Annotated in this window: 52 protein-coding genes, 1 rRNA gene and 1 pseudogene (1 of these 54 running past the window's edge); 41 read left to right on the forward strand and 13 right to left on the reverse strand. The window is 55.2% G+C overall.

The features are described 5' to 3' along the window. Both FNT36_RS14885 and FNT36_RS14890 read right to left on the reverse strand, forming a co-directional pair. Positions 1-82, reverse strand: a 16S ribosomal RNA gene (locus FNT36_RS14885); the annotation flags it as partial. A 1,562-nt stretch (positions 83-1,644) separates the two neighbouring features. Continuing rightward, a complete protein-coding gene (locus tag FNT36_RS14890; protein ID WP_144849324.1) occupies positions 1,645-2,628 on the reverse strand; it encodes a type VI secretion system baseplate subunit TssG in 984 nt (327 codons plus the stop codon). Positions 2,629-2,780: 152 nt separating this feature from the next. Here FNT36_RS14890 and FNT36_RS14895 point away from each other — a divergent pair, with 152 nt between their 5' ends. The 4 genes from FNT36_RS14895 to tssD (FNT36_RS14910) all read left to right on the forward strand — a co-directional run bounded on the left by FNT36_RS14895 (position 2,781) and on the right by tssD (FNT36_RS14910) (position 6,319). After that, positions 2,781-3,632, forward strand: a complete 852-nt coding sequence (locus FNT36_RS14895) for a TssN family type VI secretion system protein (protein WP_144849327.1) — start codon at positions 2,781-2,783, stop codon at positions 3,630-3,632. A 48-nt stretch (positions 3,633-3,680) separates the two neighbouring features. Continuing rightward, positions 3,681-4,889, forward strand: coding sequence for a hypothetical protein (locus FNT36_RS14900; RefSeq protein WP_144849330.1), 1,209 nt, complete (start codon positions 3,681-3,683; stop codon positions 4,887-4,889). A gap of 40 nt (positions 4,890-4,929) precedes the next feature. Then, complete coding sequence (locus tag FNT36_RS14905) at positions 4,930-5,805, forward strand: hypothetical protein (protein WP_144849333.1); 876 nt, start codon at positions 4,930-4,932, stop codon at positions 5,803-5,805. A 121-nt stretch (positions 5,806-5,926) separates the two neighbouring features. Next, entirely contained in the window at positions 5,927-6,319 is a 393-nt protein-coding gene (gene tssD, locus FNT36_RS14910) for a type VI secretion system tube protein TssD (protein WP_144849336.1), read from the forward strand. A 24-nt stretch (positions 6,320-6,343) separates the two neighbouring features. Here tssD (FNT36_RS14910) and FNT36_RS14915 read toward each other — a convergent pair whose 3' ends face one another. Next, entirely contained in the window at positions 6,344-6,799 is a 456-nt protein-coding gene (locus FNT36_RS14915; protein WP_144849339.1) for a hypothetical protein, read from the reverse strand. Then, positions 6,796-7,695, reverse strand: coding sequence for a glycoside hydrolase family 19 protein (locus tag FNT36_RS14920; protein WP_144849342.1), 900 nt, complete (start codon positions 7,693-7,695; stop codon positions 6,796-6,798). The genes FNT36_RS14915 and FNT36_RS14920 overlap by 4 nt, the downstream gene beginning before the upstream one ends. A gap of 317 nt (positions 7,696-8,012) precedes the next feature. On the opposite strand from FNT36_RS14920, the gene FNT36_RS14925 reads away from it, so the two are divergent. From FNT36_RS14925 to FNT36_RS14980, 12 genes are all read left to right on the forward strand, one after another. After that, positions 8,013-9,821 carry a type VI secretion system Vgr family protein gene (locus FNT36_RS14925; protein WP_144849344.1) on the forward strand — a complete coding sequence of 603 codons (1,809 nt, stop codon included), beginning with the start codon at positions 8,013-8,015 and terminating at the stop codon, positions 9,819-9,821. Between the two features lie 36 nt (positions 9,822-9,857). Continuing rightward, a complete protein-coding gene (locus FNT36_RS14930; RefSeq protein ID WP_144849347.1) occupies positions 9,858-11,498 on the forward strand; it encodes a polymorphic toxin-type HINT domain-containing protein in 1,641 nt (546 codons plus the stop codon). A gap of 2 nt (positions 11,499-11,500) precedes the next feature. Further along, positions 11,501-12,175, forward strand: coding sequence for an imm11 family protein (locus FNT36_RS14935; protein WP_144849350.1), 675 nt, complete (start codon positions 11,501-11,503; stop codon positions 12,173-12,175). A gap of 66 nt (positions 12,176-12,241) precedes the next feature. Next, on the forward strand, positions 12,242-12,550 hold the full coding sequence (locus tag FNT36_RS14940; protein ID WP_144849352.1) for a hypothetical protein: 309 nt from the start codon (positions 12,242-12,244) through the stop codon (positions 12,548-12,550). Between the two features lie 630 nt (positions 12,551-13,180). Further along, a complete protein-coding gene (locus FNT36_RS14945) occupies positions 13,181-13,840 on the forward strand; it encodes a hypothetical protein (RefSeq protein WP_144849356.1) in 660 nt (219 codons plus the stop codon). Positions 13,841-14,066: 226 nt separating this feature from the next. Then, positions 14,067-14,627: a pentapeptide repeat-containing protein gene (locus tag FNT36_RS14950; protein ID WP_233635945.1), complete on the forward strand. Its 561-nt coding sequence runs from the start codon at positions 14,067-14,069 to the stop codon at positions 14,625-14,627. A gap of 1 nt (position 14,628) precedes the next feature. Continuing rightward, entirely contained in the window at positions 14,629-15,060 is a 432-nt protein-coding gene (locus tag FNT36_RS14955) for a toxin-antitoxin system YwqK family antitoxin (protein ID WP_144849362.1), read from the forward strand. 108 nt (positions 15,061-15,168) lie between these two features. Further along, positions 15,169-15,594 (forward strand): toxin-antitoxin system YwqK family antitoxin, encoded by a 426-nt coding sequence (locus tag FNT36_RS14960; protein WP_144849364.1) that lies wholly within the window; start codon positions 15,169-15,171, stop codon positions 15,592-15,594. Between the two features lie 10 nt (positions 15,595-15,604). Then, positions 15,605-16,285 (forward strand): deoxyribonuclease V, encoded by a 681-nt coding sequence (gene nfi / locus FNT36_RS14965; RefSeq protein WP_233635946.1) that lies wholly within the window; start codon positions 15,605-15,607, stop codon positions 16,283-16,285. Positions 16,286-16,414: 129 nt separating this feature from the next. Continuing rightward, on the forward strand, positions 16,415-16,699 hold the full coding sequence (locus tag FNT36_RS14970; protein ID WP_144849366.1) for a hypothetical protein: 285 nt from the start codon (positions 16,415-16,417) through the stop codon (positions 16,697-16,699). Positions 16,700-17,090: 391 nt separating this feature from the next. Further along, complete coding sequence (locus tag FNT36_RS14975) at positions 17,091-17,669, forward strand: hypothetical protein (RefSeq protein WP_144849368.1); 579 nt, start codon at positions 17,091-17,093, stop codon at positions 17,667-17,669. Between the two features lie 277 nt (positions 17,670-17,946). Continuing rightward, a complete protein-coding gene (locus tag FNT36_RS14980; protein ID WP_144849370.1) occupies positions 17,947-18,471 on the forward strand; it encodes a hypothetical protein in 525 nt (174 codons plus the stop codon). Here the strand turns inward: FNT36_RS14980 and FNT36_RS14985 are convergent. The 3 genes from FNT36_RS14985 to tssD (FNT36_RS14995) are packed head-to-tail and all read right to left on the reverse strand — an operon-like array spanning position 18,449 to position 20,431. Next, on the reverse strand, positions 18,449-18,673 hold the full coding sequence (locus FNT36_RS14985; protein ID WP_144849371.1) for a hypothetical protein: 225 nt from the start codon (positions 18,671-18,673) through the stop codon (positions 18,449-18,451). The two genes, FNT36_RS14980 and FNT36_RS14985, sit on opposite strands and share 23 nt — an antisense overlap. A gap of 48 nt (positions 18,674-18,721) precedes the next feature. Beyond that, a complete protein-coding gene (locus tag FNT36_RS14990) occupies positions 18,722-19,366 on the reverse strand; it encodes a hypothetical protein (RefSeq protein WP_144849373.1) in 645 nt (214 codons plus the stop codon). A 6-nt stretch (positions 19,367-19,372) separates the two neighbouring features. Then, the gene (gene tssD, locus FNT36_RS14995) at positions 19,373-20,431 is read right to left on the reverse strand and encodes a type VI secretion system tube protein TssD (protein ID WP_144849375.1); all 1,059 of its coding nucleotides are present in this window, start codon (positions 20,429-20,431) and stop codon (positions 19,373-19,375) included. A 223-nt stretch (positions 20,432-20,654) separates the two neighbouring features. On the opposite strand from tssD (FNT36_RS14995), the gene FNT36_RS15000 reads away from it, so the two are divergent. Together FNT36_RS15000 and FNT36_RS15005 are read left to right on the forward strand one after the other, a co-directional pair. Beyond that, on the forward strand, positions 20,655-21,080 hold the full coding sequence (locus FNT36_RS15000) for a GPW/gp25 family protein (protein WP_144849376.1): 426 nt from the start codon (positions 20,655-20,657) through the stop codon (positions 21,078-21,080). Between the two features lie 34 nt (positions 21,081-21,114). Further along, a complete protein-coding gene (locus tag FNT36_RS15005; RefSeq protein ID WP_144849378.1) occupies positions 21,115-22,995 on the forward strand; it encodes a type VI secretion system baseplate subunit TssF in 1,881 nt (626 codons plus the stop codon). Positions 22,996-23,749: 754 nt separating this feature from the next. Here FNT36_RS15005 and FNT36_RS15010 read toward each other — a convergent pair. After that, positions 23,750-26,302, reverse strand: coding sequence for an ATP-dependent Clp protease ATP-binding subunit (locus FNT36_RS15010; protein WP_144849380.1), 2,553 nt, complete (start codon positions 26,300-26,302; stop codon positions 23,750-23,752). Positions 26,303-26,531: 229 nt separating this feature from the next. On the opposite strand from FNT36_RS15010, the gene FNT36_RS15015 reads away from it, so the two are divergent. The 7 genes and pseudogenes from FNT36_RS15015 to FNT36_RS15040 all read left to right on the forward strand — a co-directional run bounded on the left by FNT36_RS15015 (position 26,532) and on the right by FNT36_RS15040 (position 32,177). Beyond that, a complete protein-coding gene (locus tag FNT36_RS15015) occupies positions 26,532-26,978 on the forward strand; it encodes a hypothetical protein (RefSeq protein WP_144849382.1) in 447 nt (148 codons plus the stop codon). Positions 26,979-27,022: 44 nt separating this feature from the next. Beyond that, complete coding sequence (locus FNT36_RS15020) at positions 27,023-28,396, forward strand: DUF5458 family protein (RefSeq protein WP_144849384.1); 1,374 nt, start codon at positions 27,023-27,025, stop codon at positions 28,394-28,396. Positions 28,397-28,490: 94 nt separating this feature from the next. Then, on the forward strand, positions 28,491-28,892 hold the full coding sequence (gene tssD / locus FNT36_RS15025; protein WP_144849386.1) for a type VI secretion system tube protein TssD: 402 nt from the start codon (positions 28,491-28,493) through the stop codon (positions 28,890-28,892). Between the two features lie 382 nt (positions 28,893-29,274). Then, positions 29,275-29,721 carry a hypothetical protein gene (locus tag FNT36_RS15030; RefSeq protein WP_144849388.1) on the forward strand — a complete coding sequence of 149 codons (447 nt, stop codon included), beginning with the start codon at positions 29,275-29,277 and terminating at the stop codon, positions 29,719-29,721. Between the two features lie 12 nt (positions 29,722-29,733). Beyond that, positions 29,734-30,066, forward strand: a pseudogene (locus tag FNT36_RS25985) (PAS domain-containing protein); the annotation flags it as partial. Beyond that, positions 30,046-31,728: a sensor histidine kinase gene (locus tag FNT36_RS25825; protein ID WP_394348947.1), complete on the forward strand. Its 1,683-nt coding sequence runs from the start codon at positions 30,046-30,048 to the stop codon at positions 31,726-31,728. The pseudogene FNT36_RS25985 and the gene FNT36_RS25825, both read left to right, overlap by 21 nt. 38 nt (positions 31,729-31,766) lie before the next feature. After that, the gene (locus FNT36_RS15040; RefSeq protein WP_144849392.1) at positions 31,767-32,177 is read left to right on the forward strand and encodes a response regulator; all 411 of its coding nucleotides are present in this window, start codon (positions 31,767-31,769) and stop codon (positions 32,175-32,177) included. 789 nt (positions 32,178-32,966) lie between these two features. On the opposite strand, the gene FNT36_RS15045 is transcribed toward FNT36_RS15040, so the two are convergent. Continuing rightward, positions 32,967-35,156 carry a glutamine synthetase III family protein gene (locus tag FNT36_RS15045; protein WP_144849394.1) on the reverse strand — a complete coding sequence of 730 codons (2,190 nt, stop codon included), beginning with the start codon at positions 35,154-35,156 and terminating at the stop codon, positions 32,967-32,969. 408 nt (positions 35,157-35,564) lie between these two features. On the opposite strand from FNT36_RS15045, the gene mtaB reads away from it, so the two are divergent. Together mtaB and FNT36_RS15055 are read left to right on the forward strand one after the other, a co-directional pair. After that, positions 35,565-36,914, forward strand: a complete 1,350-nt coding sequence (gene mtaB / locus FNT36_RS15050; protein WP_144849395.1) for a tRNA (N(6)-L-threonylcarbamoyladenosine(37)-C(2))-methylthiotransferase MtaB — start codon at positions 35,565-35,567, stop codon at positions 36,912-36,914. Positions 36,915-37,240: 326 nt separating this feature from the next. Beyond that, positions 37,241-38,221 carry a beta-1,6-N-acetylglucosaminyltransferase gene (locus tag FNT36_RS15055; protein WP_144849397.1) on the forward strand — a complete coding sequence of 327 codons (981 nt, stop codon included), beginning with the start codon at positions 37,241-37,243 and terminating at the stop codon, positions 38,219-38,221. Between the two features lie 92 nt (positions 38,222-38,313). Here FNT36_RS15055 and FNT36_RS15060 read toward each other — a convergent pair whose 3' ends face one another. The 3 genes from FNT36_RS15060 to FNT36_RS15070 are packed head-to-tail and all read right to left on the reverse strand — an operon-like array spanning position 38,314 to position 41,157. Next, positions 38,314-39,063, reverse strand: coding sequence for a hypothetical protein (locus tag FNT36_RS15060; protein ID WP_144849399.1), 750 nt, complete (start codon positions 39,061-39,063; stop codon positions 38,314-38,316). Between the two features lie 33 nt (positions 39,064-39,096). After that, positions 39,097-40,344: an ABC transporter permease gene (locus tag FNT36_RS15065; protein ID WP_144849401.1), complete on the reverse strand. Its 1,248-nt coding sequence runs from the start codon at positions 40,342-40,344 to the stop codon at positions 39,097-39,099. 39 nt (positions 40,345-40,383) lie between these two features. Continuing rightward, a complete protein-coding gene (locus FNT36_RS15070; RefSeq protein WP_144849403.1) occupies positions 40,384-41,157 on the reverse strand; it encodes a hypothetical protein in 774 nt (257 codons plus the stop codon). A 99-nt stretch (positions 41,158-41,256) separates the two neighbouring features. Between FNT36_RS15070 and FNT36_RS15075 the strand changes: the two genes are divergently transcribed. Together FNT36_RS15075 and FNT36_RS15080 are read left to right on the forward strand one after the other, a co-directional pair. Further along, entirely contained in the window at positions 41,257-42,522 is a 1,266-nt protein-coding gene (locus tag FNT36_RS15075; RefSeq protein WP_144849405.1) for an asparagine synthetase B, read from the forward strand. A 183-nt stretch (positions 42,523-42,705) separates the two neighbouring features. Further along, positions 42,706-44,538: a glycoside hydrolase family 2 protein gene (locus tag FNT36_RS15080; protein ID WP_144849407.1), complete on the forward strand. Its 1,833-nt coding sequence runs from the start codon at positions 42,706-42,708 to the stop codon at positions 44,536-44,538. A gap of 277 nt (positions 44,539-44,815) precedes the next feature. Here the strand turns inward: FNT36_RS15080 and FNT36_RS15085 are convergent, their stop codons facing one another. Further along, positions 44,816-45,409, reverse strand: a complete 594-nt coding sequence (locus FNT36_RS15085; protein WP_144849409.1) for a hypothetical protein — start codon at positions 45,407-45,409, stop codon at positions 44,816-44,818. 272 nt (positions 45,410-45,681) lie between these two features. On the opposite strand from FNT36_RS15085, the gene FNT36_RS15090 reads away from it, so the two are divergent. From FNT36_RS15090 to FNT36_RS15145, 12 genes are all read left to right on the forward strand, one after another. Continuing rightward, entirely contained in the window at positions 45,682-46,788 is a 1,107-nt protein-coding gene (locus tag FNT36_RS15090) for an Mrp/NBP35 family ATP-binding protein (RefSeq protein ID WP_144849411.1), read from the forward strand. A gap of 108 nt (positions 46,789-46,896) precedes the next feature. After that, positions 46,897-47,124 (forward strand): NifU family protein, encoded by a 228-nt coding sequence (locus FNT36_RS15095; RefSeq protein ID WP_144849414.1) that lies wholly within the window; start codon positions 46,897-46,899, stop codon positions 47,122-47,124. 162 nt (positions 47,125-47,286) lie between these two features. After that, positions 47,287-48,594 carry a fumarylacetoacetase gene (gene fahA, locus FNT36_RS15100; RefSeq protein WP_144849416.1) on the forward strand — a complete coding sequence of 436 codons (1,308 nt, stop codon included), beginning with the start codon at positions 47,287-47,289 and terminating at the stop codon, positions 48,592-48,594. A 98-nt stretch (positions 48,595-48,692) separates the two neighbouring features. Next, positions 48,693-48,902 (forward strand): heavy-metal-associated domain-containing protein, encoded by a 210-nt coding sequence (locus FNT36_RS15105; protein ID WP_144849418.1) that lies wholly within the window; start codon positions 48,693-48,695, stop codon positions 48,900-48,902. Between the two features lie 495 nt (positions 48,903-49,397). Next, positions 49,398-50,282 (forward strand): sugar phosphate isomerase/epimerase family protein, encoded by an 885-nt coding sequence (locus tag FNT36_RS15110; RefSeq protein WP_144849421.1) that lies wholly within the window; start codon positions 49,398-49,400, stop codon positions 50,280-50,282. A 77-nt stretch (positions 50,283-50,359) separates the two neighbouring features. Beyond that, positions 50,360-52,039 (forward strand): GMC oxidoreductase, encoded by a 1,680-nt coding sequence (locus FNT36_RS15115; protein ID WP_144849423.1) that lies wholly within the window; start codon positions 50,360-50,362, stop codon positions 52,037-52,039. 21 nt (positions 52,040-52,060) lie between these two features. Beyond that, complete coding sequence (locus FNT36_RS15120; protein WP_233635947.1) at positions 52,061-52,678, forward strand: gluconate 2-dehydrogenase subunit 3 family protein; 618 nt, start codon at positions 52,061-52,063, stop codon at positions 52,676-52,678. Between the two features lie 75 nt (positions 52,679-52,753). Continuing rightward, positions 52,754-53,917, forward strand: a complete 1,164-nt coding sequence (locus tag FNT36_RS15125; protein WP_233635948.1) for a Gfo/Idh/MocA family protein — start codon at positions 52,754-52,756, stop codon at positions 53,915-53,917. Positions 53,918-53,926: 9 nt separating this feature from the next. Beyond that, complete coding sequence (locus FNT36_RS15130) at positions 53,927-54,979, forward strand: sugar phosphate isomerase/epimerase family protein (protein ID WP_144849425.1); 1,053 nt, start codon at positions 53,927-53,929, stop codon at positions 54,977-54,979. 21 nt (positions 54,980-55,000) lie between these two features. After that, positions 55,001-55,492 (forward strand): c-type cytochrome, encoded by a 492-nt coding sequence (locus FNT36_RS15135; RefSeq protein ID WP_198989212.1) that lies wholly within the window; start codon positions 55,001-55,003, stop codon positions 55,490-55,492. Between the two features lie 105 nt (positions 55,493-55,597). Beyond that, on the forward strand, positions 55,598-56,860 hold the full coding sequence (locus FNT36_RS15140; protein WP_144849427.1) for a nucleoside permease: 1,263 nt from the start codon (positions 55,598-55,600) through the stop codon (positions 56,858-56,860). Between the two features lie 18 nt (positions 56,861-56,878). Further along, a protein-coding gene (locus tag FNT36_RS15145; protein WP_144849429.1) for a hydroxypyruvate isomerase family protein crosses the window boundary here: on the forward strand, positions 56,879-57,671 show its 5' portion. It continues 101 nt past the right edge of the window; 793 of the gene's 894 nt are visible here — the first part of the coding sequence; it begins with the start codon at positions 56,879-56,881; its stop codon lies beyond the right edge, outside the window.

Below are 57,671 nucleotides of genomic sequence, written 5' to 3' on the forward strand. Positions count from 1 at the left end.
GTATTGCTACCCACCGTTCGACTTGCATGTATTAGGCCTGCCGCTAGCGTTCATCCTGAGCCAGGATCAAACTCTCCATTGTAAAATATTCCTACACCCATGCGAACATGGGCTGATGTCGAGTGCTATCCTTGCTCGTATTTGACGTTTGTTTGTCTAATTCGATTTTGCTTGTTTCCTGCTAGCCGAAGCTAGCAAGACACTTACTATTTTGTCTATTTCCGTCATTCAAAGAACGTGTGCCACACTCAATTAGTGTAACCGTGCGAGCTGTGTCGCAAGCTCCTTTCTTGCCGTTTGCAAGCCCTGTTTGTGATTGGGAGTGCAAAGGTAAGAAAACTTTTTTAATTCTCAAATTTTATTTTCGATTAAAATAAAATTTTATTTCGTGTCGGTTTCCTTTTGCGATGTCAGCTAGTAGCCTTTCTCGCTTTGGGAGTGCAAAAGTACGAGGACTTTTTGATTTTCCAAAACTTTCTTCATTCTTTATTGCCTCCAGACAGGATAAGATTGACGAGTAGAATTTAAATTATTGGTTATTATAGTGATAGCGCACTATCAGTCTTGAATGTTGCACTACACATGTCTAATATAGAAATCAAGCTACTGCAGCCTTACCTGTGCTTTGAACAGAGTAAATCGTCGTAGCTACTGATCAGAACATTGCGCTATACCTACTACTGAAGGGTATCCAGCCATCGGTCATCTGTAGCTCGCTTGCGCCGCCAGTACCGTGCTCGCCACAACGCCCGCACCCGGTGGTGCCATAACTCGCGCATTTGAAGCACCAGCAGCAACTACAATATAACAGCCACCATTGGGCAGCCGAACGCTACCTTCCATAGGAGCCGGTAGGCGAGCTGGACATATCCGTAGCGGTAAACTAGCACCACGCCGGCCAACCGCCCGAGCCAGCCAAGAAGTAAGGGGCGAATGGTGCGCTTCATTCTGCGAAGGCCGTGCTTACTCAGAAATCATTAATCTATGGTAGTCTCTTGCCCTGGCCCCTACACCAAACGGCTACCTGCCAAGCTAATCTAGGTACCTTCGCTCTACTTACATTAGACAAAAGCTCACTTCCGCTGAATGAGTAGCCCGATACCATTAATAGGAAAGCAACGCCACTAACGGAGAACCAGCCCACCTAGTAGGAGCTGCTTCTAGGAAATCGGTTGGACTGGCTGTGGTGTAGTAGCAATAGCAGACCGGTTGGTTAGGCTTCCTAGCTCTTCGGCGAAAAGGGAGTTAGTAGCAGCCATATCAGCTTTTGCGAGACGCTACTGAATTAATCCATCTCCTAGGCTAGCACCTGACTTTCTAGTCCCGTTTGAGTAGAGGCGCCATATGCTAAGTAGCCGCCCACCAATAGCAGGTAGACTATAAACTATATACAATGCGGCCCTTGCGGTGGGATGAAATAGATGAAGGATTGAGCGTCGTAGGCCGGTGAACGAAAGCAATACTATCTACACGTTTACCCACTAGGATAAAAGATTGTTTAGCGGCAAACTGGATCGAACAGACAAATGGATAAGTGAAAAGCTGACTGCGGACAGCTACAGGCTCGCTCTTACTATAGTTTCTTACTGGGCTTCTCCCTCCAACAGAGCCATTGCCTTATCTACTCAGTTATTAAGCCTATTATTAGATACCGGCCGTGGTAAAGCCTAATACAGGAGTTTCTTCTCCTTCACCCAGTCGGAAGACAGGTTCGGTAGCAACCATATCGTAACGCACAATTACATCGGTTTCGAAGGCTACGAAGTACTCGCAGAGCAAGGCGAGCGCGGCAGCAGGCCAACCACCATTGAGGTAAGCCTCTAGCTCGGCTACAGTGAGGCGTTGCACCGTGATTTCAAGCGCGGGCAGTGTTTCTTGATAGTCGCCGCTCAATACCATGTCACGGCCTAAAGCTAAATTTCCTAGGGTACCCTTAGCGGACTCCGTGGCGCCCGATGCCACCGACAATGAGTAGTGCTGCGGCGCTATCAAGCGCAATTGTACAGCTTGGCCTAGCACGCTCTCGAAGCAACGCTGGGTGCGGGATAAGTCCCCTACGATGTTGCAAGCCAATGGCAGCAAATACAGTAGGTTAGTAAGAACCACGGGAGGAAGGCCCGTATCGGCCAGTCCCCAGAAGCGGGCTAGGGCCTCGTTGTACCAGTTGGTGGCGAGGCTATTAAAATAACGCCGCTCTTCCTGCTCAAGGCGCACGCGGTAGCGGAAAAATTCTTGCTCGAAAGGTAGAAAGAACTTGCGAGTGGCTTTTTCCTTACGGCGTTGAGCTTGGCTGTCTTCCACCATAGCTCGCACATCGAGCGGGTGCCCGGCCGTGCTGCCGGGCTGATGAAAGACTTGCTGAGGCAAGGCGTCGTAGAGACCTTCGCGGTGCACTTCTACCACGGTCCGCAGCACTTCGCGGTGGTGGCGCTCGAAAGGTTCTTCGGACACGGTTCCTAGGTCGCGGCGGTAGCGGCGGGCAAACAAGCTTATTGGCCGCACCACAAAGTCATCAAAGGCATAACCATACGCTAGCAATTCGGCTAGCAGCACCTCTAGGCGCACATCGAAAGGCTGACGGCGCTGGCGCTCGAGAAGCTCACGGGCAGAAGGGTGACGCAACGACATAACACAATAGTAAGGCCCACGGCTGGACCATGGGTGCCTACGCTGGCCCACTTAGCTAGGTTAGCAGCCGGGCAAGCTGGCTCCACAGGCAGATTTCCCGTACCTTGGCAAGGCCAGCCGCCGGGCCGCAGCTGGCACCATTCTTTCTTTCCATGCTTCCTAATCCTGCTTCACAAGCTCGCTCGGCTGCCACGAGCACTGTTTCCAATCTCAGCTCCCGCATGCAGGGGAGCAAAGTATTTATCCGAGTACTGCTTTATGTGCTAGGCACAGTGCTTAGTGTAGGGCTGCTCGGGCTGGCGGCTGTGCGCAGCCCCTGGCCTTATCGGCTCACATTTGGGTTGCTACAACTGGCACTACTACTGCTGGGCGTAGCGTATGCGGCATGGTTGCCGCGCTGGCTGCCCTGGCTGACGGCTAGTCGCCGTTGGGCATCGGCGCTCACACTGGTGGCCACAGCCGCGCTAGGCGGGGCTACTATTTGGGCGCTGCACTGGCTGCCCTGGGCGCAAGGCTACCTGCCGCCATCTGGCTTTGTGATGGCGATAATTCCCTTCTTGCTGCCGTTTTTCTTCTGGCAGTCGTATCAAGCGTGGCTAGCCGTGCCACCGCGCCGCTACAAGCTGTGGCGCCACAACCCCCTAGCGCCCGGCCCCGACCTGGCGCGCATCGACCTCAATAATTTTATGGTGGTGCATTTCTGGATGACGCGTCGCCATGGTGAAAGTCTCTACCACGATTTTTCTTCCAAAGCACCTTACCAGATGCGGCTGAACGACCTATTTGGTATTTTCCTGACCGACTATAATAAGCTGAAGCCCGACCAAGCGCTGCAATACATTGACGACCAAGGCCAATCCTACGGGTGGCTATTTTATGCGAAGCGGGCGTGGTGGCGCCGCCGCCACTACTACGACCCCGACCGCACGTTTCAAGACAACTTCCTGCGGCAAGGCAGCATTATTGTGGCGCAGCGGGTGCCTATGACTAGCCCTGGCGCTTAGGGTAGCACCTGCCGTTTCTTTCCTAATTTTCGCCTCTCTTTTGCGGCTATGCTTCCAGACCTCACGCACTATCCTGTGAACTGGGTGGACGGGATGAAAATCGCCCGCCGCCACTTCACTGAAACCGACCAGTTTGTACTCGACCACCTGCGCGATGCCGTGGCCCTAGAACTGCGCCCCGACCGCTACGGCCTGTTGCCCGCCTCCAACGAGCTAGGCAGCCCCGCCGCCTTCGAGCTACTGCTGAGTGTAGATGCTCAAAATGAAATGCAAGCCCGCCTTACGCAGTGCCGGGCCGTCACGGCCGGCGGGGTTCGCATCGAGATTACTCCTAGCAGCTCACCGCTTACCGTGCGCACTAGCCTAGGGCAGCTGCTGACGGCTTTTGGCCTGACGGCTACCGATAGGTTGCGCTTTAGCGTGGTACTCACTGCCAATCCGTTTGAGCGGGTACCCACTGGCTCGCCCGACCCCGCCGAGCTCCCGCCCCGCCACCCCTACACCCGCCCCGACTACCAGTTAAGCGTGGTACCCGCAGCGCAATTAGGCAGTCAGGCCGGCGCAGCCTTTGCACTAGTGGTAGGCGAGCTACTATATACTGAGGGAACGCTGCGGCCCGTGACGCAGTACATTCCACCTAGTATGGCGCTGGCTAGCCACCCAGCGCTGCTGCAAGCGCTACATCAGCTTGATTTTCAGCTAACCGAACTGGAGACGGACGCTTTTAAGATTATTCATAAGGTGAAACTGCGCGCTGACAGGCGTGGCGCCCTGGCCGACTTAGTGCGCGACCTAGCTGAGCGTACCGCCCTGGCCCTAGCCCAGCAGCTAACTACGCTGCGGCTGCTAGCCCCGCAGCAGTCGCCTAGCTACCTACTTGATGCGCTGCTACGAGTAGCCAAGCAAGTCAAAACCTCGCTCGACATGCTCACCGAAGCCGAGCGCGAGGAGCTACTTAAGTACTGCGAGCAGTGGTCGGAAACATCGCCTACTACCCTACTAACCGCACTGCAAGCGGCCGTGACGCTGACCTACGACCACCATCGCGTGCATGAGCACTTGCAGCAACAGCAGCAGCTTTGGCAGATGCTCGGGCTTATTTTTCGGCAACTCAGCCAGCTCGAGTACATCGGCAAAAACCGCGAGGGCTGGCAGACTTTTATCAACGAAAATCCGGTGTTCCACCGCGGGCCCATTATCACGCCAGTGCCTGAGTCGCCGACTACTGGCGGTGGCTTGCGCTGGAGTCCTATCTAATTGTACTTGCTTTGCGGCCCGCCGCTAGCTTATCGCCTGCATGAATCCGCTCAACCAACCCGAACGCCGCACCCGCCTCTGGCAATTTGCGCTGCTGTACTTGCTGGCGCTGGCCGTGCCCCTAGGGGCCTCGTATTACCTCTTCTCTAACAACAGCCTGGCTGATGAGAACGCTCGCCTGAAGAAGGAACTTGACCGCACTCACCAAGAGCAAAAGCAACTAGTGGCCCGCTTCGATACGCTGACGCATCATTTGCAGCGCATCGATATGGTAGACCAGCGCTTGCGCGACGAGAAAAACGACCTAGTGATGGGCCGCTTGACTACCAGCAACCAAGATTACCTAAACGACATTGCCGTGGGTTTGAGCCAGCTGCGCCTCGACTCGGCCCAGCTGCAAGTACCCGCGCACCGCCAATTGGTGCGCGACGAATTGCGGGCCTTCGACCTCTTCCGCTCCAACCGCAGCACCATTGATGTTCTGCGCGGGCAGCTAGCCAAGAGCGGCGCCGATGCCCAGGGTAGCGCCCGCCTAGCCGAAGAGCTAGCCCAGACCAAGCAGCAGCTTATTATATGCCAGGCTAGCCTCAGCCACATTCCGCAAGCGCCTAGTGGGGGCACCGGAGCTAGCGTGGCACCTAGTGTGGCGCCCCCGCCTAGCGCGGCCCTCAAGCTCCAGGTCAGCTTACTGCAAGACCAAGTGGCCTTTGCCAATGCCGATTGCCTGCGCCAGCGCGCCCTCGACCACAAGGCTCGCAGCAAAGAGCGCAAGCAGCTGCTGCAAGAGTCGCGCACCGCATTTATCAAGATTTTGCAGGCGCCCGCCACCGAAGACCTCAAGCAAAGCATCGAAAAGACGCTGGAGCCCATCAATGTGGAGCTGGGCAAGGAGCCGCGCTTTTTTGGGTTGTTTTAGCGCCAAACGAGACCCTAGGGCACACCGCAGCGCCTAGCCTACCTGAGGCAATGGCAACAGTTTTTGCGTAACTTTCTGGTGCCAGCAGCTGCCTGGCTAATACTTTCTTAAGCTCTCACCTATGTCGTTTGAAGCCTCCTTTGTCGTGCAGGATGAAACGTTTAACGTGCGTAGCTTCAATTGGAGCATTCATCAGAGCGCCGACACCCTCAACCGCGCCGATACGCTGGTGCAGGGCGGGCAGCTGCACATCGAGCTCGATTCGCAACCCAGCGACTTGTTGCACTTCTGGGCCTTGGACAACACCAAGCGCCTCGACGGCAAGATTCTGGTATTTGAAGCCGACAGCCGAGCCGTACGCAAAACCATTGAGTTTCAAGACGCCTACTGCGTGGGGCTGAGCAAGCACTTCGATGGTACTGGCTCGACTAGCGGTATGGTCATGACCCTCTCGCTATCGGCTGGCAAGCTGCAGTGCGGCGAAGTAGTGCTGGATAACAAGTGGGCAAGCTAGCGGGCACCGCACTTGCCCTAGGGTCTACTTCAGGCGCTTGAAGGAGTGAAACCCGCCCTGCCCATAGTTGGCCAGTCGCATGGTAGTCGGGGTTAGCTGCTCGATGAGGTAGCAGTAGCAGTCGCCATCCTCCCGGTTGCGCGTGGTGAGAATGGTCGGCGTTTTATAAACCAACTGTTTTTCTTCGGGGCACCCACACTTGGTCGCAACCTGATACGTGGAGACTGCTACCGACTTACCCTGATATTTCTCGGTGTAAAGCGTCGACGTTATTTCCAGCTCGGATAGCGGGTCGGTAGTTGACCTCCAGCGGCCTAGGAGCGTTGGCGCGGTCTTAACGGCGGCTACTGGGCTATGACTGGGGCTGGGCGCTGCGGTACGAGGGGCTGCTTGCCCACACGCGGTCAACAGCGCGCAGAAGAACAGCGAACCACTCAATCCAGCTATTCTCAGGCGCTGCCCATCTAGTAAGTTGCTCATTTTAGCCCAAATACTTTTTTAGCGTTGGCAGTGTAGCGGATGCGGGCTGCTAGCCCGTTGTGTCCCCCGTTTACGGCCCTGGTTACCGACTCTACGTTGTCGCGGTCGGCGCGGCCGTTCAGGTCCTTGGCTTTTTTATAAATCAGCCAGAAGTAGCCAGCGGCGTCGGCGGCCCAGGGCTCCTGCTCCACCAGCTTCATGTTGTTGCCCTGCGTGAGGTCGCGCCCCAAGTAGCGGCCATATTTGATGTACACGTCGCGCCCCGTAATCTGAATTAGGCCCCGCCCAGCAAAGCGCACGCCATCGCCGGGCTGCGTGTTGCCTAGGTCGGCGCGGCCCTCGTATTCCTTGCCGCTCGCATACTCGCGGGTGGCCTTGAAGTGGTCGCTTTCCACCGATACTTGAGCCAGAAAGTGTGCCTGCCGCAAGCGCGTGTTAATCTGATATTTCTGCATGGCCGTGTTAAGCGGCTCAATGTGCTTTTTGATGTTAGCCAAGCTGGCTTCGGGGCAAATAGCCTTGAGCTGCTCGGCCGTCACTGCCAGCGGATTGCCCGAGTCAAGCGCCAGCGGCTGCTCCCAGTAGGCGAAGTGGGTGCGGCGGTCGTAGATGAGCGTGCGGTGGTCGGGCAAGTGGTAATAATCCAGCGTCAGACTGCCTTTGTTCGAGACCTGATAAATGGTATAGGAGGGCGTAGTGTGCACTGGCGCCCGCATAAACGCGCGCAACTGAGGCGCTACGCCGGGGCCATAATTAGGGCCTAGGTCATTTGGCACAAAAGGCTTAGTAGTCAGCCAGCTGTTGTAGCCAAAAAACGACCAGCCGCCGCTTCCCGACAACTGCTCGATGATGCTAGGTGTGGCGAAAATATCGCGAATCAGAACGTCGTATTCCATACCTGTTTACATTCACTGCGGGCCGCTGGGTGCGCGGTGGCCCGGCTGCCTTGCAGTTGGGTTAGGTGCAAGGAAGATACGGGGCAGCCCATAAGTGTGATGCTTTACCGCCATCTTTGGGGGTAGGTAGAATGCTTGTTGCACGATTAAATACATCTCATTATGTGCTTGTTGCTAACGGCTTCCTAAAGCAGACGCCACAGCTTTTCAGACACGTACAGCCACTGGTCAACTTGCGCCAGCCGGCGCCAACTGCCAGCCGGGTAGTATTTTCAATCCGTATATCCGCCTTTTCCACCCTTTAACTTTTGCTACGCATGGCGCGTCAGGTCACGTTGCACATCCAGCCCAAGGGTAGCTCCGCGCCGCTGGCCGAGTTTACTTACGTGCGCATCTACCAAGACTTGCACACGCACCACTCGTTCGAGATTGGGGTGCCATTTGACTACCTAGAGGGTCGGCAAGCCAGCTTTATGCAAAAGGCGCACCGCGAGCTGGTGGGCCAGCCCATCACGTTCTCACTCACGCCCGATGCGCAGGGGGCGGGCCAGCAATTTGCCTTCACGGGGTTCGTAACCGACATCGTGGTGGCCAGCGACAACGACTATACCGGCAGCTTCGTCATCCGGGGCTATGGCCCTAGCTGCTTGCTTACCGACGGCGTGCAGCAGCGCACTTTCGTGAAGCAGTCGCTGAGCAGCATCATCAATCAAGTATTGGAGCCCTACCGCGCCAACCTGCTCCCTAGGGCACTCAACCTGACCAACCAGGCCCCACTGCCCTACGTGGTGCAGTACAACGAAAGCAATTTTGACTTTCTGAACCGACTGCTGGCCGAGTGCCACGAATGGTTTTACTACGACGGCACCACGCTGCACTTCGGACTAGCATCCGATGCACCCACCGTGCCGCTAGAATTGCACAAGCAGTGGAGCAGCTTTCAGCTAGAGGCGGCCATTCGGCCCAGTCAGGTGGCCCTGCACGGCTACGACCCTACTCAGCACCAGCGTTGGGATGGCAGCAGCCCGGCCGCGCCGGCAGGCCTGAGCAGCAACCCCTTCGCCGAGTTTGCGCAGCAAACCGCCCAGGATGTCTTTACGCAGCCCCTGCATGCGCCCGCTCCCCTACCCCCCCAAGCCCGCACCGACGTGCAAACGGCTGCTAAAGATGCTGGCGCGGCCGTATCGGCTGGGGCGCTGCTCTTCCGGGGCCGCAGCGAAAACCCTGATTTGCGCCTAGGCACCATCATTGACGCCTCAGCCGAAGCCCTAGGTAGCGATAACTTGAGCGTGGGCAGCCTAGGCAAGTACCGCGTGGTGCAGCTTACGCACGAGCTAGACTATACTGGCGGCTACTCTAATACCTTCACGGCCGTGCTGCACTCCTTGCCCCAGCCGCCCGCCAACCCTTATGCCCGCCCCCAACCCGGCGTACCCGAGCTGGCCGAGGTCATCGACGTAGCCGACCCCCAGCGCCTAGGGCGCGTGCGCGTGCGCTACTACTGGCCCGTGAAAAAGCCCACTAGCGCCGAAACCGACTGGGTACGCGTGCTCACGCCCTACGCCGGCGATGGCAAGGGCCAGCTCTTCACCCCCGAGGTGGGTTCGCAGGTGCTAGTGCATTACCAGCAGCAGCGCCCCGAACAGCCCCTAGTACTGGGCAACCTCTTCCACGCCCAAAACAAGCAGAGCGCCAAGTACACCAACCCGGAAAACAACCTGAAAGGGATGCAGACAGCGGGCGGCAATAAGTTTGTGATGAGCGACACCCAGGGCCAGCAGAAAATCTTGATTTCTAACTCAAACAATAAAGGCACGGCCATTGCCATCGGTTTTAATGGCGATGGCAGCGTAAGTATCACCAGCAATGGGCCTATTAGCCTTACGGCGGGCGGTAATATCACGCTCGATAGCAAGCAGGATATTGTTTTAACAGCTGGAAATAACGTGACGATTACAGCGCAAAAGAATGTACTACTCGCGGCTAAGGAAGAAGCTATAACACTCGATGCTAAGCAAACCTTGGACTTAGTAGCCGAGGACCTGACCGCCGATTTCCGCAATAACTTGAGTATAACGGCCAGTGCTCAGGCTAAAATCAAGTCGCAGGATACGGATATCATCTAACTCTGTCGTTTTGCTTGTCTAGCTTACCTGCCGTTTATGCCGCATCCCCTGGAGTACGTGACGACCGGTGCCATTCTGCAATGCAGCCAGGGCACGGTGCCCATGCCGTTCAAGACCACACCACGCACCAGCAAGATTGCCGGGCTGGTGGCTGGCAATGCGCTTGATAAGGTATCGCTGCTTAATATTCCCTCCTTCGTCATCTGCCAGAAGCAGACGCAGATGGCGGGTGGCACGCCGGTGCCCTGCGTACCCGCGCCTCTACTGTGGCAAGACACCTACCCGGCTAAAGTGGGCGGAGCCGACACACTGCTGTTTCGCTCTTGTATCAACTGTCCGCTGGGCCAGGGCAAAATCGAGTTTGTGACCTCGGGTCAGTTACCCATTCCGCCCGAGCTGAGTCAGCAGATTAAGGAAACGAAAGAAGAAGCGGACGAGGCCCTCGAGCAAGCCGAAAAGGAAAAGAACTCGGTAGGCGAGGCTGGCCTGTTAGAAGGGGCCATTCCCATCTGGGGTTCGGGACGCGACCTGATACATGCGGCGCAGACGGGTGACAAGCTAGGTATGGCGCTGAACGCAGGCTTTTTGGTCTGGGATGCGGCCTCCGTCGTGGCGGGTGTCTTCAGCTTTGGAACCGCTACTGTGGCTATGGCGGGGGCTAAGGCCGGCGTGCGGGGTCTTATTAAGGCGGGCGGGAAAGTAGCGCTCGGCATGGCCAAGAAGCAGATGGCCAGCCTGGCGACGAAAAGCTTGGCCCTGAAAGAGGGCTTGAAAAACATCCGCCCGTTTCTGGCCAAGATTCCGCGCATATGCGTGACGGCCTGCTTCCCGGCCGGCACGCCCATAGCGGTAGAAGGGGGCTATAAGAATATTGAAGAGCTGCAAGTCGGCGAGTTGGTCTGGGCCTGGCATGAGCAGACGGGTGACCTGGCCCTCAAGCCCGTGCTGCAAACCATGCAGCGCGAGGCCGATGCCCTAGTCGAGCTACAGGTAGGCGCCGACACGGTGCAAGCCACCCCCGAACACCCCTTTTGGGCCAACGGCACCTGGACCGATGCGGGCGACCTGGTCAAGGGCGACGAGTTGCTGCGCTCCGATGGCCTGACCATGCCCGTAGCACATGTCACGCACCGCACCGAGCAAGCCACCACCGTCTACAACGTAGAGGTCGCCGACTGGCACACCTATCTCGTCAGTTGGTGGATGTTTGTCGTTCATAATGCTACGGTCTGCTTAAAAGCACTGCTAGAGGATGCGCTAAAGAGTGCGGAAGCGTGGTCTAAATGGACTAAAAATGCTCGAGCTGAGCTGCGTGAAGCCCTTGGAACAGCCGGCACCGGTTTGCATGCGCACCATAAAATCCCTCTAGAATCATTAAAAAAGAATCCAATCGTGCAGCGGGCATACCGTGAGGGATTTGGCTTTAATGCCAAGGCAAACGGCGAAGCGTTAGGCGCTTACACTCACTTATTTTTAGATAACGAACTCAAGTACCATCATGCACCATACAATCGGTATGTAGAATCATTAATAAGTACCGCTGCAAAAAAATACCCAAACATGCCTGCTGCTGAACTACTTGAGAAAAAAGTTATGCCTAAGGTAGATAAGTTTATTGAGCAAGCTGTAAAAGAAAAAACAACATTAAGTGATTTAGCTAAAGTAAAAGGATTTTAATTATGAATTTCTTCAAAGCGAGGGTAGATATTGAAAAAGCGGGCACACGTGAAGTAGTACCACTGTGGGAATATAATATCGATGCTGAAAACGCACAAAGCCAGCTCGTGTCAAGTCATTTACCAGTGCAACCCCCTGCTTTTTCAAAATTATTAATAACAGGCCCCTTAACAGACGTGCTAGAGGACGGCAATGCTATTGGGGGTACTGGATTTATTGTAAGCAATACTTTACGCGATATACTATCAGCTTTCAATATCGGAAGGCATGCGTTTTACCCATTAGAATCTTTCGATTACGTAAGTAGAAATAGAATACAAGGTCAATATTTCTGGCTTCAGCTAATAGATTTTGATTTCTATCCGCTGATAGATTACACACAGTCCAAATTCGTACTTTATGACGATTTTGAAGAAGAAAATATATCTGAACTAGAGATAGAAAGTCCCGGCGGGTTAATGGCAGCAGTTGAATCAACCAGAGAGAAGGATATTAGTGTCTTATATACTAAGTTAGTTTTTAACAGCAAATTCCAAGCTAATCCACTTGACATATTTTATATGAATGGCATTAGCGATAATATATTCTCTTACCCAATCTTCAGTGAGAGACTTAAAAATAAATTAATAGGAAGAGGCCTTACTGGGTTTGAATTTAAAGAGGTTCCATTACACTAATTTATTCCAATGACCTGCTATATTACCCCGGCCACATACCCACGCTATCTAGTAGACGTTTTACATTTGGAAAATAAATTAATTAATTACTGCTTGCAAAATAGTTATACTATTTATGATTTCACTAAAGAATACACCATAAAAGGGTGGCACGTTACGACCAAAGACAACTATTTAGAATTAGCAATTGCTAGTGATGCAGCTAGTATAGAACTCAATAGCCCTTCAAGTTCATTATTAGCTCAGTTTAGCTTATTTATTTGGACAAAATATCCAACTGCTGTTGGTATCCATTTAGTACTCGGAGATTTAAGCAAAAGCTACTTGCTTCAACGGAATAGCTCATATGAGCAAATAAAAGCATTTTTAGCTTGATTAACACCTAGTAGTTAGTCGATACAGTGCAAGCCCCCCCCGAACACCCCTTTTGGGCCAAGCGTAGACGTCGCCGACTGGCACACCTATCTCGTCAGTCAGTTGGTGGATGTTTGTCGTTCATAATGCTACGATCTGCTTAACATAACTTGCTAAAGAAGCGAAGGCTTAATTGATTTAATGGCTTAGTAGCTTAGAAAAGAGCGTAGTAAATGATACAATTGTTTTTGAATTTTCAACTATCGAATTTGGTGCTGAATTTGCTATTTGGGTATATAAGGCTTTGACTAACAAAGACAAAGTTATTTTATATGATGATAATTATTCCAGTATACTAGATATGAAGCTAATGGTCACTAGCTTAGATATTGTTCAAGAGTTTACCTAGAGATTAATAGCTTAAGTTTAGTGCGCCATCCAGAAGGGCGACCTGGCCCTCAAGCCCGCACTGCAAATCATGCAGCGCGAGGCCGATGCATTAGTCGAGCTACAGGTAGGCGCCGACACGGTACAAGCCTGCACGACTCAATGGTGTCGCTGCTTGACTTGAAAGAGTATGAGCTTAGGGACTATAAAGTTGTGTAGGATAAAGGTCTAGCTTGGTGCGCTGTGCCGCTGCTGTAGAGCAGCGTGTGCCAGTGCGCACTGGGCGGGCGCATCAGCATCACGGTGCTACCCGTGCCCGGGGTGCCGAATATGGGCACGGGTGGGGCGGGCCTAGAAGCCGAAGGCGCGGCCCTAGGGCGGCGGCAAACCGCGCGTCAGCAGGCGGAGGACGACGAGGCCCACGCCCTGAGCGGAAAGCTGAAAGAGGCATCCGGGGGCTTGGCTATATTCGGGCTGGTGTGCCTGGCCGCGGGTTTGGTCTTCTCGCCCGCCGCCCTGGTGGCGGGCGTGGCCATCGACCACCCCACCCAGGACAACTGGGTCACGGTAGGCGGCGACGCGCTGGCCATTGCCACGGGCTACGTGGTGGGCAAGGTTATTATCGGGCCCGCCCTCGGCGCTCTGGCGCGCAAGCTCGCCCAGCGCGAAGCCCTAGCGGCCGAAGCTGCCGCGGCCAAAGCAGCAGAGCAACAAGCCAAGCAAGAAAGACTATCACGTGACTCTCAAAACGGAAAGATTAATCCTAAGTCAATAAGCGAAGCAGCTATTATTACGCAGGCTGAAGAGGCCGGCTTAGTCAATAATCCGATGCGACCAGATGTATCTAGAGGAGAGCCCAATCTGGATTTTGCGGTTGATGGGCCCGAGCCATACAAATATTGCGACGTCAAAACACCAGTCTAGCCTGGTAAATTTCGAGGTACGTCGGCAGAAACGCAAGCGGAACGAATTGCTGAAAATATTAAAGTAAAAAAGGTAGGCCCTAAACATGTACTGCACATAGTCGATTTGAAGAATGTGCCTGTATAGGCTAAAGCAGATTTTAAAACGAAAGTTCTTGATAAACTTGGCTCTAGCCAGGGAGTTGAATTCCTTAACGACTAATCTATCCTTTATGCCTAGCCCCCGAATGCTTATTTCCCGCGCTGGCTTAACCACACAAGAGGTACTTGCCGATGAGTTCTCGGTTGAAAACCAAATTATTTTTAATGAATCACTAAATGACCTAAATCTAACTGGTATTAATTTCAATGAAGTCAAGATTAATAATTGCTTATTTATTAGAAGTGATTTTAGTGGCGACAAATTTTATTCCACTGAGATTAACAAAACCGAATTCAGTAATTGCGATTTTACCAATTGCGAATTGCATGATATTTTGTTCGCTGATTGCATTTTTATTGATTGCATTTTTGAAAAAAGCGAGTTTTACGATTACCTGTTTAACGTGTGTAATTTCCTCAATGCGAACATGAACTGGGCTTACCACGCATCTTCACGTTTTAATAAGAGTGAAATACGACATTCATCTTTCAATAATACCATAATTTCAGGTTGCCATTTTTCAGATACCCTGTTTGATAAAAATAAATCTTCAAATATAAAAGTATTAGAACCCCAAATTAATAATCAAAATAACGTTATAAATGAAGCACAAACTATCGAATTATTATTATCTGGAAACAAATAATATGAACAGTCTAGCCACAGAGAAAAAAAATATTTTCGACCTGACTTACGTTGTAGATGCCAATGGAAATGACCTAGTGTGTTACCCAGATGGCTCACCGTACACCGGCATTGTCTTTGAGGCGTTACCTAGCGGGGCAATTACAACAGAGTACGAAGTGAAAGACGGCCTCAAGGATGGAGTAGAAAAAGAATATTACTCTGAAGGACACCCAGAATCCATAACTCATTATCGCAAAGGCTATCTGCACGGAGATGTCATTTACTACTATCCAGAAGGAAATCAAAAAGAAAAGTCCGTCTTTGAATACGGTTTACGCCGAGAGGTATCCGAATGGGATGAAGCTGGAACCTTAACCCGTCATAGTGCCATCAGCGAAGCCGATGAAAATTATAAATTGCTCGAAAAATTGCGTGCAAAATGTAGGTGGTAGCTACGCACGATTAGGTTGATATTAATTTATCGTGCATAGCTACCTGTTGCTTTAAGCTGTTTCAGCAAGTAAATTATATCACTGAGAGAATACAAATTATTTGCAACGATGACACGCATAAGTGTAAACGAGCTAGATGAGGAGTATAATCATGCAGGTTCGCTTGTGATGATGTGGCAAGGCCAGCCTTTTACTGGTATAGCTTTTCAAATGAGTCCGCAAGGCACCTTGTGGTGTGAGCAAGCCTATGTCGAAGGAACGCTAACCGGTATATCTAAGGAGTGGTACTTAAACGGCCAGCTCAAGTCTCAGACGGAGTATAAATGGAACCGTATCCACGGACGTGACCAAGAGTGGTATGCAGGTGGACAAGCTAAATCCAACAGTTCTTATGAGCTAGGCATTGTACTTAGCGAGCAACAGTGGGACAAGCAAAGCAATTTGGTAAAAGACTACCAGCTGGAGCAAGGGTCTGCGCCTTACACAGAGTTAGTAAGAGAGCGGGCAATTTTTCAGAAGTATGGGCTAGCCTAGCGTGCGTGTCATGATGAACGAATTGCTTAATAAACAGCTACAAACCGCCGAATTGCAGCAGCAACACCTACGGCAACTTGTGCGAGCGCAAGACGAGTTGCCTGACAATGTCAAAACAGTGGCAGGCGTGGATGTTGCCTACGAAAAAGATAGCAACCGCCTAGTAGCGGCAGTAGTTGTGCTTGACGCGACAAGTCTGGCAGTTGAGCAAGTTGTCTCGCATTACGGCGAAGCCACCTTTCCCTATGTGCCCGGCTTGTTCTCTTTCCGGGAGTTGCCAGCTATTTTGTTAGCGCTAGAAAAGCTGCCTCTGCAGCCCGACTTAATTATCTGCGATGGGCAGGGCTTAGCTCACCCCCGCCGGTTCGGGCTGGCGTGCCATCTGGGCGTAGTCACGGGTATTCCTACCATCGGCTGCGCAAAAACTCGCTTACTTGGCGAGTACGGACCACTAGCTGCCAGCCGGGGAAGCTACGAAAGCCTAGTAGACAACGGAGAAGTAATTGGGCGCGCCATCAGAACGCAGACAGGCAAAAACCCAGTTTTCGTTTCGATTGGGCACAAAGTTTCTTTAGACACTGCGGCGGATTGGGTATTGCGTCTGGCACCAACCTATCGGCTGCCTGAAACCACGCGTGCGGCTGACCACGCCGTAAAAACCCTACTTAAGCTGCACAGCTTAAAGATTTAATACTCATTAGGCACAGGCGACAATGCCCACGCGCTGAGCAGACAATTGAAAGAGATATCCGCATGAGGGTTTAGAATAAATTAGTACTATTAAAAATGGTGAGATTGTTCATTTGTTCCCTTAGTAATCATGGCTATTGAATACGGAGTTATTTTTCCTAGTGCCGCACCTATTCTAGTTGAGGTATTGAAAAAGACCGCCAGTCAAAACGAATTTGAGCTTACTGAGGATAAAGACGGGGTTGGGTATTGGTTGGCTAGTGGCGAGGAAACGTTCTTTTACATAAAACCTGGGCCAACACTTCCGCATTCAAAACTGATAGCTTTGAGTTTAGCTTTGGATTTTATTTCTACCATGCTAATTGGCATATCCGCTGTGGAGCTGATTCATATGGTGCAATGCTTCTCTTATTAGCATTAATCAAGGACTTAGTCTTAACCTATAATTACGATTTCTTGTGTTTAGTAAACGGTGAGCGTATTGTCATGAAAAGAGAGCATAATAAAGTATTTCTAAATCAGCAGTTCGGTGCTTAGAACAGAGAAGAAGTACAAGATATACTTTCATCTTTATCTTATGAGTTGGCTGATTATCCAGTAGTCTGAAAGGCAAGGAAGGGCATGGTTTGAGGGCAACAGAAAGTAGGCCCACGCCTTGAGCGGCAAGCTGAAAGAAGCATCCGGGGGCCTGGCCATATTCGGGCTAGTGTGCTTGGCCGCAGGTCTGGTCTTCCCGCCCGCCGCCGTGGTGGGGGCCGTGGCCCTGGAGCTCTCCGAAGCTGCCCTGGTGGCGGGCGTGGCCGTCGATGTGGCCGTGGCCATCGACCGCCCAGGACAACTGGGTCACGGTGGGCGGCGACGCGCTGGCCATCGCCACGGGCTATGTGGTGGGCAAGGTCATCATCGGCCCTGCCCTCGGCGCTGTAGCGCGCAAGCTCGCCCAACGAGAAGCGCGACTAGCCGCTGCCGAGGCCGAAGCTGCGCTTGCCGCCGAGGCTAAACAGGCGACAGAGGCCGCCCAGAAAGCTGAGGCTGACAAGATTGCTGCCCACAAAGCGTATCAGACTTCGCCGGAAGGACAAGCTGAGGCGGCGGCCCGAGCAGCAAAAAAGCAACGCGGTGCTGAAAAAGCGCAGCGCCACAAGGAGGAGAAAGCGCAAGCCGACGCGGCTAAGCGCCAAGTGCCCGTCGAGCCCAGCCGCACCCAGCCCAGCCGCGCCCCCAACCCTGATGCTCAACCCCGCGGCCGGCGAGCCAAAGTGGAGGGAGAGGCCAAAAAACAGCAGTCAATACGCCGGGAAAACGAAGCTGCCGACCACGCAGCTGGGGCCGACTACGACGTGGAGCACAACCCATCAGTACCGGGTACTAAGAAACCAGACTAGCGCATTGAAGGCAAGGTCTTCGATGGCTATGCACACCAAGGCAGCGATTTAAAAACCATCTGAGATACTATGGATGGAAAAGTAGCTGATAGCCAGACGCGCCGGCTACTACTTAATTTGGATGATGCCCCTGCTGTCAACGTAGAAGATATTTCAGCCCTGTCGCAGCAGGTCAAAGCCTCTGCCCCAGAATTAGAAGAGGTACTAGTCTGGAAGAATGGACAGTTGCACCACGTCTATCCTTGATTTTTTGCTTTAATGCTTTTTCTATAATCCTATGTCTCTAACTTATAATTGCCTGTTTGCTGGTCCATCTCCTGGCCTGCATCAGATACTAGACCAATTAGTTGATGAGCATCTAGACGAAATTCTCGACCCGCTTACAGATGATAGTTATTTCTACTTCTACGAGAGTAATGGAAACTTTTACCTCTGCTATAACGACGAGAGCGAGCCTGACAAACCGGAAGAAAGTAAGCCAATATTACTTATCTATCCGCACTCTAAAACAGAGATGTATGAGCTAGCCTTGGGCGAGTTTAAAGCAGAGAGCAGCTGGTATATTGACACTAACAATAGTAGGGGTATGGCTATAGCGGACCAAGCCTTAGCACGGCTGCTGCATAGCGTATTAAAGCAGTACGTAGGCGATTTAGTAAGCTTGTTCAACGGCGCGCAAATTATTCTCTACCGAACGGGCGAGCGTGTCTACCTAGATAAGTACAGCGATATCGCGCAGGAACCGATGATATCGCTGCTTGGCTTGAAAGAGCATGAGCTTAGGGACTATAAAGTTGTGTAGGATAAAGGTCTAGCTTGATGCGCCGCCGCTGCTGGAGAGCAGCGTGTGCCAGTGCGCGCTGGGCGGGCGCATCAGCATCGCGGTGCTGCCCGTGCCCGGGGTGCCGAATATGGGCACGGGCGGAGCGGGCCTGGAAGCCGAAGACGCGGCCCTGGGGCGGTAGGAAGCGGCGCGCCAGCAGGCGCAGGACGACGAGGCCCACGCCTTGAGCGGAAAGTTGAAAGAGGCGTCCGGAGACTTGTCGCTACAGCTAAGCGTGCTCGCGCATCTCGGCTAGGTTGTAAGCAATGCGGGCATCTTGGGCAGTCAAATCTTCAAATAAGCCAGCCTGGCTGAGCGCGTAAGGACGGTCGTACATAGCCAGCACGGGTAGCAATTGGCTTGCCTGGTAGTAGCGTCCGTGTTCCAATGCTAACTTAACTGCCTGCTTAACAGCGGGCAGCAAGCCAGGTAGATTTAGTTGCAGCAGCATGCTTTTCAGCTTGCCCTCAAAAAAGCATTCGCCATACAAGCCCAGTACACTCGTCAAACTGCTGGTAATCTCGTCCTCGTCGTAGCCGGAGAGCACGGCTAGCCCGAGGGCCTCGCCGATTATGTCGTACACATTGTCTTCGCCCGTGAGGCGACTAGGGGCTAGCTCAGCCGTTTTGTCGATGCGGATAGCCACTAGGTGGCGCAGGTAAGCCACGCCCGGCTCGATGCCCCAGGCAGCCAGTACTAGGCCCGCTTGGTAAGCCAGGTACAAGTCGTCGGCGGCCAGCAGGGGTAGCAAGTCGGGAATGCGGCCGCTGGGCACAGGGTCGAGCAGCTGAACTTCGTCTAACCCAATCAACTGGCCTTCTTCGTCGGTGTAGAGGGCCTGGTAGATGGGCGCAGGATACGTATTCGGGCTCATGGTGGGTTAGCTACTTTTTTTTATTACTTCCACGTATTTGGCAGGTACTACGCCTTTTACAAGCACTTCTTGGTCACGCCGGCTGTTTTCAATATCGCTCTGGGCACGCGCTAGGCGCACTTTGTTTTTGGTGCTTGGGGCAAGGTCGTAGCGGGCCTGGGCTTCCGTGCGCTTGGCTTCGAGGTGCTGCAACACTTGGTCATTGCTAATAATCTCGACCCCTGCTACTTCGCCATGGGCGATGCCCTGCGCCAATCCAGCGTGGTCGATGCGGATTTCGTGGTCGCCGTAGGACTTGCCCACGTTTAGGGCCGCCGAGGTCGATGTGTAGGGGCTATCGCTCTTGCGCGGTTCGGAGCCCCGCACATGGTCCTGGATGGTGGCTTTACCAGCCGGGTTGGCCGGGCTTAGGTTGCCGGCCGCGTCGATAAACGACTTGAGGCGGCCCGGCTCCTTGCCCACGCTGGCATACGGAAAGTTGTCTTCGCGGTACAGATATTGGCTTGCTGGCGGTACCGCCGCCAGCACTGACGCAGCCACTGCACTGGTGGCCACGGCGGCTCCTGGGTCGGCTACCAGTGCTGTAGCCTGCCCTACCAAGCGCTGGGCTTGCTGCGCGGCGGCAATCGTAGCGCCTGCCGCGGCAGCCAAACCCGCAGCCCCTGATGCAGGCGTACTACCACTCAACGGCCCCCCCGCCGCTAGCTCCAGCTGGGCAGCGGCAATGGTGAGCGAGCAGCGGTAGGAGCCTACTAGGTCGGCGCCGGCCTCAAATACCTCTTGGTAGCCAATGCATTGGCCAGACTTGAACATTATCGTTTCGCTGGCCATCAGGCCATTTACTTGGTGGAACGAAACGTGCCCATCGAGGGGGTAGTGCGGCGTGGCGGCCCACACCAGTAGTTGGTCGCCCGCGGGCACATCGAGTACCAGCTCGAGCAGACCGTGCCGCATTCGCTCACTAATACGGCCCCGGGCGTCAATAGCCTGCTCAAAGTTGTACGAGCAGAGCACCACGGGGTAGACCTGGCCGTTAACCTCCAGCCTAGCAGAGTAAGAAGCCATATAGAATAACGCTACTAGTAGAAAATGGCCCTAGGTGCCTGTTGTTGCCCAGAGCGCGCCCGACTGGTTACTTTTATGGATATTAAATGCTCAAGTTACGTTTTTTTGAGTAGGTGGGCGCCCGGTGCCTCACCTAGGGGGAGTACTTAGCTAGCGGCAACGCCTTTTCGGCGCCGGGCGTAGGCTAGCTCTAGGGCCTCCTTCTTAGCTATTCGCCTGCCTCATGAGTGATACGTATTACCAACTGCCGCTTGACCTGGAAGGCATTTTGGAGCGTCGGCAGCTGCCGCGCATCTCGGTGCAAGAATCTATCGCACAGCACGTATATCTGCTGCTAACAACGCATTTTGGCGAGGCACGCTACGAGCCCGATTTTGGCTGCCAAGTGTGGGAGCAGGATTTTGAGGCCATGGCTACTATGCGCTGGAAAGACCGGGTGCAGCAGTCAGTGGAGCAGGCTATTCGGGAGTTTGAGCCGAGGCTAATGCAGGCCCGGGTGCAGGTAGCGGTGCTCGATTTTGAATTGAAGGGTGTGAGCCAGCGTATTCGGCGGCGGCTCGAAGTAACCGTGACGGCCTCCCTTTACCGCACCCGCGAGCCATTTACGTTTCAGGCAAGCCTATTTGTGGCTCCTCTTTCGGTCGATTGAGTAATTTGCCGCATCCTCGCTTTCTCCATCTGCCGTGCTGCCTCCTTTGCCGTATTCGCCACCACCTAGTACCGATTTTACTAAAGCTAGCATCAAGAGCCGCCTAACCCGCCAAGCCGCCGAGCTATGGGGCTACGGTGAAACCGACCTCGATGCCTTCGACCCCCTGGTGAACTTGCTGCTCGAAGCTTGCGCCGTAGAGTTTGAGAAAATTGGCCAGGAGCTGCACGCCACCCAAGGCCGCCTCATTGAGCGCTTAGCGGCCCTGCTCAACCCCGATGTGGTAGATGCGCCCTACCCCGCGCATGCCGTGGTGCAGGCGCGCGCCCGCGAGCCGCAGGTGATGCTACCCTCCGATGCCCAGTTTGTGTTCGAGTTTCCAGCTGTGGGGCGGCAGGCGGCAAGTCGGCCGCTGCACTTCTCGCCGCTACAAACCACCCACCTAATAGCGGGCACGGTGCAGTGCTTAGCTACCGACGATACCGTGTGGCAAGTCGGCCCGCAAGGGCAAAAGCGCCTAGTAGCCCGCGCCCTAGCCCCCCCGCCGACCGAACACCGGCGGTTGTGGCTGGGCCTGCGCCTGCCTTCTGGCGAGCAAGCACCTAAGGCATTAACCTTCTATATCGACTGGCTGAACGAGCCGCACCGGGCTGAGTACCTGGCCTTTTTACCGGGTGAGGAGTGGCGCCTAGGCGACGTGCCGCTACTTACTACCTCCGGCTTGGCAGCAGCGACAGAGGAGGATATGCCGAGCGGAGCGCTGGATACAGAATACGACTTTCTACGGCGTATTGAGCAGCAAATCCAGGCCTTGTACGCGCCGCTATTCATGCGCGTGGTCTTGCCGCCCGGCGCGCTGGCGGCCTACGTGCCCCAGCCCTACCCTACCGAATTGGCGACTTCCTTTGGTAGCACCGCTGCGGCTGACCTAGCTGCACTCACGCAGCCCCTCACCTGGCTAGAGGTACGCTTTGCCCAGGCCTTGCCGCCCGAAGCATTTGCCCAGCTAACCTGCGCCCTCAACTGCTTTCCGGTGCTAAACCGGCAGTTGCACCGCGTGCTTTACCGCCTGCAACCCGCGCTAAATCTATTTCCGCTGGTGAGCGAAGAGCCCTTTTTGGCTGTGCGCAGCGTGTATAGCCTTAGCAATGTAAGCTTTCGGGCCACTACCCTGCGCGACCTCACGGAGGGCGCCACCGACACGTATACGCTGCGTACCCACGGCGTAGGCCGCTTCGACGCCCGCACCAGTCGCGAAAGCCTGCGCGAGCTACTAGAACTATTGCGCGATGAAAGTCAAGCCTTTACTGCCGCTGGCACCGATTTTATCGGAGGTATCCTGCGCGAGCTTGACCAGAATATGGCGCGCCTGGAAGAGCGCCTCAACCGCCAGCGGGCTATCGAGCAGCCCGTGCCTTACTTGCTGCTACGCCCCCGCGACGTGCGCGACAGCGTGTACCTAGAGTACTGGTCGAGTAGCGGAGCTGCCGCCAACCGCCTGCCCGCCGGCAGCTCTTTACGCGTGCAAGATGGCCACTACGTGGAGGAGGTGCGCCTGCTTACTACAACCAGCGGCGGCCGCGAGCGCCCGCGGCCCGAGGAGCGCACCTATGCTCTGCGCCGCAATCTACTAGCTCGCAACCGCCTAGTAACTTTAGCCGACATCAAGGCTGCCTGCTGGGCCGAGCTCGGATTACAGCTGCGTGCGGTGCATGTGGAGAAAGCCTTTCAAATGAGTTCTACCCCGACTGCGGGCTTCGTGCGCTGCATCCGGGTGCGCCTTACACCGGCCACCACCAGCCACCTGAATGCCACCGAGTGGCAGCACGCCGCCGAGGCCCTACAAGTGCACCTAGGGGGGCAATCGGCCATAAACCTGCCATATGAAGTGCTCGTGGAGCCAGCAGGTGGATAGGATGCCAAGATTACGCTCCTTTTTCACTCCGCGATAGCGTCGCGAAGAAGTTGGAAATACCGGATAATATTCTCGTTTGAGGTTCTGAGATTTTTTAACACTGACTTGAAATCGTAGTCAGTATGTACGCATGCTCATTCTAAGGCAACCTAGGTAGCCCGTTTTCGAACTTTGCGGTCTTCCTTCTAAAGGCTTTTCTCGCGAGAGAAACGCATCAAGTCAATGGCTTCTTGCGAGAATTTAAGTGTGGCTTCTCCGAGCAAAGACTGAGTAGTTTCAGCAGCAGCTCTCACTGGGACTGTGCAATCTCGCGCTGTGGGAGTTACAAACGCCCCTGCCGGCCCGCCCGGCGCGAGCACCAGCTCGCCCGTAGCAATGATAAGCTGGCACACCTATGCGCCTTCCCCGGCATCACCAGCCGTAAAGCTTTCCTGGTAGTTCACGCACTGGCCGGCGGCGAAGCTCACCGTTTCGCGGGCCGTGCGCCGGCCAGTGTCGAAGAAGGTAATGTAGCCGGCCAGGAGCTTGTGGGCAGAATTAGCCTAGTCGAGCAGCAGGTTGTTGTGAGGTACGTCGAGGGTCAAGTGCAACTGGCCGTGGCGTACTTTGGCCACGACCCAGCTCCGCGCATCGGTAGCCTGCTCAAACACAAACTGGCACTAACGCAGCGGGTACATGGTGCCCGCTACTACCAGCTCCGCATAAAACGACGACATAAATTAGCTTCTAACTTCTATAGCCTGGGAACGGAGTACTAAGCGACACCGTCCGGCTCAAGGGCCGGGGTAGGCACAACAGTAGCGGCCGCAGGCGTCTCATGGGTGGTAGTCCACACTAGTTCATCGTGGCCCTCAGGCTTGGTAAGGCTGAGCGTGGTGCCAGGCCGGGCCTCGCCGCTGATGATGAGCCGCGAGATGGGCCGCCGCAGCTGCGAGCGAATCACGCCCGTGATGGGCCTAGCTCCATACTTGGGCGTAAAACCCGACAAGGCCAGGTGTTGCCGCGCTTCAGGGCTGATAGCTAATGTGATGCCTTGCCGCCGCAACTGCTCCAGCAAGGGCCGCAGGTGAATATCGAAGATGCGGCCCACGTTTTCTTCCGAGATAGGCGCAAACGGTACAATCTCGGTGAGGCGCGCCAAGAATTCGGGTCGGAAGTGGCGGCTCATCGTTTCGAGCAGCTCGGTGGAGCTAGGGGGAAGCCCGGCAGCGAAGGCGCGGCTCACTTGCTCGGCCCCGATATTGGACGTGAACAGGATAACGGCGTTGGAGAAGTCGCCCTCGCGGCCTAGGCGGTCGTGCAGGCGGCCTTCATCCAAGATTTGCAGGAAGATGTCAAACACCGACGGGTGGGCCTTCTCAATCTCATCGAACAGCACGACGGAGTAGGGCTTCTCCCGAATTTTATTCACCAGCAAACCTCCCTCCTCATAGCCTACGTAGCCGGGAGGCGCCCCATACAGCAGCGCGGCCGAATGCTCTTCTTTAAACTCCGACATATCGAAGCGAATGAGGAACGACTCATCATTGAACAGAAAGTCGGCCAGCGCCTTCGCTAGCTCCGTTTTGCCGGTGCCAGTGGGCCCTAGGAGGAAAAACGAGCCAATAGGCTGCCCCGCCTTGGTGAGGCCCGAGCGCGACTCCAAGATGGCGGCGCATAGCGCGCGCACGGCTCCCTCCTGCCCTACCACGCGCTGCTGTAGTACTTGGTCCATGCGCAGTAGCTTCTCGCGCTCGTTGCTTTGCAGCTTGCCCAGCGGAATGCCAGTTTTGCCCGACACAATGGCGGCAATATCTTGTTTTTCTACGCTTTCCTTCTTGGTGTCGGCCAGGGACAGCACGGCCGTTAGTAGCTCGCGCAGGTAGGTTTCGAGCTCGGCGCTGGTTTCGAGTTGCTCGGGCTGCTGCTCGTTTTCGAGCTGGTTGAGCCAGAGCTGGCTCACCTGATTTTGCACCTGGTACAGAAACCAGCGTAGCTCGCGCAAATAATCTGATTCGCCTAGTTCCTCACGGCGGGTGGTTAGGGCGTCAAACTCGTTTTGCAATTGCTGCAGGCTGGCCACGGCGTGCTCATCGAGCATTCGGATGGCGGCCATCGTGCGGTCTACTAGGTCAATAGCCGAGTCAGGCAGCTGCCGGTCCTTAAGATAGCGCTTAGCTAGGCGCACCGCCTCGGCTACAGTACCCGGCCCTAGGGCCAGGCCGTGGTGGGTAGCGTAGAGCGGCAGCACGCGCTCTAGCATGCGCTCGGCCACTACCACCGAGGGTTCTTCCACGCGCACAGTATCAAAGCGCCGGTTAAATGCCTCATCCTTTTCGATATACTGTCGGTACTCGTCGTTGGTAGTTGCCCCGATAACCGTCAGTTCGCCGCGGGCTAGCTCAGGCTTGAGCAGCTGTGCGATGCCGCTCCCGGCACTGCCTTTGGGGTCGAGCAGCACATGCAGCTCGTCAATAAACAAGATGGCGCGGGTATACTGCTTCAGTTCCGTCAGCACCTTTTTGATGCGGTCCTCCACCTCGCCTTTGTAGGAAGCCCCCGCCACTAGCGTACCTAGGTCCAGTTCGAATAGGGTTACGTCGCGCAGGTGCATGGGCACTAGCCCTAGGGCCAGTTGTTGGGCAAAGCCTTCAACCAGAGCCGACTTACCCACCCCCGGCTCACCAATGAGGAGCACGTTGGGCTTGGTGCGGCGGCCCAGTATCTCGGCCACTAGCCGGATTTCGCGGTCGCGCCCCACAATGGGGTCAAGCTGGCCAGCACGGGCTTGGGCGGTCTTGTCGGTGCAGTAGGTACCTAGGGCGCCGCCCTGCCCGGCGGGCGCTGGGCCATTGGCCGGCGCGGCAGCCTTAGAGTCGGCCGAAGCGGCCGGGGTAGCAGGCAACTCAGCCTGAGCAGCGTCTAAAATTTCTTTTTGCGTGAGGGGCAGCGATTTTAATTGCTCGGCAGTGAATGCCAGGCCTGGCCGCAGCAAAGCAGCTAAGGCGCACAGAGCATCGGGTTGCTCGCGGGTTAGTTGCAGGGCCACTAATTCGGCTAGTTCTAGGGCCTGCTGCACGGCTGCAGCGGGGGTAGGTTGCTCCACGGGGCGGGCGGCCTTCGGCTCATCTTCGAGGCGTACTTCGGCCCACTCACGCAGGTAGTGAATATCTTTATCGAGCACGGCTACTAGCCACGAAGCCAAGCCTATCTCATTGTGCAGCAAGGCCATGAGCAAGTGCGGCGCGGCGTATTGAGCCTGGCGGTATTCATGGGCTACAGCCTGCGCAATATGCAGGCTGCGCCGGAGCGTATCGGAAATAGCCACGGACGGAAAAGGAAATGGCGTGAAAAAAGAACAGGCAGGCAAACTACGGCACGCAAGTAAGCAGAGATACCAGACAACGCCCACCAAGCTGGCGGTAAAGCTGCCACTTCGCGCAAGCGAGAGGGACTCTTAACCTTTGACCAAGTCCGGCCGTAACCCTTGGGCAGACGGTAGTTTGTGCAGTAGGCCGTATATTTTCCGGCACTTAGCTGCATTATTCCTTTTCTCTATGGCACTGTATTCCTACGGCATCGGCGGCCAAGAGCGTAAGCTCGACAATGCCTCCGAGGCTATTTCGGACATTCCGCTCAACCGCACTCTGCTCGTGCAGAAGCTTACCACTGCTACTCCCCTGCGCCCGCAGATAGTAGAGGGTCTCAAAACTCCAGAGGCAGTTTTTGCCCATTTCAAGCCCGAGGTAGCCGTTGAGTTTCAAGACGCTGACGGGGCTGTAGTGCCCGAAAAGCTGCACTTTGCCTCCCTAGGCGATTTTGGCAAAAAGGGTATCATTAACCAGAGCGACTTTTTGCGTGGGCTGGCCGCCGAAACCGACGACCTCAACAAGCTGTTGCGACAGCTCAAGTCCAATAAAATCCTGAAGGCTGCACTCGAAAACCCCGAAACCAAGGCGGCTTTTCTCAGTGCCATTCAGGCCATGATGGACGAACTGGCCTAGGGCCCGCGCCATTTTTTATTCGCTTTTCTGCTTCCTTTTCTTTTATGGCGCTCGAACAGCAGCAAGATGCCACCGCAGCCGGCTACCGGTCGCGCGAGGCAACTCCCTCCCTCGAACAAAGCACGCAAGCCCTGCTCAAAGTCGGTGGCTTCGATTTGTTGGAAACTACCATTGACGGTGCTTCCAACCTCAACCCCGAGAAAAAGGCTCGCAAAAAGATTTTTCTGTCGGAAGACGGCAAAAAAGCCGACCGCCAGCAACTCAAAAAGCGCCTAGGTCTCTGGCATAAGCTACTGAGCGAAAGCGACTCCGTAGCCGACGCCGTCGAGAAAGGCCAGCAGCGCGTAGAATCGACCGAGCAGCAGCTCACCGACAACCTGCGCTCGGCCGTAGAGGCCACGCACGAGCTAGAGCAGGCCTACCGTTCGGTGGCACTGTTCTTCAAGAACACGGACCTAGACGAGGTGAAGAATATCTCCGTTCTAAACGCCGACAAAGACCAGCTACAAGACCTAGACAATACCACGTTTATTGACGCGGTATCGGAGGAACTGGAGCAGAACTACGACCGCCTCGACCTGCGCGATAACTATTCGCTGCTGGTGGTGCCCGGCTACCTAGGCTCGAACAAAGTACTGGATAAGTGGAGCAAGATTGCCCACAAGAACAAGGTGATGATGGTCACCGACTTCGAGCACTATGACACGCCCGAAGACGTAATTGAGCTATTTGAAGAAGCCAATCTGACGGGCGCCGACGCACATAAATCAAACGTCATTATGACGGCCAACTGGCTGGTAGGCCGGGGTAAGCTCGAAGAAATTGGCGAAGAAGAAGACCTGTTCGTGCCGCCGTCGTCGGCGCTGGCAGGCCGCATTTACGCCACGCTGGCCTCGCAGGTCACCGCGGGCCGCAAGCACGGCACGCTAAGCGAGGTCGATGGGGTTAAGTTTCCGTTACGAAAAAGCGAGATTTCCAACCTCGAAAAAATTGGTCTTGTGCCAATGGTCAACGAGTATGGCCGCGTCATGGCTTTCTCGGCCAAAACGCTTTTCAACGGCGATAATATCGGTTTGCAGACCTACTCGGTAGTGCGCGTCTTCGACTACGTGACCAAGGTGCTAATTGACTTTTTGAACCGTCGCGCCTTCGAAAACTGGGACCACAACATGCGTATGGACATTCAGGGGCAGATTGTGCGCTTCTTGGATAGTATTGCAGGACCGGGCAAATTGATAGAAAAATTCTCTATTAAGAAATTTGAGCGCGACCCCGACCAGAAGGACCGGATTTTGCTCGACATCCATATGGTGCCCTATTTCCCAGCCAAAACCTTCCTTGTATCGTTGGATGGCACCAAGGGCGATGACCCTGACAACCCAGACCGCGACTGGAATGCTGAGTACGCGCAGCAATAGCTCAACCGTATGCGTATCAGCTAGTAGCCTTACCTTTGGCTAGGCAGCAACGCCTAGCCAACTCAAATTTTTCACCATCCTTTTCTTTTTCAATATGGCTTCTTTTAGTGCAGTTTTCAGCGCCGCAGGCAGCGAAGAATGCGAAGTAGTAAGTTGCAACTACTCCTTCAACCAGACGACTGACGATAAGGGACGGCCTTCGTCGGTAGTACAAGGTGGCACCATTAAGTGCACTATTGTGTCGACGGATAGCACCAAACTCATCAGCTGGATGCTCGACCCTTACAAGCGGGCTGATGGCAAGATTGTCTTCAAGCGTGCTGACCAGGACTCGAAGATGAAGGAAATTGATTTTAAAGAAGCTTACTGCGTAAGCTACACCGAGAACTTTGATGCGCGCGGCGACCAGACGCAAGCCTCTATGACGCTTAGCTTGGTTATCTCGGCCAACAAGATTGACGTGAACGGCGCTACGCTCGACAATAAGTGGGTATAGTACCTCTTTGCTACTAAATAAGAGAGCCCGGTTAGATGAATCTAACCGGGCTCTCTTATTTAGTAGCAAAGAAGGGAAGAGAAACTTAGCTAATACTAAAAGCGCTTCTGCCGACAAGGGCCTCCTTTGGAAATATTGATAGCTATGCGCCCTGCGGCCGCTGTCAAGCCTTCTAATGCTACCCAGTATCTCAGCCTCTACTATAAGATGGCTAGAAGTAAGTCTGCATTAATTACACTTAAGCTGTCCCGCTCCGATATGGCTTACCCAACAGAGAAGCGCCCCCTCCTACTTGCTTATCTTCGCTAACGACGTTGCTGCCTTGGCTTCGTCTGTGACACCCTCTGTTACCTAGTACTTTTTTTATTTCCCTACGCTGCCTGTGGCATCCGTTGACAATCCTTTAGAAGTTTTCTTTGACTTGGTGCCGACCGGGGCTGCGCTTTACGCGCCCATCCTTGACGAGCACGGCGATGTGGTCGATTTTCGCTTCGTGCGCCTCAATCCAGCCGGCCAGCGCCTATTGGGCCTGCCCGCGCAGCCGCTCCACACGTTTCGCGAGTACTACCCTAATAGTGTGCCGACGGGCATCTTTGCCCAATACCGCACCGCCTACCTGACGGGCCAAGTTTCGACCTACGACGTGCCGTACGAAGGCGATGGCCTCGACACCTACTTCCGGCTGGTGGCCCAGCGCAGCGGCGAGTTATTGGTTGTCAACTTCATGGACCTGGCCGACCTGCCCCGTTCGGCTGTAGAGCAGTCGCTACGCGAAAGTCGGGCCCGCGAGCAGGCTGCCCGGGCGGAGGCCGAGCGCCAGCGTGGCTAGCTAGAGCGCGTATTTGAGCGGGCCCCGTTGGCCATTGCCGTGTACCGGGGGCCTACCTATACGATTGAGTTGGCCAATCCCACCGTGGCGCGCCTTTGGGGGCGCACCCGCGACCAACTCCTAGGAAAAGGGCTATTTGAGGCCCTACCGGAAGTGGCAGGCCTAGGCTATGAGGAATTACTGGATGATGTGATGGCCACTGGCTTACCCCATGCGGCCCACGCCATGGAAGCCCAACACGACCGCAACGGCCAGCGCGAAACCGCCTATTGGGACTTTGTGTACGTACCGATGCACGCTGCCGACGGCCACATCAACGGCGTAATGGTTGTCGCGACTGAGGTAACTGAGCAGGTGCTCGCTCGCCAACAAGTGCAACAGCTCAATCAAGAATTGGAGACCCGGGTACAGGAGCGGACCCGCCAGCTCGAAGTCGCGCAGCAGGCCACCGAGCGCCAGCGGCGGCAGTGGCACGAGCTTTTCATGCGGGCCCCGGCCGGCATCTGCATTTTCGACGGCCCCGACTGGGTGTATGAGTTCGTCAATCCGGGCTATCAAGCGATGTTTCCGGGCCGCGAGTTGCTGGGCAAGCGCCTGGTAGATGCCCTGCCCGAAGTAGCCGACCAGCCCCTCATGGCTATTCTGCACCACGTCTACGATACGGGCGAGCCTTTCGAAGCCAGTGAGGTGCTGGTGCCCCTAGCCCGTACGGCGCATGGGCCCGTGGAGGACATTTACTTCGACCTCACCTACCAGGCCCGCTGCAACGAAACCGGGCAGATTGATGGCTTCGTTACTTATGCCCAAGACGTGACCGCGCGGGTGCTGGCTCGGCGCGAGCGCGAAGCCCAGCAGGGCGAGATGCAGCGCGTGTTCGAGCAGGCCCCAGTGGCTATTGGATTGTTTGTGGGGGAAGAGCTCTGCATTACGGCACTCAACCCGCGTATGGCCGCTCTGCTTGGCCTGCCGGCCGACCAACTGCTAGGGCGCCCCCTACTAGAAGGGCTGCCCGAGCTAAAGGGCCAGGGCTTCGACGACTTGATGCGACAGGTGCAGACGACCCAGGTACCGTTTGTGGGCCAGGAGTTACCCGTTACTCTCACGCGCGACGGCGAACCACTGGTCACCTACTATAACCTTGTCTACCAACCATTCTACAGTGCCATGGGCCAGGTAGAAGGCGTCTTCGAAGTAGCGGTGGAGGTGACGGAGCAGGTTCTAGCCCGCCAGCAGGTGCAGTACCTCAACGAAGAGTTGGCTGTTATCAATGAAGAATTGACGGCCACCAACGAGGAGCTGCACGAGAGCAACGGCCAATTGGTACGCACCAATGCCGACCTAGACAACTTTGTCTACACGGCCTCGCACGATTTGAAATCTCCGATTAGCAACATCGAGGGGCTGCTAGCCCTCTTGCCGGAACTGCCACCCGGCGCCGTGCTCACCGACGAGTATGTGGCACCAGTACTAGACCGCATGCACGAGTCTATTGGGCGCTTTCAGCGCACTATTGCACATCTCACCGACGTAAGCCGGCTACAGGCTGAGTTTGCCCAGCCTGCCGAGACCGTCTCGCTGGCTGCCGTTATTGAGGACGTGCGACAGGACTTGCATTTCCAGTTCCTTGAATCTGGAGCCGTGCTCGAGGTTACCGTCAAGGATACGCAGCCCCGGGTGTTCTCGCCTAAGAACCTGCACAGTCTCATTTACAATCTTCTGAGTAATGCGCTCAAGTACCGCCACCCCGAGCGCACGCCTCTGGTGCGTATCAGTTGCCGGCCGGCAGGCGACATACTGGAGCTGCGCGTGCAAGACAACGGCCTAGGGCTGAGTGTCCAGCAGCAGCAGCGCCTGTTTCAGCTTTTCCAACGCCTGCACACCCACGTTGAAGGCTCGGGCGTCGGGCTGTACGCCGTCAAGAAGATTGTGGAGAACGCCGGCGGCCATATTACGGTGGAGAGTGAGCCGGGCGTGGGCACCACCTTTATCCTCACTTTTCCGACCTAGAGGTTGGTTTTTCTGTAGTTTTCGTTATACCCTTATCCATGCCGCGCTTATCGAGTGTGTTATTGGTCGATGATGATGCGACCACCAATTTTTTGAATAAGCTACTGATTCAGCGCGCTAGCGTGACTGAGCACCTATTGATAGCCGAAGACGGGGCGCAAGCCTTACGCACGCTGGCCGACGCCTGCCTGCTACCAGGTGAGGAGCAGTGCCCCAAACTAATACTGCTCGACTTGAACATGCCCGTGATGAATGGTATTGAGTTTCTCCGGGCCTACCAGCATTTGCCCACGGCACAGCGGCAAGGCATCGTAGTGATGCTACTCACCAGTGCCTCAGTCGAGCGGGACCTAGGTCAACTACGAGGCCTACCCCTCGACGGCATGCTAGAAAAGCCTCTGACGGCGGCCAAGCTTCAGCAGCTACTCGATAAGCATTTTCCGGCATAGCGAGAGGCTTCGGCATCAAAAGGTGTGCTAGGTATCAGGCATAAACTAGCAATAGCTACTTACCAATACAGGCTATTAGCTATCACATCCATTAGCAAAAGAGAATACTCGCCAGATGTCGCAAAACCGGGCGTTCACGTAAGAAATACAGAGTCGCCAAGAAAAGCAATGCGACCGCAAAAGACAATAAATTTCTCGTGGCTAACGGCTCACTTCTAGCTGATAAACTAGAAACCCAACTTTACAGCAGGTTTTGCGGCGCATGTCTGGTCAATCACGATACTATTCCGCCGCTTATAAGGGGTTCTGTAACAACCGCCGCACCTCGCTGCACAGTACTTATCGGTTCAACAAAAGTGCTATAGTAATCCTTCTGCTTGCTGAACAAGTAGGCTATGCAAGACAATGCCACTGGTAGGCGTGAGCAACTCCCTACAGAACTAAGCGACGCCGACGTATAGCTACCTATTTGGACATAGCTAACTTATATGCGAGCACTATTTAACTCGACAGCAGGAAGTATAGACCTAGGAGTATGATAATGTGAAAAGCGGCCGTTACTTATTATCGGCCGCTTTTTTATTCTCGGAGGAGTTCCCTAAGTATTCTTGATTTAACACCTCACAAGCCACTTGTAAAATATTCTTTAAAAGTGCTCTATCACACATTTTAAAGCCAGTTGAACCTAGTGGACACAAAAAAAAGGTCGCGCCACCCGGCACGACCCTTTCCAAACCCGGACGCAGCGAGAATTCCCACCCAGCGCTGGTCCGTGGCTCCAACCCAAAGTTAATGCCGGAACAATAATTCGCGGTACTTCACCAGGGGCCAGTCCTCATCCGCCACAAGCAATTCAAGCTTGTCGGCGGCGCGGCGAATCACCGCAAATTTCTCTTTGACCGTGTCGCAATAGGCTACCGCACGTTCGCGGGCGTCCTCGAGGCGGTTGGCCACCTTGCGGGCCTCAATCATGGCGTCGACCGTGCTCTTAATAGTTGATACGTAGCCCGAAATCGATTTAATCATCTCTACCGTTACCTGGCTGTTCTCATCGTCGAGGCCCAGTTCGCGCAGGCCGCGCACGTTTTGAATCAGCTTGGTTTGGTATGCTACGGCCGTTGGGATAACATGGTTGACAGCGAGGTCACCTAGGACGCGGCTTTCAATCTGAATTTTCTTGATGTACTCGTCGAGCAAAATCTCGTGGCGGGCGTGCAGCTCCGTTTCAGAGAAGATGCCGTGGCGGCTGAAGAGTTCAGCTGCATCCTCACGCACCAGCGCGTCGAGGGCCTGGGGGGTGGTGGGCACGTTGGCCAGGCCGCGGCGGGCCGCCTCGTCGCGCCACTCGTCCGAGTAGCCGTTGCCCTCGAAGCGGATGTTCTTGGACGAGATAACGTACTCGCGCAGCACGTCAACGATGGCCACTTCTTTCTTCTTGCCCTGATTGATGAGCGCGTCAACTTGCTCTTTAAAGGCAATGAGTTGGTCGGCCACGATGGCGTTGAGCGTGGTCATGGCCGACGAGCAGTTGGCACTCGACCCCACGGCGCGCAGCTCAAACTTGTTGCCGGTGAAGGCGAAGGGCGAGGTGCGGTTGCGGTCGGTGTTGTCGAGCAGGATGGCCGGAATCTTATCGATGCCCAGCTTGAGGTAGATGTTGTCGCCCTTGTCGAGCGGCAGCTTGGCCGTGCGCTCGAGTTCGTCGAGCACGCCATCGAGCATCGAGCCCAGGAACACGGACATGATAGCCGGCGGCGCTTCATTGGCCCCGAGGCGGTGGTCGTTGCTGGCCGAGGCGATGCTGGCGCGCAGCAAGTCACCGTAGCGGTGCACGGCCTTGACGGTAGTAATGAAGAAAGCCAGGAACTGCAGGTTCTCCTTCGGCCGGCGGCCGGGGGCGAGCAGGTTCACGCCCGTGTCCGTGCTCATGGCCCAGTTGTTATGCTTGCCCGAGCCGTTGACGCCGGCGAAGGGCTTCTCGTGCAGCAGCACCTTGAAGTTGTGCTTGAGGCCCACGCGGTCCATCACGTCCATCAAGAGCTGGTTGTGGTCGATGGCCAGGTTGGCGTCCTCGAAGGTCGGGGCGCACTCAAACTGATTGGGCGCTACTTCGTTGTGGCGGGTACGCAGCGGAATACCGAGGGCGTTGGCTTCTTCCTCAAACTCGAGCATGAACGCATGCACACGGGGCGGAATCGAGCCGAAGTAGTGGTCTTCGAGCTGCTGGCCCTTGGCCGAGGCGTGCCCAAACAGGGTGCGGCCGGTCATCACCAGGTCGGGGCGCGCATCGTAGAGGGCCTTGTCCACCAGGAAGTACTCCTGCTCGATACCCAGGGTGGTGTGCACACGCTGCACGTCCTTGTCGAAATACTGACACACATCCACGGCAGCTTTTTCTAGCACGGCCAGCGACTTGAGCAGCGGGGCCTTGTAGTCGAGCGCCTCGCCAGTGTACGCTACGAAGATGGTGGGGATGCACAATGTCTTAGCACCTACCGTTTCGATGATGAAGGCGGGCGAAGTCGGGTCCCAGGCCGTGTAGCCGCGGGCCTCGAACGTGTTGCGGATGCCGCCGTTGGGGAACGACGAAGCATCGGGCTCCTGCTGCACCAACGCCGAGCCTTTGAAGTTCTCAATTGGCCGACCGTCCGAGTTGAGGTCGAAGAACGAGTCGTGCTTCTCGGCCGTAGCTCCGGTTAGGGGCTGGAACCAGTGCGTGTAGTGCGTGGCCCCCTTGGCCATAGCCCACGTTTTCATGGCCGAGGCAACGGCATCCGCTACCGAGCGCTCTACCGGCGTGCCGTGCTTGATGGCGGCTTGTAGCTTCTTGAAATACTCGCCGGGCATATTTGCCCGCATCGCCTCCAAATTGAAGACATTTTGCCCAAAAGAATCGGACCGACGACCCTTCTCGGGCTTAACCGTCAGTGCCTGACGCTGGTCAACGAGTTCGAGGGCTTTAAAGCGTAAAATGGCCATGAAATAGAAGAATGGGTGTCAGTTTTCAGGGCAAAAGTACGCTTACTAAGCCAATTTTCTTGGCATTACCCTTAAAAAAGCACCTTTACCAAATTAATAAGACTAGTTTCTATGTGAAGTACTCTGAATGTCAAGCGAACGGCAATTCAACTTTAGAAGTAGAGTAAGTTGTCACAAAACACCCAATTAGCTACTAGGCAATTTTTCTCAATCGCGTTCACTCTTTTTATTGCTCCTGGGGCAAGCAGCAAAATCGTGACGGTTTCATGTCTAGGTTATCATTTGCTGTTCAATGGTAACTAAACAGATATGCTGGTGTATACCGGAAACTTCTTTAGGTGCAACGCGCTTGGTGCAGGGGTCTAGTGTCGCCGCTCTATCGAGCTATGGCCGTAACTTTGTAGGCTTATGACTCCTCAAACCGTTGCCTTTTATACGCTGGGCTGCAAGCTCAATTTCTCTGAAACGTCGGCCCTAGGGCGGCAGTTTGAGGAGCGCGGCGTGCGCCGCGTCGAGTTTGAGCAGGGTGCCGATTTATATGTAGTTAATACTTGCTCTGTCACCGACCATGCCGACCGCAAGTGCCGGAAAGTGGTGCAGCAGGCCTTAAAATATAATCCGCAGGCGTTCGTAGCGATTGTGGGCTGCTACGCCCAGCTCAAGCCCCAGGAGATTGCCGAAATACCGGGCGTGGGCGCCGTGCTGGGCGCGGCAGAGAAGTTTCGGCTGGCAGAAATTCTAACCGAACTGGAAAATGATAATTCGGCGCTACCGCTAGCGGCCGGCGCGCCGGGGCGGGTATTTGCCTCTCCTATTTCGGAGGCAACGGAGTTTCATCCGGCACAGTCGTTGGGCGAGCGCACGCGTACCTTTTTGAAGGTGCAAGATGGCTGCGACTACTCGTGCTCGTTCTGCACGATTCCGCTGGCGCGCGGGCACAGCCGCTCGGGCAGCGTGGCCTCAGTAGTCGAGCGCGTAGAGACCCTCGCGGCGCAGGGCGTAAAGGAAGTTGTACTGACTGGCGTTAACCTAGGCGACTTTGGTCTGCAAGGACCGGAGCGCCAGCGCGTAGAAACATTTACCCAACTGGTACAGGCCTTAGATGAAGTCGAAGGGATGCAACGCTTTCGCATCAGCTCGTGCGAACCCAACTTGCTCACCGACGAGATTATCCAGACCGTAGCAGCTTCGCAGCGATTCATGCCGCATTTTCATCTGCCTTTGCAAAGCGGCTCTGACAAAATCTTGGGTTTGATGCGCCGTCGCTACCGCCGTGCCCTTTATGCCGACCGCGTAGCCCGCATCAAGGAGCTGATGCCGCACGCAGGCATTGGGGTTGATGTGATTGTAGGCTTCCCGGGCGAAACAGAAGCTGACTTCCTGGAGACTTACCATTTTTTGAATGAGCTACCGGTAAGCTACCTGCACGTGTTTCCATACTCGGAGCGGGCTAATACGCTAGCCCCAACCTTGAAAGGCCGCGTGCCAGAGCGCGTGCGCACCGAGCGCACTACCCAGCTTCGTAGCTTATCGGAGAAGAAGAAACGCTTTTTCTACGAACAGCACGCGGGCTTTGAAACCAATGTATTGTTTGAGGATGACGTGACCGATGGTCGGGTCGAAGGCTACACACCCAACTACATCCGCGTAGCAGCCAAGTACGACCCACTGCTAGTAGGCGAAGTTCGCCCGTTACGCCTCACGCAGGTGAATGCCATAGGCCTGATGGAGGCCGAGGAAGTTGGCATTCTAGTCTAAATCAGACCTCAGGGTGTTGCCTTCATTACCAGTCGCAAAGGTTAAGAACGACTGGTAATGAAGGCAACATCGCTTTTTCTGTGCTTTAATCTAAAAAGTTTGTAAAATAAGTATTCAAAGTAGTAGCATTTTCTGCCTCGCCTAGGTAGCCTTGTAACCGGTCGTCGAGCTAGAAGGCAGTAGAAAAGCGTGCATATCGTACCCAGGGTCGGCCCGTAACTGCCCCCTCATAGCGTGAGCAGCTGGCAGACTATTTATAAAGCTCATTACTAGATGAGGAGACGTACCTTATCGTAATTTACCGCCTCGCTGTAACTAGCTTCCCTATGGCACCTGCAGACACGCAATGGAAAGAGCTGCATATCAATTATATTATTCTCGCTCATAAAAATCCAGCGCAGGTAGCACGGCTGATACAAGCGCTAAGTACAGACACCAGTAGGTTCTATATCCACGTCGATAAAAACACGGATATCCATCCATTCGAACGTCTGCTGGAGCCTATCAAGAGCGTTTCTTTTGTGCACAGCAGGGAAAAAGGTACGTGGGGTGACCTTGGCATTGTGAAAGCGACTATCCACGCACTGCAACAAATTGTGGCAGACCAACGCACCGGATACTGTGTCTTACTTAGCGGGCAAGATTATCCAATAAAATCAACCGATAAAATAGCGCAGTATCTCACACGCAACCAAGGCATCAATTTCATGAATACAACGCCTTTGCCAAGCAGCAAATGGAACCGCGGCGGCATGGACCGAATAGAGTATTATAAGTTTAATCTTTCTGAGAAAAGAGGAGATTATGTCATACTGCCGCCCCTCTTAACTGCTGATTTTCTACAAAATCGGAGTTACTATACCTCCACTATCAAACAACTACTGCGGCGCAAGACGAATCCGTGGGCAATTCTAAAGAAAAGGCACTTTCCCGGGTACTTGCGGCCGTTCTGCGGCGACCAGTGGTGGACAATCCCGGTGGAAACGGCGCATAAGCTGCTACGTTTTTTAGAAGACCACCCAGATTATTTCCGCTATCATCAACACACGCTTTTGCCGGATGAAATTGCTATCCAGAGTGTAATACGCCATCTTTTTGGCGCGGAGGATAAGATGGCAATACGGCCTACCGTGACGTACATCAACTGGGAAAGGCAGGGGGTTACTTTACCAGTCACGTTTGACCATAATGATATCCAGGAACTGCTAAATCAGCCAGAAGAAATGCTTTTTGCCAGAAAGTTTGATATGGAAACTGACGCAAAAATTCTGGACTTGTTGGATGGTTATATTAACTCGGGCACCTAGGTATTGCAGCATCAGCGACACGATGAAACGTGCTTGATTAGCTAATCTCATTCTGAGATTTTCAGCGCCCAGAATTCTAATGATAACTTCTTTCAGCGATTCGAGCGCATAAGGTCTAACATCTGTTGCATGAGTTGCTGTTGCTCGAGCAGGTGCTGGTTGCGCTGCTCGGCCAGCGCCAACTGGTGCTGTAAATACTGAGCGTGCAGGGCTGCAGTAAGTGTAGCGGCATCGAGCGAAGCAGTAGGCGCGGGCATTTCCGGTTGAGGCACGGACGCAGCGGCACCTAGGGCTGAGGCGGTCGGTTGGCCTGGAGCGCTCAGTATGTCTGAGGGAGGCTGTACCACCGGGGCAGCAGGCAGTGATGGCATTTCAGGAAGCGGCGGACGCGCTGCCGACACTGCAAAAAGCGGTGCCGGAAAGTTTGGCACAGCAGTAGAATTGGGCGTAGCTGAGGGCTTCGCCACTGGGCTTGTCGCTACTGCCTCAGAAGCAACATCTTTAGAAACGTCTGCGGCATCATCTAGCAGCATAGGCTCTTTGCCTAGCAACAACCAATCCTTAGATACATTTGGGTACACCTCAAAAACCTTACACATAAGGTCAAAACCGGGCTTATTACGTTCATCAACCAAATGTTGAATGACGGTAGCTGTTTTATCGAGCGACATCGCAAAGGCATTTTTGCTCATACCTAGCTGCTGTATAAGCTGCGAGAAGCGCTGCCCGACGGAAGTATCTGCCATTACACCAAATGTCATTTTATACAAATGTAAAGAGGCTAGCCGAATATCAATTCTAGCTAGCCTCTTTCCGTTATTTTGCGTGAACGAGCGTGTCAATGCAGTTCAACAGATACGCCAAAAATTTGTCGTCTACTCATAACGTAGGCTTTCAATAGGGTCGAGCGCCGCTGCCTTGCCCGCCGGATAGGAGCCTGCAATCAGCCCTACCGACACACAAATGGCCAGCCCCACGCCGACCCACAGCCACGGCACCAAAAATGATGAGCTGCCCACGAGCAGCGCTACACCATTGCCCATGGCAATGCCGAGCAGAATACCCAGCGAGCCCCCGAGCACGCAGATAACAATAGCTTCGAGCAAGAACTGCTGGCGCACCTGGCGCGAGGTAGCCCCTAGGGCCTTGCGAATTCCAATTTCGCGGGTGCGCTCCGTCACCGATACCAGCATGATATTCATGAGCGCGATACTGGCCCCGAGCAGCGTAATAAAGGCCACCAGCCCGCCGCCCATTTGCATTTTGCCAGCTAGCTCGTCGAGGGTCTTAGAGGCCGAGTCGGAGCTTTCGACCTCAAAGGAATCTTCCTGCCCTAGGCGGTCGTGGCGCACAGCGCGCATCACCCCGGTGGCTTGGTCTTGCAGGTAGTTCAGGCCTTGGGCATTGATGGTAGCAGTTTTTACGTCGTAGGTGAGGGCTGCTTGGCGGGGCAGTTGGTTGCCGGTTTCGAGGGGCACCAGCAGTAGGCGGTCGGCGCCGCCACCGCCCGCGTTGCTACCCTTTTTCTCAAACATTCCTACTATCTGAAACCGCCGACCTAGGGCGTAGAGATACTTGCCGACGGGGCTCTGGCTGGGAAACAACTTGTCCTTGATTTCTTCGCCGATGACGACCACGTTGGCCCCGGTTTGCAGTTCGGCGGGCGAGAAGGTGCGGCCCTGGGCCAGCGCGTAGCTCTGGATACGCAGGTAGTTTTCGTCGCCGGCGATTACTTCCATGTTGGGATTGGTTTTCTCGCCGTTGGCCTTGGCCTCGGTGGCCCCGCTGATGCGAGCCGACACGCCTACAATGGCCGCGGGCTCGCGCTGGCTCAGTTCCTTTTTGTAGAGGCTAGCTTGCAGGTACGTGATGGCCGGGTACTGCTTGCCCTGCACGCCGCCGCGGCGCGAGCGGTTGGTGTAGCCTTTAGCCTTCATCTCAAAGGCATTGGCCCCAAGGCTGGCAAACGTGTCACCTAGGGAGTGGCGCATGGCGTCGATGGCCGTGAGGATGCCCACCAAGGCCATCAGCCCGATGCTGACAATGAGGGCGGTAAGCACCGTGCGCAGCAAATTGCTGGTAATGGAGCGCAGGGCTTCGCGGATATTTTCGAGGAAACTCATAAAGTTGTAGCAGCGCTGGAAATAACGCAGCCGGTTTCGTTAGTTTTTACTAAACCATTTATTCCAAGCGCCTTGCTGTGGCTGCTTGGCACGCAATTCCCACATGCCGAATGGGTTCTTGAAATCGGGATGGTCTGCATAAGGCTGCGGCGTAACCTCAGCCAAGTGATAAATAGGCGCCTCGGCCGCCAGGCTAAATGTATGCCCCACAGCCAGCTCGGGGTGCTCCGTCACAGCGAAATAAGTAAATTCTCGCAGCACCTGAATCGCGTCGGCGGTAGGCAGATTACGCACCAATGCATCTTTGAGCCCTAGGTTGTGCATACCACACGTAAAGCAGGCACCATCTGCCGCCTTGATAGCAACTGCTACAAACAGCTCCCAAAGCGACTCATTCCCTTTAGAAGCTAGCAGTTCGTGCCATTTGGCCGCCTCAAATGCCTTGCCGGCCGTTTCGACTTTTACTGCTACTCCACCGGCGTCGAGCAGGGCAGCCGCGGCTTGTGCCACAGCGCGGGCGCCAGCAATGCTGACTGGCTGGTCGGGCCGCGTGAGCAGGTAGGCCACCGTGCGGTGGTTGGCCACGGCGGCCAGCGCTTCTTCGCTCATTGCCGAAAAAAGACCGGCTCGTTGAAAAGCAGTGGGCAATTCTGGGTCGGCGTCGTAGAACTCCAGTAAAAAATGCGTGTCGGCGGGAAAATGGGCTAGTATACTTCCAGCAAACAAGTACTCACCTTTGCGAGCCTGCACCAATGCGGTAATAAGCTCAGTTTGGTTAGCCCAAGGTCCAGGAATACACAGTATCGTTTGCATAACGGCGGAAGGATTGGTTCATCTATGCCAGCCGGCCCGTACCTTGAACTACGGGAGCGGCGGGCTCGTTTGCCCAGCTGGTCTTTTGCCCTCAAAAGTATGTTTCTAACACGTCTTGCTTTGCTGCTGGCGCTGCTGGCCCCTACCCTACCAGCGTTTGCCAACCATATTTTTATCCCGATGGACAATACCCAGAAGGAGCATCTCAAGGCTTATGGCCTGTGCTATTGGGCATTGAGCAAGCAGATAGAAGTGGATTGGCTGCTTAATTATAAGGGTGGCGCGTTTGCGATGGAGGCGCAGCCAGCCGTAGAAAGTGAGCTCGTGGTGCGCGGCATTTCCTTTCAAACCATTTCGGAGGCGCAGTACACTAGCATCTTGTCCGAGATAGCTGACCCCAACGCCAACATGGATGTAATGAAGCTGGAGAAGGTGCCCAAAATAGCGGTGTACACGCCTAAGGGAAAGCAGCCCTGGGACGACGCCGTGACGATGGTGCTCACTTACGCCGAAATTCCCTACGACAAGATTTATGACGATGAGGTGCTGAGCGGCGTGCTACCCAAGTACGATTGGCTGCACCTGCACCACGAAGACTTTACGGGCGAGTACGGCAAGTTTTACCAGACCTATCGCTACGCCCCCTGGTACCAGCAGCAGCAGCGCGAGGCCGAGGCTGCCGCCAAGCGCAACGGCTTTGGCAAGGTGAGCCAGATGAAAGCCACTGAAGCCGTGAAGATGCAAGAATTTATTGCGGGTGGCGGCTTCATGTTTGCCATGTGCTCGGCCACCGACTCCTATGATATCGCGCTGGCCGGCCTAGGGGTCGATATGGTCGAAAGCATGTACGACGGCGACCCTGCCGACCCCGCTGCCCAAAGCAAGCTTAACTTCAACCGCACGCTGGCTTTTCAGAATTTTCAGCTGTACATGAACCCGATGCAGTACGAGTACTCCAACATCGACATGCAGCCATATGAGCGCGGACTATACGAGCAGAACGATTACTTCCAGCTCTTTACTTTCTCGGCCAAGTACGACCCAGTGCCGACCATGCTCACCCAAGACCACGAGAAGACTATTCACGGCTTCATGGGCCAGACCACGGCGTTTCGCAAGAGCCTAATTAAGCCCGATGTAGTGATAATGGGCGAAACCAAGCAAACCGGCGAGGTGCGCTACATGCACGGCTCATTGGGCAAGGGCACCTGGACTTTTTATGGCGGCCACGACCCCGAAGACTACCAACACATGGTGGGCGAAGAGCCCACCGACCTGGCCCTGCACCCTACTTCGCCCGGCTACCGGCTCATTTTAAACAACGTGCTGTTTCCGGCAGCGAAGAAGAAGAAACTGAAGACCTAGGCAGCTCTCTGAGTGGAGTCTTGCCTTGCATTTATCGACCCTGGCCACATCTGGCCGGGGTTTTGCATTTAATCCTCGCGAGCAGCGGCACCTAGGTTGCTGTATCATTCCGGTACCCATCGGCGTTACTACCTAGCGCTACTGCTCGTTTATACTCTTTCCGCTAGCTCCAATATTTTTTTCATGGACGACCTCACCCAATCCAATTACGGCCTGTCGGCGCCACCCGATATCGACTCCACGGCCGAAACCGACAACTCACTTCCGCGCGCTGTGCTGCGGCCAGGCACGCACTTTTTGCTCGACGGCACTTGGAAATTTGCGGTGGACCGCGACGACAGCGGCCTCATCGAAGAATGGGAACAGGGCTACGACTACCGCCACACTGCCCAATGGCCTGGCTCGATAGAAGAGCACATGGCCGCCGCCCACACCGAGGGCTCCGCGGCTTGGCAAGACAAAATAGTGGCCTGGTACGAGCGCGAGTTTCCGTTGCCCGAGGTATCGGCCGGCCAGAGCCAGACGCTGTTTCAACTCACCTTCGGGGCCTGCGGCTACGAAACCCGCGTGTGGCTGAATGGGCGCCTACTCACTACTATCGAGGGCGAGTCGGTGCACTTTGGCGAGTACACCTCCTTTACCTACGAGCTTCCCGAAGACACGCTGCACCTTGTCAATCGCCTCACGGTGCGCATTGCCGACACCATGGACGCCGAAACCACGCGTGGCAAGCAGGAGTCGCACGTGTACAAGCGCGGTGGCATTTGGTACCAGACCTATACCGGGGCTGTGCGCTCGGTGTGGCTCGAAACGGTAGAGCGCAACCGCCTGCGCTCGCGGGTGGGCGTAGTGAGCACCATTGAGGACAACCTAGTGCGCTTCAACCTGACACTGCGCATCCACGACGCGGCCGACTACGTGGTGCGCCTGCAAGTATTCGAGCCCGATGCCGCGCTAGGCGAGGCGCCCTTAGCCGCGTCCGACTTTCCGATGCAGCTGGCCGCCGGGCAGCACCAGCAGCGCTTTTCGATGGAGGTACCCGGCGCCGAGGTATGGTGCCCCGAAAACCCGCACCGCTACCGCCTAGTAGCCCAACTTATCGACAATACCGGCTACGTGGCCCAGATTGAGGCGCTCTTCGGCCTGCGCAAAATAGAAGCGCGGGGCCGCAAGGTGTACCTCAACAACGAGCCGATTTACCTCGACGGCATCTTGTACCAGCCCGGCACGGCCACCTTTGCCGAGATGCAGCGCCATATGCACGCCATGAAGGAGCTAGGTTGCAACCTAGTGCGGGTGCACATCGCTGGTATTGACCCCCGCATCTATAACCTAGCCGACGAGCTTGGGCTGCTCCTGTGGGTAGAAGTGCCCAGCCCGCATAGCAGCACGCCCCGCAGCCGCGAAAACCACCGCGCCGAGCTACTACGCATGCTGAGCTTGATGGAAACGCACCCCAGCATTATTATCTGGAGCCTATACAATGAGGATTGGGGCGCCCAGGATATTGCCACCAACCCGGCCACCCAACGCTACATCGTGCAGATGTACAATTTTATGCAATTGGCGCACCCGCAGTTTCTTGTGATTGATAATGATGGCTGGCACCACATTTCGTATCAGGGCTCGCTTAAGTCAGACCTGCTCACGGCCCACCTTTACACGCCTGACCTAGGGCGCTGGCGTGAGCTGCTCGACCGCCTCATTCATGGTGAGATGGAAGGCACCGCTGCCTTCCCGCTGGTGGTAGGCGACCCGTATTTCTACCGCGGCCAGCGCCCACTGCTAGTAAGCGAGTGGGGCGGCTTCGGCTTCAGCGACTACGGCGGCCCCGCCGATGCGGAGGCCCGCACCAACAGCATCCGCGCCTTCAAACAAGAGCTGCGCAAGCGCCCCATCGCAGGCGACGTGTACACCCAGGCCACCAATATTGAAGATGAGCGCAACGGTCTCATCGGCTTCCACTCGGGCCAGCTCGACGTGCCCGCTGGATTGCTGCACTCGGACCCGGCATAGTTCGGGGTAAGAGTGAAAATAAAAAAACCGTGGTAGAGCCACGGTTTTTTTATTACAATAATTAACGAATTATAGATTAATGATATGGTAGCATTGATTACTCATTCTGTCCAAAACCTCTGTCGTTTGAAAATAGAGCAGAATTTTTCTAAAAGTCCACATCTATTTAGCTAACCAAAACAGAGAATGAGTAATATAATGTCGGAATGATAGTTGTCACCTCGCTGTGGCAATAAACCTATGTTGCCTATAGCTTACTCTGTAAGTATCTTACAAATTAGTCATGATTCTTATAAAGGTCGAATTTAATACCTTCTCTTGAGCCACTTTTTGAATGTAAACTTTGTTTAAGAAAAGTCCAGTTCCGTTGGCTTCCATCATCGAACTTAGCGTTTAATCTTGCATCGAAATGCCATTCATCGGTACCTCCCTTAACTTCCATAGCGGTAATTTCATATATACTGCCATTAAGCTCATCTTTTGTTGGATGCTCAGAAATGTTTAAATATATCGGCGGAGAATCAGTGTTATCATCATAATGGTCATCTTTTCTATCCGCGCTGCAACAAAAAATCTCACCAACAACGTGACCATTTAATCTCACTGTACTACCTATTTGTGTAGTCCAATCTTTATCGTTATCAGTTGTGTGAAAAGTTGCTGTAAGGCTGACAAGTTTTTGCGAAGCCTTTAAGCTTTTGTTAAGGTGTTCGGTGCTCCTAGTTGTAGAATCGGATAATTGAGGTGTTTGCACGGCACCAACCATGCTTGTGTCTGATTTAGTATTTATCGAGGTGTTATTGGAGGTATTGGCATTTGTATCTGTTGTGCCATTGCAAGATGCTAGTGAGACAGCTAGACAAACTGTCAAACTCGAGATTAAAAAATGTTTACAGCTCATTTCGGTAGGTCTTAATCAAGATTTCTAAGTTTCGTCATAACCACTTCGCATGCAGGCAGCTTTTAGTCAATAGCACTTAACCTTGCAGTCTAGGGCCAAATGCTTAGCATGTGCGTGCTGATGCAACAAATATATAACAATATATTTATTTACTTAATAGCTCAGTAGCTCTATTTGAAACCCCTACCCCGCTGCACGGGTTATCTTTGCACCTTGCGCCCTAGGTGGTGCATTTGCCTTGTATGCCCGAACTAACGATAGAAGCCGTCCGCCACGCCCTGAGCTTCGTGGAAGAGCCCGACCTAGGGCAGGACTTGATTACGCTCAACATGGTGGAAGACATCAAGGTAGAAGGCCATACAGTGTCCTTTACCGTAGTGCTCACCACCCCGGCCTGCCCCCTCAAGCAGCTCATCCACGATGCCTGCGAGCGGGCTGTGCACACCATGGTGGATAAAGACGCCAACGTGGTGATTCAAATGACTTCGCGCGTGACCACCATGCGCAATAACAACACCATCTTGCCCGGCGTGAAGAACATTATCGCCATTGCCTCGGGTAAGGGCGGCGTGGGCAAAAGCACCGTAACGGCCAACCTGGCCGTGGCGCTAGCTGCCAGCGGCGCCAAAGTCGGGCTGATTGACGCCGACATCTCGGGGCCGAGCATGCCCACGATGTTTGGCGTGGAGGATGCCCGGCCGCACGTGTTTCAGGACCAGCAGGGCAAAAACCGGATTCAGCCGGTGGTGCAGTACGGCGTGAAGCTGATGAGCATCGGCTTCTTGGCCCCCAGCGAAAACGCTATTGTATGGCGCGGGCCCATGGCCTCGTCGGCACTTAAGCAGTTTATCACGGAAGTAGACTGGGGCGACCTTGACTACCTATTGCTCGACCTGCCGCCCGGCACGTCCGACATTCATCTCACCATGGTGCAGACCGTGCCCGTGACCGGCGCCATCATCGTGACCACACCACAGCCCGTGGCGCTCATGGATGCGCAAAAGGGCTTGCAGATGTTCCGCCAGCCGCAAATCAACGTACCAGTGCTAGGCATTATCGAGAATATGGCGTGGTTTACGCCCGCCGAACTACCTAGCAACAAGTACTATATCTTTGGCGAAGGCGGCGGCCAGCGCCTGGCCGACAAGCACCAAGTGCCGCTCATTGGGCAGCTACCGCTGGTGCAGGCCGTGCGCGAAGCCGGTGACCAAGGCCGCCCGGCCGTGCTCGCCGATGTAACTTCGCCGGAAGCTGCCACGTTCCGAGAGCTAGCTGAGAACTTGGCTCGCCAGGTCAGCATTCGCAACAACGTAGCTCCTAAGACGACTGTCGTTACAATGAATACCTAGGTGAGGGGCGCTGAACGATGAAATTGTCGTCTTTGCACGAAATCATCCCAGCGTGTTGTTCTCCATCCACCTATTCATTGCCCATTGTTAATTGCTAATTGCCCAATTATGGATTCTGTTCTGTCCCGCGTCGAGCAAGCCCTAGATGGCTTGCGCCCTTACCTAGCCACCGACGGCGGCAACGTGCGCGTGGCCGAGATTACCCCCGAAGGCGTACTGAAGCTGGAGTGGGAAGGCGCCTGTGGGGCCTGCCCCATGTCGCCCATGACCCGCGCTGGCCTCGAAGACACGGTGCGCCGGGCCGTACCCGAGATTACGGCCGTCGAGGCTCGCTAACAGGTTAGACTAGTTAGGCTGATTTACGTTACGTCTGTCAGGCTGAGCTTGCAAAGCAACTTTCTGCGCTAGGAATGCCCTTCCGGCCAGAAAAACCTGCTTTGCAAGCTCAGCCTGACAGACGTTTTTTTGCGGCTATCAGCGGCCGCTTTTATTTCTTTTATGCCTGCTTCGCCCGCCAACGACCCCAGCCTGCATTCCTGGATTGACATCCGGCCCACCGATGACTTTCCAATTCAAAACCTACCCTTTGGGGTAATAGATGTGCCCGACTGGGGCCCGCGCCTCGCAGTGGCCATCGGCGGCTATGCCCTCGATTTATACGCCTGCGCCCAGCTTGGCTACTTCGACAGTGTGGCCGAGGATGTACCGGAGCTAGGGGCCGTGCTACCCAAGGTATTTCGGCGGCGCTCGCTCAATGCTTTTTTGAAGCTTGGGCCAGCGGCGTGGCGGGCCGTGCGCGAGCGCGTAAGCGAACTGCTACGCCACGACAACCCCACTCTGCGTGACAACGAACTGGCTATGCGCACCTGCCTACTGCGCCAGCGCGACGTAGCCATGTTGCGCCCCGTAAAGCCCACCAATGTTACCTGTTTTGAGGCTAGCCGCACTCATGCCCTCAATGTCGCTCAGCTCTTAGGCGGTGCCAACTCCCTAGGTGCCAACTGGCACCACCAGCCCTTTGCATACAGTGGCCGCGCTAGTTCTATAGTGGTAAGTGATACTGATATCCGGCGGCCCAGCGGCCTGCACGTACCAGCAGGCCAAACCGAGCCAGCTTTTGGCCCTACTCAGCAGCTGGATTTTGAACTGGAAACCGCTTTTGTGGTAGGGCAATCTACTACGCTAGGCACTGCGGTGCCCGTGGCACAGGCCGAAAGCCACATTTTTGGTGTTCTGCTACTTAATGACTGGCGAGCGCGTGACTTGCAGCGATGGCTAGCGCAGGCCCTAGGTTCGCCGGTCGATAAGGATTTTATCAGCAGCGTATCGCCTTGGGTTGTGACGCTTGATGCATTGGAGCCTTTCCGGGTCACTGGCCCGGCGCAAGAGCCCGAGCCTCTTCCCTACTTGCAGGTCTCGGGCGAACAGCACTTCGACCTTCACCTCGAAATGCTTTTCAAACCAGCTGGCTCTACCGTGGCACCGCTGGTGCTGAGCCATACCAATACCAGCACCAACTACTGGAGCATGGCTCAGCAACTCACGCAACTTACGGCCAATGGCACTGCACTAGAAGCTGGCGACCTTTGCGCCTCGGGCGCCAGCAGTGGGCTCACCTCTGGCGCGCTGGGCAGCTTAGCGGAGCTCACCCAAGGTGGCACACAGCCCCTCAGCCTCCCAAACGACCTACACCTAAGCTACTTGCGCGATGGCGATACGGTTATTTTGCGCGGCTATGCCGAAAAAAACGGGCTGCGTATTGGGCTGGGCGAAGTGCATGGCACAGTACTACCCGCTACTACCTAGGGCAATTCCTGTAGGCCGTTTAGCACAAAATAGCGGGGTTACGTGTTTCAGGGATGTTGACTTTTTAATTAGTAGAAGTCAGCTAACCCTGCTTTCCTATGGCTACCCAACGTTTCAAAACCACTATTAACTGCGCCAACTGCCTGCGCGCCATCACGCCCACGCTCAATGCTGAACCCGCTATTACGGCTTGGCAGGTGGACACAACCAACCCCGACAAGCTTTTGACCGTGACCACTGACCTACCCGCTGCTCAAGTGGTGGCCTTGGTAGAGGAAGCCGGCTTCGAGGCCCAACCTCTCGCCTAGGCTACCTAGGAAGCTACTTATAGTTTATGCACCCCGCTGGCTGAAGTGTTGCCGCACCCTACCCCAAGTAGCGGTGCGACAACACTTCAGCTTATTTTTTATAGCTATCCTGGTCTACGCCCCCTATGCGAAAGAAGTATTCCATCATTTTTTAAAACAAATTTTCTTTTAGTAACAGCTTTACGGGTCATTAATTAATATCGCAAACGATTTCGGCTGCCCCCAACCAATATAAATCTTTGTCTATCAGTAAAATAATTACTTTGTTTGTAACCTCACCTCTATTAGTAGTCACATGCTGAGCTAATAATCCCAAAAATCAGGTAGCAGCTACTGTGCATAAGATTGTTGCCTGAGCCCTACATTTAGCGTGCTTATCCGGCAGTTATATCAAACCGAAGAGGAAATACACAGTGAGTAAAACCTTGCTGGCGCTCCTCATAGGCTACTTGCTGCCGCATTCGCACTACTCCTCTACCTAGCCCACCCCCTACCATGACTACTCGACGTGCGTTCGTCAAGTCAGCTGCGCTGCTTTCAGCTGGCGTGCTTGCCAGCCCCGCCCTCTTCGCGGCCCCCAAGCAGTACATTGGCTTGCAGCTGTATACCGTGCGCGAAGCGATGCAGCAGGACCCTGCGGGCACCCTAGCCAAGGTGGCCCAACTAGGCTACAATTCGGTGGAAGGCGCCTCCTATACGGGCACGCAGAAGTTTTATGGTATGGAGCCAGCGGCTTTTGCGAAGGTTTTGCAGCAAAACGGCCTTATCATGCCCAGCAGCCACTATATACTGGGTGAGGCGCAGTACAATGGGCAGCCTATTCAGGGTACCATCCTGCACGGCTGGGACAAGGCCGTGGACGACGCGGCTCAGCTAGGGGTAAAGTATATGGTTTGTGCCTACCTCATGGACAGCGAGCGTGGCAACCTAGACCATTACAAGCAAATTGCCGAGTATCTAAACAAAGCCGGTGAGCGCTGCAAACAGGCGGGCATGCAACTCTGCTACCACAACCACGACTTTGAATTTCAAGCTCAGGACGGCAAAATGCCCTATGACCTGCTGCTGAGCTTGACCGACAAAAACTTGTTGAAGATGGAGCTAGACCTATATTGGGCCACCAAAGCAGGTCAAGACCCAATAGCCTTATTTAAAAAGCACCCTGGTCGCTTCCCCCTCTGGCATGTGAAAGACATGGATAAGACCGCGGCGCGGAACTTCACAGAAGTAGGCAACGGTTCGATTGATTTCAAGCGCATCTTTGCCCAGGCTCCACTGGCCGGCATGCAGTACTTCTTTGTAGAGCAGGACCAAACACCTGGCTCGCCCTTCGACAGCATCAAGCAAAGCGTTACATACATCAAACGTGCACTAGTGTAATTATATGCACAGTGCTTAAAGGTTTAAGCATTCTTCATTGTCTACTAATTACTCATCTATTCTCACCCAATTTTTCAATGGAAAAGTACACCTATGACGCCATCGTCATTGGCTCTGGCATCTCGGGCGGCATGGCTGCCAAAGAGCTGACCGAGAAGGGCTTGAAAACCATCATGCTGGAGCGGGGCCGTAACATAGAGCACATCAAGGACTATGTGAACGCCAACAAAGCACCGTGGGAATTTCCCCACCGCGGCGGCAAGACGCAGCAGATGATGGAAGACTATCCGGTACTGAAGCGCGACTACACTCTTAACGAGACGAACCTCAGCTACTGGGTAAATGAAAAGGAAAGCCCCTACGTGGAAGTAAAGCCCTTCGACTGGTTTCGGGGCTACCACGTGGGCGGCCGCTCACTGATGTGGGGCCGCCAAAGCTACCGCCTCAGCGACCTCGACTTTGAGGCCAACTTGAAGGACGGCGTAGCAGTAGACTGGCCTATTCGCTACAAGGAAATGGCACCCTGGTACAGCCACGCCGAAAAGTTTGCGGGCATTAGCGGTAACCGCGACGGCATTCCGCACCTGCCCGACGGCGACTACATGCCGGCCATGGAAATGAACGTGGTGGAAAAGGATGTGGCCGCCCGCATCAAGAAACACTATAAGGAGCAGCGCCACATGATTATTGGCCGCACGGCCAACATCACCAAGCCTCACCACAACCGCGTAAACTGCCAGTACCGCAACAAGTGCTGGCTAGGGTGCCCATTTGGCGCTTATTTCAGCACGCAGTCGGCCACGCTGCCCGCAGCTATGGCTACCGGCAACCTCACGCTGCGGCCGTTCTCCATCGTTACTAAGATTATCTACGACAAGGACACCAAGCGGGCCAAGGGCGTAGAGATTCTGGACGCTGAAACCAACAAGACCTACGAGTACTTCGCTAAAGTTATCTTCCTGAACGCCTCGGCCCTCAACTCGGCTTGGGTACTCATGAACTCGGCTACCGACGTGTGGCCCGGCGGCCTAGGTAGCAGCAGCGGTGAACTGGGCCACAACGTGATGGACCACCACTTCCGGGCTGGTGCCAGCGGCGAAATGCCTGGCTATGAAGACAAATATGTGTATGGCCGCCGCGCCAACGGTATCTACATCCCTCGCTTCCGCAACATCGGCGGCGACAAACGCGACTACATCCGGGGCTTTGGCTACCAAGGTAGCGCTGGGCGCCAGGGCTGGAGCCGCGACATCGCCGAAATGAGCATTGGCGGCGACCTCAAGGACGCCCTCAGTGAACCAGGCGGCTGGACCATGGGCATCACGGGCTTTGGTGAAACCCTCCCCTACCACGACAACCGCATCTTCTTGGACAAAGACAAGAAGGATAAGTGGGGCCTGCCGGTGCTGGCAATGGACGCTACCATCCGCGACAACGAGTTGAAAATGCGCATCGACATGATGGCCGATGCCAAGGAAATGCTCGAAGCCGCTGGCCTGCAAAACGTGAAGACCTACAATAACCCCTACTCGATGGGTGGTGGCATTCACGAAATGGGAACTGCTCGCATGGGCCGCGACCCCAAAACGTCGGTACTGAACGCGCACAACCAGGTGTGGGACGCGCCCAACGTGTACGTGACCGATGGCGCCGCCATGACTTCGGCTGGCTGCCAAAACCCCTCGCTCACCTACCTGGCCCTCACGGCGCGCGCCGTAGACCACGCCGTGGGCGAACTGAAAAAGCAAAACGTTTAATTTCCCTCAAGTTACTTAGCCATGATGAACCGAAGAGATGCCCTAGCCCGGGTAGCCCTGCTGATGGGCGGCGCCGTAATTGGGGGCGATTATTTCCTGACCGGGTGCAGCCCTGCCAGCTCCGACAAGCAAGGGGGCGACATGAAGGACCAGGCTACGGCCAATGCCAAGCCTAAGGATATCCTAACGCCCGAGCAAACTGCTTACCTCACCGAGGTGGCCGACACCATCTTGCCCGCCACCAAAACGCCGGGCGCCAAGGCGGCCAATGTGGGTTCGTTTATGGCCGTGATGGTGCGCGACTGCTACACGCCAGAAGACCAAAAAATCTTCATGGACGGCATGACCAAGCTGGAAGAAGCAAGCAAGAAGCAAAACAGCAAAGGCTTTTTGGAAAGCACCCCAGCCCAGCGCACCGCCTTGCTCACGGCCCTGGATACAGAGCAGAAAAACTACGGCAAAACCAAAACGCCGGAGCAGCCTAACCACTACTTCCGGATGATGAAGGAGCTGACACTACTGGGCTTCTTCACGTCGGAGGTTGGTGCTACGCAAGTACTGCGCTACCTGCCGGTGCCGGGCAAATACGATGGCAACGTGCCCTACAAAAAAGGCGACCGCGCCTGGGCTACTACCTAAATCCTGAGCTGCTAGCTGCTGGCTGTTAGCTCCTAGCTTTCGGCCAAGCAGCTAGCAGCCAGTAGTTAACAGCGAATGGCTAATACAACAAAACTACGCCTAGGTATGATTGGCGGTGGGCAGGGCGCCTTTATCGGCGCAGTCCACCGCTTGGCGGCGGCCCTTGACGGGCAATACGAGCTAGTAGCCGGCGCCTTTAGTAGCAACCCCGATACCTCGCGTGCCACCGGGCAGCTGTTGGGCCTGGCCCCTGACCGCGTGTATGGCTCGTATGAGGACCTAATTGCGCAGGAAAAAGCGCGGCCCGAAGCCGAGCGGGTGCAGGTTATCAGCATCGTGACGCCCAACCACCTGCACTTTGCGCCGGCCAAGCTGGCGCTCGAAAGCGGTTTCGACGTGGTGCTCGATAAGCCCATGACCTTCTCGCTGGCCGAAGCCAAAGATTTGGCTGCCGTGGTGACTGCCACCGGCCGCCGCCTGTGCCTCACGCACACCTACACCGGCTACCCCATGGTAAAGGAGGCCCGCCAACTGGTGGCCCAGGGTACCCTAGGGCGCATTCGCAAGGTGTATGTAGAGTATCCGCAGGGCTGGCTCAGCAAGTTTGAGGAAGGTGGCGAAAACAAGCAAGCCTCCTGGCGTACTGACCCGACCAAGAGCGGCATATCAGGCGCCATGGGCGATATTGGCACCCACGCCTTCAACCTATTAGAGTATGTGAGTGGCCTGCGCGTGGAGAAACTCTGCGCTGACATCAATACAGTAGTCGAAGGCCGCCGCCTCGACGATGATGGCGCGGTACTGCTACGCCTCAGCGACGGCGCTAGTGGCGTGCTGGTAGCCACACAAGTAGCTGCTGGCGAAGAAAATAACGTTCGCATCCGCGTTTACGGCGAAAAAGGTGGCCTCGACTGGATGCAGGCCGATGCCAACACCTTGCTGGTGAAGTGGCTCGACCGGCCCACCGAAATTTGGCGCACGGGCGGCCCGTCGGTAGGCTCCTACGCTGCCCATAACACCCGCACGCCCGCCGGCCACCCCGAGGGCTACCTAGAGGCCTTCGCCAACCTCTACCGCAACTTTGCCCTTACCCTGCAAGCCGAGCAGGCCGGCCAGCCCGCCTCGCCCGAAGCCCTGGACTACCCCAGCATTGAGGAAGGCGTGCGCGGCATGGCTTTCATTGAAAATGTAATCGCCTCGGGCCGCTCCGACCAGAAGTGGACCGACTTCACCGTGTAGCCGCCCCGTATGAAGACTATTAAAGGACCCGCTATTTTTCTGGCCCAATTTATTGGGGACGAGGCGCCGTTCAACAGCCTAGAGAGCATTTGCGCCTGGGCCGCTGACCTAGGCTACAAGGGCGTGCAGCTGCCCACGCTCGACAGCCGCTTTATCGACCTCAAGCTAGCCGCCGAAAGCCAGACCTACGCCGACGAGCTGAAGGGCAAAGTGCAGGCTGCCGGCCTGGAAATCACCGAGCTCTCAACCCACCTGCAAGGCCAACTCGTAGCCGTGAACCCAGTGTATGACACGCTGTTCGATGGCTTTGCGCCCGAGGCGCTCCGGGGTAACCCGCATGCTCGGCAGCAGTGGGCCGTGCAGCAGCTAGAGTACGCGGCCAAGGCCTCGCGGCGACTGGGCCTCACGGCGCACGTCACGTTTAGCGGAGCGCTGCTGTGGCCCTACCTCTACCCCTGGCCCCAGCGCCCAGCCGGGCTGGTTGAGGAAGGCTTTGCCGAGCTAGGTCGCCGCTGGCAGCCTATTCTCGACAAGTTTGATGCGAACGGTATCGACCTCTGCTATGAGTTGCACGCCGGCGAAGACTTGCACGACGGTATCAGCTACGAGCGGTTTTTGACGGAGGTAAACGACCACCCGCGCGCCTGCCTGCTCTACGACCCCTCGCACTACGTGCTGCAATGCCTAGACTACCTAGAACACATTGACATTTACCACGAGCGCATCAAGATGTTCCACGTCAAGGATGCCGAGTTTAACCCTACGGGCCGGCAGGGCGTGTACGGCGGCTATGAATCGTGGCTCAACCGGGCCGGGCGCTTCCGCTCGCTGGGCGATGGGCAGGTCGATTTCAAGGCTATTTTCAGTAAGATGGCACAGTACGACTTCCCCGGCTGGGCCGTGCTGGAGTGGGAATGCGCCCTCAAAAACTCCGCCGACGGCGCTCGCGAAGGCGCCCAATTCATCAAAAACCACATCATCCACGTCACCGACCATGCCTTCGACGACTTCGTTGCTTCAGGCAGCACGGAGGCATCGAACCGCAAGCTCCTAGGTCTCTAATTCTCTCTGCATTCCCCCGTTATGAAAAAAGTATTGCTACTAGTAGGTTGCCTTGCCGGGCTGGCCGCCTGCACCTCTACTCCTGAAAAAAAGGAGATGACCGCCACCGAGCGCGCCAATAGCCAAGACGACCCCGAGGCTAAGGCTACCCCGCTAAACCAGGATAGCGCAGCAAACGTGAAGCTGGCAGCCGTGGCCCACCAGCCACAGGTTGATACCAACTCTTCTAAGATTGGCACCTCGCCCGTGGGCAAGCCAGCCGGCAAGGGCGCACAATTGGTAGCCGCTTCCGACTGCGGCAGCTGCCACCGCGAGGGTGAGAAGCTCATTGGCCCAGCCTACCGCGACGTAGCCAAGAAATACCCCGAAACCCCGGCTAACATTGCGATGCTGAGCCAGCACATCATCAATGGTGGCGCGGGCCACTGGGGCGATATTGCCATGACCCCGCACCCCGGCTTGTCGGAAAGCGATGCCAAAGAAATGGTGCGCTACGTACTGAGCCTCAAATAAGTAATTGATAATTAGGAATCAGAAATTAGGACTGGCGGCTCTCTCCCTACTCCTAGTTTCTGATTCTTAGTTTTTAATTTTTTAATTAAAAATTCTTCCCCACCCATGTCTACTGCTATTCGGATTAAGCTGTCCTTGATGATGTTCCTAGAGTTTTTCATCTGGGGCGCGTGGTTTGTAACCCTCGGAACGTACTTGTTGCACAACCTGAACGCGTCGGGCACGCAGGTGGGGGTAGCTTTTCTAACGCAGTCTATCGGAGCCATCGTGGCACCGTTTATCGTGGGGCTGATTGCTGACCGATACTTCTCGGCTCAAAAAATCTTGGGGGTGCTGCATCTGGCGGGCGCACTGCTGCTGTGGCGCGCCTCGTCGGCGCCCGACTTCAATAGCTTCTACCCCAATATCTTGACCTACATGGTGCTGTATATGCCCACGTTGGCGCTGGTTAACTCCATCGCCTTCCGGCAAATGCAGAACCCGCAGAAAGAGTTTGCCCAGGTGCGGGTGCTCGGCACGCTGGGTTGGATAGTAGCAGGCCTCACCATTGGCTGGCTCAACTGGGAGCAAACCAACAGCTTGCAAGCTACTTTCCTGATGGCGGCTGGTGCTGCCGCGCTCCTAGGGGTGTTCAGCTTCACGCTGCCCGCCACGCCGCCCGTTAAGAGCGGGCAGTCGAGCTCGATAGGCGACCTGCTGGGTCTGGAGGCTATTGGCCTACTAAAGAATCGCTCTTACCTTATTTTCTTCCTGGCCTCTATCGCCATCTGCATTCCGCTGGCCTTCTATTACGGCTTCACCAACCCCTTCCTCAACGAAGTGGGTATGAAAGGTGCCGCTGCTATCCAGAGCATGGGCCAGGTCTCGGAGCTGCTATTTATGCTAGCCATTCCGCTGTTTTTCAGCAAGCTGGGTGTAAAGAAAATGCTGGCCATCGGTATGGGGGCTTGGGTACTGCGCTACATCTTTTTTGCTTACGGCAACGGCGACAGCAACTACTGGATGCTCATTGCGGGCATTGTGCTGCACGGCGTGTGCTACGACTTCTTCTTCGTAACCGGCCAGATTTATACCGACAACCTAGCCGGCGAGCGCTTCAAAAGCTCGGCCCAGGGCTTTATCACGCTGGCTACCTACGGGGTGGGCATGCTCATCGGCACGCTGCTGTCGGGCGATATTTTTGATAAATACACCCTAGGCAGCGACTCCCACGACTGGCGCATGATTTGGCTGATTCCGGCCGGCATCGCGGCGGTAGTGTTGGTACTCTTCTTGCTATTCTTCCGCGAGCGGAGTGGGGCCGTGGCCACCAACTCGACCGAAGCCCCGGTAGCCTACGGCGAGACTTCTGCTGTCGCGCCCGGCTAGTCGTTACTTGTTCATCATATGAAAAACCTGAATCGCCGGACGGCCCTCAAGGGCTTGCTCACAACTACTGCTACCCTAGGTGCGCTGGGCACAACCAGCGCCTACTCCATGGAAACTGCCCAAACTGCCGAGGCGGAGGCTACGCCAATGCTCAACAACATCAAGCAATCGGTGTGCCGCTGGTGCTTTCAAGACCTGTCGCTCGACGACCTGTGCGTGAAGGCCAAAGAAATGGGCATTAAAGGCATCGATTTGGTAGGGCCAAATGATTGGGCTACGCTTAAGAAGCACGGCCTCGACTCGCCCATGTGCAACGGCGCCGAAATCAACCTCACCGATGGCTTCAACGACCCGCGCTTTCATGCCCAGCTGCACAAGCAGTATTCGGCTATGATTCCGAAGGTGGCTGCGGCTGGCTATACCAACCTGATTTGCTTTAGCGGTAGCCGCCGCGGCATGACGGACGAGGTGGGCCTGACCAACGCCGTGAAAGGCTTGCAGCCGATGGTAGAGCTGGCGGCCAAGCACAAAGTAGTGCTGGTGATGGAGCTGCTAAACAGCAAAATTGACCACCACGATTACCAGGCCGACCGCACCAGCTGGGGTGTGGCCTTGGCCAAGCGCCTAGGGTCCGAGCACTTCAAGCTGCTCTACGATATCTACCACATGCAGATTGACGAGGGCGATGTCATCCGCAATATCATCGACAACCACGCCTACATCGCGCACTACCACACGGCCGGCGTACCCGGCCGCCACGAGCTCGATGACAACCAGGAGCTGAACTACCCCGCCATCATGCGGGCCATCA

The organism is Hymenobacter setariae (assembly GCF_007713685.1).
GTDB lineage: Bacteria > Bacteroidota > Bacteroidia > Cytophagales > Hymenobacteraceae > Hymenobacter > Hymenobacter setariae.

Bases quoted from the DNA above. Each gene is read 5' to 3' on its own strand.
- FNT36_RS14890 (WP_144849324.1), bottom strand. From the start codon at position 2,628: ATGTCGTTGCGTCACCCTTCTGCCCGTGAGCTTCTCGAGCGCCAGCGC.
- FNT36_RS14895 (WP_144849327.1), top strand. From the start codon at position 2,781: ATGCTTCCTAATCCTGCTTCACAAGCTCGCTCGGCTGCCACGAGCACT.
- FNT36_RS14900 (WP_144849330.1), top strand. From the start codon at position 3,681: ATGCTTCCAGACCTCACGCACTATCCTGTGAACTGGGTGGACGGGATG.
- FNT36_RS14905 (WP_144849333.1), top strand. From the start codon at position 4,930: ATGAATCCGCTCAACCAACCCGAACGCCGCACCCGCCTCTGGCAATTT.
- tssD (WP_144849336.1), top strand. From the start codon at position 5,927: ATGTCGTTTGAAGCCTCCTTTGTCGTGCAGGATGAAACGTTTAACGTG.
- FNT36_RS14915 (WP_144849339.1), bottom strand. From the start codon at position 6,799: ATGAGCAACTTACTAGATGGGCAGCGCCTGAGAATAGCTGGATTGAGT.
- FNT36_RS14920 (WP_144849342.1), bottom strand. From the start codon at position 7,695: ATGGAATACGACGTTCTGATTCGCGATATTTTCGCCACACCTAGCATC.
- FNT36_RS14925 (WP_144849344.1), top strand. From the start codon at position 8,013: ATGGCGCGTCAGGTCACGTTGCACATCCAGCCCAAGGGTAGCTCCGCG.
- FNT36_RS14930 (WP_144849347.1), top strand. From the start codon at position 9,858: ATGCCGCATCCCCTGGAGTACGTGACGACCGGTGCCATTCTGCAATGC.
- FNT36_RS14935 (WP_144849350.1), top strand. From the start codon at position 11,501: ATGAATTTCTTCAAAGCGAGGGTAGATATTGAAAAAGCGGGCACACGT.
- FNT36_RS14950 (WP_233635945.1), top strand. From the start codon at position 14,067: ATGCTTATTTCCCGCGCTGGCTTAACCACACAAGAGGTACTTGCCGAT.
- FNT36_RS14955 (WP_144849362.1), top strand. From the start codon at position 14,629: ATGAACAGTCTAGCCACAGAGAAAAAAAATATTTTCGACCTGACTTAC.
- FNT36_RS14960 (WP_144849364.1), top strand. From the start codon at position 15,169: ATGACACGCATAAGTGTAAACGAGCTAGATGAGGAGTATAATCATGCA.
- nfi (WP_233635946.1), top strand. From the start codon at position 15,605: ATGATGAACGAATTGCTTAATAAACAGCTACAAACCGCCGAATTGCAG.
- FNT36_RS14970 (WP_144849366.1), top strand. From the start codon at position 16,415: ATGGCTATTGAATACGGAGTTATTTTTCCTAGTGCCGCACCTATTCTA.
- FNT36_RS14975 (WP_144849368.1), top strand. From the start codon at position 17,091: ATGTGGCCGTGGCCATCGACCGCCCAGGACAACTGGGTCACGGTGGGC.
- FNT36_RS14980 (WP_144849370.1), top strand. From the start codon at position 17,947: ATGTCTCTAACTTATAATTGCCTGTTTGCTGGTCCATCTCCTGGCCTG.
- FNT36_RS14990 (WP_144849373.1), bottom strand. From the start codon at position 19,366: ATGAGCCCGAATACGTATCCTGCGCCCATCTACCAGGCCCTCTACACC.
- tssD (WP_144849375.1), bottom strand. From the start codon at position 20,431: ATGGCTTCTTACTCTGCTAGGCTGGAGGTTAACGGCCAGGTCTACCCC.
- FNT36_RS15000 (WP_144849376.1), top strand. From the start codon at position 20,655: ATGAGTGATACGTATTACCAACTGCCGCTTGACCTGGAAGGCATTTTG.
- FNT36_RS15015 (WP_144849382.1), top strand. From the start codon at position 26,532: ATGGCACTGTATTCCTACGGCATCGGCGGCCAAGAGCGTAAGCTCGAC.
- FNT36_RS15020 (WP_144849384.1), top strand. From the start codon at position 27,023: ATGGCGCTCGAACAGCAGCAAGATGCCACCGCAGCCGGCTACCGGTCG.
- tssD (WP_144849386.1), top strand. From the start codon at position 28,491: ATGGCTTCTTTTAGTGCAGTTTTCAGCGCCGCAGGCAGCGAAGAATGC.
- FNT36_RS25825 (WP_394348947.1), top strand. From the start codon at position 30,046: ATGGTTGTCGCGACTGAGGTAACTGAGCAGGTGCTCGCTCGCCAACAA.
- FNT36_RS15040 (WP_144849392.1), top strand. From the start codon at position 31,767: ATGCCGCGCTTATCGAGTGTGTTATTGGTCGATGATGATGCGACCACC.
- FNT36_RS15045 (WP_144849394.1), bottom strand. From the start codon at position 35,156: ATGGCCATTTTACGCTTTAAAGCCCTCGAACTCGTTGACCAGCGTCAG.
- mtaB (WP_144849395.1), top strand. From the start codon at position 35,565: ATGACTCCTCAAACCGTTGCCTTTTATACGCTGGGCTGCAAGCTCAAT.
- FNT36_RS15055 (WP_144849397.1), top strand. From the start codon at position 37,241: ATGGCACCTGCAGACACGCAATGGAAAGAGCTGCATATCAATTATATT.
- FNT36_RS15065 (WP_144849401.1), bottom strand. From the start codon at position 40,344: ATGAGTTTCCTCGAAAATATCCGCGAAGCCCTGCGCTCCATTACCAGC.
- FNT36_RS15070 (WP_144849403.1), bottom strand. From the start codon at position 41,157: ATGCAAACGATACTGTGTATTCCTGGACCTTGGGCTAACCAAACTGAG.
- FNT36_RS15075 (WP_144849405.1), top strand. From the start codon at position 41,257: ATGTTTCTAACACGTCTTGCTTTGCTGCTGGCGCTGCTGGCCCCTACC.
- FNT36_RS15080 (WP_144849407.1), top strand. From the start codon at position 42,706: ATGGACGACCTCACCCAATCCAATTACGGCCTGTCGGCGCCACCCGAT.
- FNT36_RS15090 (WP_144849411.1), top strand. From the start codon at position 45,682: ATGCCCGAACTAACGATAGAAGCCGTCCGCCACGCCCTGAGCTTCGTG.
- FNT36_RS15095 (WP_144849414.1), top strand. From the start codon at position 46,897: ATGGATTCTGTTCTGTCCCGCGTCGAGCAAGCCCTAGATGGCTTGCGC.
- fahA (WP_144849416.1), top strand. From the start codon at position 47,287: ATGCCTGCTTCGCCCGCCAACGACCCCAGCCTGCATTCCTGGATTGAC.
- FNT36_RS15105 (WP_144849418.1), top strand. From the start codon at position 48,693: ATGGCTACCCAACGTTTCAAAACCACTATTAACTGCGCCAACTGCCTG.
- FNT36_RS15110 (WP_144849421.1), top strand. From the start codon at position 49,398: ATGACTACTCGACGTGCGTTCGTCAAGTCAGCTGCGCTGCTTTCAGCT.
- FNT36_RS15115 (WP_144849423.1), top strand. From the start codon at position 50,360: ATGGAAAAGTACACCTATGACGCCATCGTCATTGGCTCTGGCATCTCG.
- FNT36_RS15120 (WP_233635947.1), top strand. From the start codon at position 52,061: ATGATGAACCGAAGAGATGCCCTAGCCCGGGTAGCCCTGCTGATGGGC.
- FNT36_RS15125 (WP_233635948.1), top strand. From the start codon at position 52,754: ATGGCTAATACAACAAAACTACGCCTAGGTATGATTGGCGGTGGGCAG.
- FNT36_RS15130 (WP_144849425.1), top strand. From the start codon at position 53,927: ATGAAGACTATTAAAGGACCCGCTATTTTTCTGGCCCAATTTATTGGG.
- FNT36_RS15135 (WP_198989212.1), top strand. From the start codon at position 55,001: ATGAAAAAAGTATTGCTACTAGTAGGTTGCCTTGCCGGGCTGGCCGCC.
- FNT36_RS15140 (WP_144849427.1), top strand. From the start codon at position 55,598: ATGTCTACTGCTATTCGGATTAAGCTGTCCTTGATGATGTTCCTAGAG.